The following is a 56,163-nucleotide window of genomic DNA, read 5'->3' as shown; positions in this document are numbered from 1 at the left end:
TTCGACGACCATCGCGGAGCTCGCCGAACGGGCAGAAATCTCCGAGCGCACCTTCTATCGCTGCTTTGCCACCAAGGAAGAGAGCATCTGGCCGATGCTCGACGAGGGAAACCGCAGTCTTGCCACCGCCCTCAGCGCGCAATCCCGCGAATTCGGACTCTCAGCGGCAGTGAAGACGGCCTTTATCGCATCGGTCGGCGAGTCCTTCGAGCCGATGACTCGGAAACTGATGCCCATCATCTTCGATGACGCGGCACTCCGGAGAGTGTGGGAATCAGCAACTTTCGAGACGATGGAACTGATCCGCCCAGAAGTTGCACGTCTGATCGATCGGCCAGAAGGCTCGCTCGACACGACAGCGGCTTCGGGCCAGGCAACACTGGCGGTAGTGGCCGCACTGCGCGAGATGGCAGACCTCCGGACCCCCGCACCCAAGGCCATCACCCGCGCGCTCGGCGCGTTCTCGAAGCCCTATCTCGCAACACCAACAGGTTAGGAACAATCATGACTCAGGATCTCTCCGGAAAAATCGTTCTCGTCACTGGCGGCGCACGCGGCCTGGGCGAGGCGTTTTCGCGCGGCATCGTCGCGGGTAACGGCCGCGTCGTCATCGGCGACCTACTCGACGACGAGGGTCGAGCAGTGGCCGAATCTCTCGGCGACGCAGCACGTTACGTTCACCTCGACGTCACCGATCCGGCGTCTTGGAAGTCCGCCGCCGAGTACGCGGTATCCGAATTCGGCGCGATCAACGGTTTGGTCAACAACGCCGGAATCTCGGCGTCCGGCCAGACGGTCACTGAAGAACCGCTCGAGACGTTCCAACGCATCATCCAGATCAACCTGGTGTCCGTACACACCGGTATCCACACGGTGGTGCCGTTCATGAAGGCAGCAGGCGGCGGATCCATCGTGAACATCTCCTCGGCCGCCGGCCTGATGGGCATGGCCCTGACCAGCGGTTACGGCGCAGCCAAGTGGGGCGTGCGTGGGCTGAGCAAGATCGCCGCCGTCGAACTCGGTCGCGACAAGATTCGGGTCAACTCCGTGCACCCCGGCATGGTCCTCACCCCCATGACTGCGCCGACGGGCATCAGCCTCGAAGAGGGCGCATTCCCCAACAATCCGTATCGCCGTGTCGGTCGCCCGGAGGAGTTGGTCGGTGCGGTCACCTACCTACTTTCCGACGATGCCTCGTACACAACAGGTTCCGAGATCGCCGTCGACGGTGGTTGGACCGCCGGACCGTCGATCGAATACATCGCCGGCCAGTAAGGCAGGGATCCGTTCCCGCCTGAACCTGCGCATTCCGAACGTCCTCAGGTAGATACCAACGTCTCCCTGATTGCATTCGGAGAACTCAACTTTCGCAGGCGCTGCAGCGCACGATGCAGGTCGAGTGACACCTGGTCGGTCGTACGGGCGAGCGATGTTGCCGTCGCCTCACTGTCGAGGCCGACGATCAACCGCAACACCAGGACATCGCGTTCGACAACCGGGAGCGCTGTTGGAGGCGGGAGCGGCCCACTGCTGAACCGGTCGGATGCCGCCCGAGCAATCGCGACGCTTGTACTCACGTACAGCAGGCGCAGGAAAGGCTGATTCGCCGCCGATCCGTCACAAACTGCCGTGAGAACAGAGATGCATGCAGCATCCGCGGCGGAGTCGGAGACGGCCCGATCAAGCTCGGCGCGGCACCGCAGCACAACCATCGGGCGAAACACTGCGTACAAATCGGTCATGGCTTCATGGCTACCGCTCCGTGCCGCGGCGGCCAACATCTCGAGCGAGCCTTCCTGCAACATGGGCTTACAATCTCTCTCGACCCGAAATTCGTCGTGTAGCCGGGGGATCAGCTGGATCCGAACAGTCCGGCGAAGGGGTTCACTGTCGGCGCGGGTGCCTGATCTCGCCCGCCTTGCCATTGGTTCTGATTGCCCCAATCGTTGCCCTGATTCCAGTTACCACCCTGGTTCCAGCCGCCGTTTCCACCACGGTCCCAATCGTGCGAGTGATCGCCCCCTGATCTCCATACCAACTGTTATCGGCCTGTGTTACATCATGATTCACAGCATCTGCCGAGGCCGGTGCGGCGAGCACGGCAATGGGTACGGTCAATACCGCACCCGTCACCGCGAGCTTGGCACAGAAGTACTTCCTACGTTGTTCCGGTGCGGATAGTCGTGTCATGATCGATCCCTTCTCCGAAGATTTCTCCAGACTCTCTCTGGCTGTCCCGAACGGGGCACACACCAGTGAAGTCCCGCATCCTGGCCGTCCACTGGCACAACCCTGGCAGATTCCTGGCAGGGCTGACTTCAAACCGAACGCCTTGCACTACACAATGTTCCGATGCCGGCTCGTTGTTGTTCGCGCCCCAGTTCCGACCGTTCCGTTCCAGGCGGCAAGGGGTCGCTCGGGCGTAAAGTCGAGAGAGTTCGGCTCAGTCGTCCAGAGCGGAAGGACACCCAGAAAATGCGGAGCGATGGAGATACGTGGGACATCGTCAGTAGCGTCGGACTCACCGCGCTTGCAGTGGCGACCTTCCGCGCATTGGAAAGCGCCCGCTCGGACGCGATCATCGAAGACAAGTTCGCATCGTGGTTCGTAGAAGCTGCAGCGGAGCCGCATTTCACAGCTCTTCTGAAAGATCCGGCACTCCTCGACGACACACCCTTCGGCGGTTTCATGGGATTGCGAACCAGGTTCTTCGACGAATTCTTCTTGTCGTCAACCGAATCCGGAGTAAAGCAGGCGGTAATCGTTGCGGCGGGGTTGGATTCGCGTGCGTACCGGCTGGATTGGAACTCAGAATCCACAGTGTTCGAAGTAGATCAACCAAAGGTACTGGAGTTCAAAGCCGAAGTGCTCGCGGCGCGCGACGCCCAGCCGAAAACTGATCGACGCACTGTGCCTACGGATCTGCGCAACGACTGGCCGGCTGCGCTCGCGGAGGCGGGTTTCGATCCGAAGGAACCTACTGCATGGTCCGCAGAAGGCCTGCTCGCTTATCTCCCCGGCCCGGCCCACGACGCCCTGTTCGAGCGGATCGACGAACTCTCGGCCACTGGTAGTCGGTTGGCAGTGAACGACTTTCCGGCCGGCACGGACCCGAAGAAGCTGGCGACCATCAGATCCAAGTACTTTGCCGAGAACCCGTTCGGAGACCTGGACATTTCGCAACTGTTCTACAGCGACAAACGATCCGATCCCGGCCGGTGGCTCACTGAACACAATTGGACCGTCCGACGCTTCAGCTCGGTGGAGTTGGCAGATCTGTACGATCGCCGGATTCCTGATCTCCCCGAAGAGATCGCCGCACTGTCGACGCAGCCTTCTTTCCTGGCCGCGACCAAGAACTAACTCTGGCAGTCCTCACGAAAGTTACTCGGGTGCAGTATTTCTCCGTTTTGTCCAGCTTCACTATGCGTGTCACCACGACAAGTAGTTGACGGTACTCGAGGATGAACCGATTCAGTACTTCAGGCTGAGTACGTCTACACCTCAGACGGACGCGCGCCGAAGAGAACGCTGATGAAATGAGTCCATGAAACTCGAACACGCACGCAGGAAGAGTCGCCCGCTCACGCTGGTGGCACTTGCCTCCGCAGCGGTATTCGCCCTCGCCGCATGTACTTCCGGGCCGGATTCTGCACAGACCTCTGACAACAGCACAAAGGTCTCCGCCACCGAGACACCCACGACAGTCACGATCCCCGACAGCCCCGTCGGCAAGCAGATCAGCTGGCTTCTCAGTGCGTTCAACACGAGCGCGCCATTGCCCCAGGAAGAAATCGCCGAGCACTTCGGACCCACCGCACCAGTTGTCCTGACGCCTCCGGACTTCGACTCCATCCGAGCCGGACAGCCCTGGACAACAGTGAATTACAAGGGAGGCGATACCGACGGCACCGTTTCCATCACCAGTACCACCGGCGGCGCGTTCGACATAAACGTCGTCGTCGACGGCAACGGGTTGGTCCTTGGAATGGCGATAACACCGACCAAAGACGACCATGTGCCTGCCGCATCGTGGCAAGAGCTCGAGGCAGCTGTCAAAGCACTTCCCGCGCCGACGAACTTGACCGTCACCGAGGTCACCGGCGGAAAGAACGCCGAAGTCTTCGGTGTCGGCGACACCTCACCACAGCCCACAGGGTCAACGATCAAGCTGTACGTTCTCGGCGCGGTCGCGACGGCTGTCCAGAACGGGACACTCTCGTGGGATCAGAAGCTCACCATCACCGACGACCTCAAGTCGATGCCCGGCGGGACAATGCAGGACCTGCCGTCGGGAACCGAAGTCACGGTCCGGGAGACCGCCGGCAAGATGATCTCGATCAGCGACAACACCGCCACCGACATGCTGATCGCTGCTGTCGGGCGCGAGCAGGTCGAGGCCGAGTTCGCCCCGATGGGCATGGCGGATCCTTCGCTCAACATTCCACTGAAGCCGACCCGCGCACTGTTCCAACTCGGCTGGGGCAACGATGGCGCACAACGTATCGCCTGGCGCGACGGAACCCCGGACGAGCGTCGAGCAATACTGGCGGCACTACCTGGCGGCCTGGTGGACATCCCGGCGTCAGCATTCACCACCCCCGCATGGCCTTTCGACATCGACTGGTTCGCCTCGCCCGCCGACCTGCGTGCCGCGTTGGTCTCGTTGCAAGAGATGGCGAAGACCGAGAGCGGTGCACCGGTTCGAGACATACTGGCCGAAGATCCGGCGCTCGGTGACGAGTCCGCGAAATGGTTCACCTACGGCGGATTCAAGGGCGGCAGCTCCATCGGGGTCCTTGCGGGTGCCTACTACGTTGAACACGACGATCGCGCCTGGGTCGTCACCATGCAAACTCATGGTGACGACGCTGCCCTGGTTGCCGATCCGGCTCTGTACTTCGATCCGGTCGACGACGCGATGCTCCTGATCCAGAAGGATGCGACCAGCTAGAACGCACGTCCCAGCGCGAGCCGACGTCACCGAAAGGCCTGTCCCGACAAGTGAATCGTCGGGCAGGCCTTTGTCATCCCTCAGGAGAGTACGACGCTCTCGAGTCTGTCCGCGATCGCTTTGCCGACACCCCAGTCGAGTGCTGCACACCCGACCGACTTGAACACCGTGCGACCGTGGCGCTCCACGCCGGATTCCATTACCGCGCCCAGTGATCGAAGGTCGGAGATGGGGAACTCTCGCTCGATTGCCGACCGAACTTCGCCCGACCCCTCCAGGCATCCGGCCACGTCGTCCAGCACGGTGACCGTCGAGGCATCGATGAGCCCGGCAGGCAGTTCCGTCATCGAAGGACGGAAAGATCCGACTGCATTGACGTGGACGTTTGCCGGTAGTGCTGCGAGGTCGAACAACGGTGACGTGGCACCGGTCGCACAACACACCACGTCAGCATTTGCGACACATTGGTTTGCCGACCCTGCTACCGAAAACCGGAGTCCTGGATGCCGAACTTTCGCTTCGTCGACAAATCGTTGTGCATGGGCGAGGGTCCGACTGTATACCGAAATCTCTTCGAATTCCCTTACTGCACAGCAGGAATCAAGTTGTGTCCCGGCCTGGGCGCCGGAGCCGAGGATCGCCAGACGCCGGACCCTTTCCGGCGCCAGTACGTCCGTTGCCACGCCAGAGACCGCACCGGTTCGCAGCGCGGTGAACCGGTGGGCTTCCACACTGAACCGCGGAAGCCCGGTGGCTCCGTCGTACCAGAGCACAGTGCCTTCGATGCGCCTACTTCCGTCGATGTCGTAGATCGTCAACGTCTTGACAACGGCGTCGCGGGTGGACCGATGCAGTGCAGACATCACGAGCAACTGGCCGTCCGCCACGACCGTTCGCGGTGGTTGTTCGAGCCTCCCCTCGTGAAGTTCGGTGATGGCACTGGCCACCGCTGCGACGGCGACCCCGACCGGAATCAGCGAGTCGAGCCTGGCGAGGTCGATGTGTGGAGCCACTGCATGATCTTCGATTTCCATCTTTTCGATTCCGTTTCTCGGGGTGTACTTCAGGGCTAGTTCACTGAAATTCCTTGACATCCAATCGGTAAGGTATTACACCTAATGCATCCTCGCAAGGCTCCGTACGAACCCGCCGTTCCGAACGAACGGCCCGAAGGTGGATCTGATGGACAAAACAATGACGCGGTTCTCGAGGCGTACCGCTCTGATCGGAACTGCAACAGCACTCGCACTGGTTCTCGGTGGTTGTTCAGGCGCAGCTAAGGACGCAGGCGCTTCGTCCGAGCCCGCCGGCGAGCCGCAGCGGGGCGGTGAACTGCGAGTTTCTATCGGCGCAGAACCGATTGCACCTGCGTTCGACATGGGAACCATGGCCGTCACCTCGGTGGGCACGGCATCGATCGCCACCCTCGCCTACAACGGACTGGTCGACTTCCAGGACGGTCAGGCGGTACCCGAACTTGCTACGTCCTGGAAGCAGACTTCCCCCACTCAATACGTCTTCGCCCTCCGCGACGGTGTGAAGTTCACCGACGGAACGCCGTTCGATGCCGAAGCCGTCAAATTCAATCTCGATCGATTGCTCGACCCGAACGGAACGGGTGCGAACCTGCCTCCGTCTTTGGAGTCGGTCGAGGTCAGCGCACCCAATGAAGTAACCATGAATCTCTCCACCCCGGCCGGAGGGTTCGTCGCCTCGTTGCGCCGTGGACGGGTGATGATGATGTCCCCCACCGCCGTGACGCAATACGCCAAGACCGATCCGTTCAAAGCTTCGGTGGGCACCGGTCCGTACAAGTTCGAGGAGTACAAGACCGGTCAGTACATCAGGCTCGTCCGCAACGACGACTACTGGGCTGACGACAACTACCTGGACTCGATCAAGATCTCGATCCTTCCGGACCCGACCACCTCGATGCAGGCATTCGTCAACGGGGAACTCGATGTCCTCGGTGTGACACCGGCCCAACTCGCACAAGTCAAAAGCCGAGGCAACTCGGTCATCAAGACGTCGATCAGCAACACGTTCAACTACGTCAGTTTCAACCAGGCGGTCAAGCCTTTCGACAACGTCGACGTCCGCCGCGGATTCTCTGCGGCGATCAACCGTGACGGTATCGCACAGGGCATTTACCAGGGATACGCCGACCCGGCGAGTGGGCCCCTCAGCCCGAAAATCGGCGATGCATACTCGGACCTCTCCGGCCTTGCCTCACAGACGTTTTCAACAGACAAGGCAAAGGAATTCCTGAAGAACGGAAACTTCGACTTCGGTACGACGGTTCCGTTCAGCACCTTCACCCAGGCCCCGTTCTCGACAGAAGCCGATGCGGTTGCCGAACAGCTCCAGAACGTCGGTGTCAAAGTCGACCTGAGCAAAGAGGAGTTCGGATCCTGGGCTCAGAAGATCTACACCGCAAAGAATTTCACGGTCATGAACAGCGGCCAGACCACGGCCACCGTCGATCCCGACGAGATTCTCTACCCCTTGTTCCACAGTAAGGGCGATCTGAACGCCTCTTCGATCAACGATCCTGAACTCGACAAGCTGCTCGACGCTGCCCGCGCCGAACAGGATCCGCAGCAACGGGCACAGATGTACCAGCAGGCATCCAAGCTGATCGCGGACAATGCATACGCAGCGTTCACCGTGTACCCGCAGAAGATCGCCGCAACCAGCCCGTCGGTCGGCGGATACGAATTCACGGAGGGTGGCACCAACCCGCTCTCGAGGGTTTGGCTCGCGAAGTGAGCGTGATCGAAGCGGTACCTGATTCCGATATGCCGCCGAAGGAGCGAGAGCCCGCGCCCTCGTCCGGTCGGCTGCGTCGAATCGCGCGCACCCTGTTGATCAATGCCGCGCAGCTGGGAATCGTCGGACTCGCCGCAACTTTCCTGATGTTCGTACTTCTTCGGACAATCCCAGGGGACCCCGCTCGCACGGTAAGCGGTCCCGGCGGGTCCGTCAGTCCAGAGCAGATCGCACGTATTCGTTCCGAACTCGGCCTCGACCAGCCGGTGGTGGTCCAGTATTTCGACTGGCTGTCCGCAGCCGCTCGCGGCGACCTCGGAAAGTCGTTGGTGCTCAACGACTCGGTGACAACCTTGCTGTCCGACCGCATCGTCGTAACACTCCAACTGGGCATGTACGCGCTTGCCTTCGCATTGTTGGTGGCGGTACCACTGAGCGTCCTCGCTTCGAGGTTCACCAGCGATCGCGCGAACCGGAGTGTGCGACTGGTCGGAACTCTGGGTATCGCAGTACCAAGCTTCTGGTTGGCTCTCCTGTTGATCATCGCATTCCAGAACGTCTTGCCGACGTTCGGATACTCGTCGCTCAGTGATGGTATCGGCGCACATTTCCAACACATGATTCTTCCGACCATTGCGCTGGGTGTCGGTATGTCGACCCTGCTCTTCGAGACCACGCGTGCATCCCTGATCGGCACACTCAACTCCGATTACGTCCGGACGGCAAGGTCGTTCGGGATCCCCGAGCGTCGCGTTTACTCTCGATACGCACTACGGAACGCACTACTTCCCACTGTGACGATCGCCGGACTGGAGATGGGCGCGCTGATGGGCGGAGCACTCCTCGTCGAAAATGCTTTTGCCGTTCCCGGTATGGGCCGACTCCTCGTTCAATCCGTCTTGGCTCGCGACTACACAGTGGTGCAGGGTTGCATCCTCGTGCTGGTCATCGTTGTCGTATCTGTCAATCTTCTGATGGATGTCGTCTATTCCCTCATCGATCCCAGAGTCAGGACCGACAATGACTGAGTCATTCGGGGCTGCGCTTTCCCCGTCGTCCCCAATCGCGCCGAGCACACGTCAGCGGCGCCGATTCATGGCCCGCATTCTCTCCTTGCCTGGTCAGAAGGTGGCATGGAGCATTCTGTTCGTACTGGTGTCGGCGGCCGTGCTCGCGCCTCTTCTCGCGCCGCACTCCCCCAACGTCCAAGATCTCACCTCGACTCTCGCCCCACCCAGCGGTGAGCATCTCCTCGGAACCGACGATCTGGGTCGAGATCAGTTGAGCCGTCTGCTGTTCGGACTCCGCACGTCACTCGCCGTCAGTGCTGCCGTGACGTTGGGTGTCATGGTCATCGGGCTACCGCTGGGAATGCTGGCAGGTTTCACCCGGGGAATTGCGAACACCGTCATTGCTCGACTCATCGATGTCGGGTTGGCCTTGCCGTCGTTGCTGCTCGCGCTCGCGCTCATCGCCGCGATGGGAGCCGGAGTCACCAGTACGATCATCGCTCTCGTTGCGGGCTACACGCCGTATCTGGCACGGGTCACCCGCAGTGTCGTGCTCAAGATTCGTGAAGAGGAATACATCGACAGCGCAGCCGTGAGCGGAGTTCCGACCTGGCGCATCATCGTTCGGCACGTCACGCCGAACATGATCGAATCAGTGTCGGTTCAGCTGACCCTGATCTTCGCCTTCACCGTCATCGCCGAAGCCGGGCTCAGCTTCGTCGGCCTCGGTATCCAGCCACCGACCTCGTCTCTCGGCAACATGCTCGCCCTCGGGTCGACCCACAGCATCGACCTGCCTTTGATGTCGATAGTCCCCGGATGCACCATCGCCCTCGTCGTCATCACGTTGCTGGTCTGCGGAGACGGCCTTCGCCACGCGCTCGACCCGAGGAGCAACCGATGACGAAACCGCTACTGTCGATCACGGATCTCCACGTAGCTCTGTCCGACAATCCCGCACTGCGACCAGTGGACGGAGTCAGCTTCCACATAGATTCGGGTGAGAGCGTCGCTCTGGTCGGTGAAAGCGGTTGCGGCAAATCAGTAACGTCGTACTCCGTACTCGGTCTCCTCGAAGGGTCCCTGGCTGCGCATGGAGAGATGGTCTTCGACGGCCGACGATTCGACATGTCCGACCGTGGTGCGCTGGCGCCGCTTCGAGGCACAGACATTGCGATGATCCCCCAGGACCCCGGAACCTCGCTGAACCCGGTAGTGAGCATCGAACGACAACTCGGCGATCTCGTCCGCATCCACCACAAGCTCTCCAAACGCGTTGCCGCCAAACGAGTACGCGAACTGCTGGCCCGAGTCGGGATTCCGGCCCCGGATCGGGTTGCCGGAGCGTTTCCTTTCGAACTGTCCGGTGGCATGCGACAACGTGTACTGATCGCAATGGCTCTGGCCTGCGAACCGACGATGCTGATCGCCGATGAGCCGACCACCGCCCTGGACACCACCGTGCAGGCGCAGATCATGGACCTGTTGCAAAGTCTCATAGCAGACGAGGGGATGTCCATGATGTTCATCTCGCACGATCTCGGACTGGTTTCACAACACTGCAACCGGGCGTACGTGATGTACGCGGGCAAGATCGTCGAATCCGGATCGGTCGACAACGTACTGCGTGAACCGGAGCACCCCTACACGCATGCGCTGGTCGACTGTTTGGAAAGTATGAACTCGGGTGCACGACGCTTGAAGACGGTACGAGGGATCGTTCCGGCGTTGCCTGACCGAAAGCACGGTTGCCACTTCGCGCCACGCTGCGATCGCGCGGGAGACGAATGTCTTTCCATCTCACCCGAACTCGAAAGGAGTGGACACAGTCTCGCGGCCTGTCTGCACCCGATGACAGGCTCACATCAGCACGTTTCGGCAAGTGAGGTGGCTCGATGACTACGCACCAATTCGTTTCCACACGCGAAGTAGCCCGATTGGAGGGGATCACCCATTCCTTCCGCACCCGTCTGGGAGGCCGTGCCGTGCAGGCACTTCGGGGCGTCGACCTGTCGATCCCGGCAGGGCGGTCTCTCGGACTGGTCGGCGAAAGCGGAAGCGGAAAGTCAACTCTCGGTCGGGTTGTGACCGGCCTGCTCGAGCCGTCCGGCGGCAACCTGGAAATACTGGGGCAGCGTGTCACCGGCAAGTCCTCTCGCAAGCGAGCCCCGGGATCTGTGCAGATGATCTTCCAGAACCCGCGAGCATCGATCGATCCGAAGCTGCCAATCTGGCGTGCCGTCGCCGAACCCCTACGCATCGGCGGGCATTCGGCGCGACGCAAGGACGTCGACGACTTGCTCGACCGCGCCGGACTGAGTGCGTCGTACGGAGATATGTACGCGCACCAGCTTTCCGGCGGGCAGTGCCAGCGAGTGGCCATCGCACGCGCCGTCGCCGCGAAACCGCAACTCATCGTCGCCGACGAACCTGTCTCCGCCCTGGATGTTTCGGTACAGGCACAGATCCTCAATCTCCTCAAGGACATTCAAGAGGACTCCGGAACATCCTTCCTTTTCATCAGCCATGATCTAGGAGTCGTTCGATTCTTCTGCGACGAGGTTGCCGTCCTGTATCTGGGTCAGGTGCAGGAGTACGGTTCGACCGAGAGCATTCTGACCGACCCCGCACACCCGTACACGCGGGCATTGGCCTCGGCATCGCCGACACTGTTCTCCGAAGCTGCGCGAGAGCGAATCATCCTCACCGGCGAGCCCCCGAAGCCTGACAACCCGCCGAGCGGCTGTGTCTTTCACGAGAGATGTCACCTGCGCATCGGCGCGATCTGCGACACGGTCTCGCCTCCGACGTATTCCACGCCCTCAGGCGAGGCGCGTTGTCATCTTTACGCCCCGCCTCACTCCGCGAGTTCATGATCAGGTCACTGCCTTGATCGAAACATTCTCCTCCACAACAACTACCCGGAACGGAAGAACATGAGCACCAACCCCCTCAGGATCCTCGCCTCCATCGCCGACGTGTGTGACGACGCAAACGCCACCGTTGCGTTTCACGTCCGCAGCCTCGACGGAAAACTCGAAATCGGTTCCGGCGCCGATGCACGTTCGGTGACCGCCTCGACCTACAAGGTTCCCGTCATGCTCGAGGTCGCCGCCCAGGCATCCGAGGGGCGCATACAACTGGCTGACCGGATCAAGGTCCCTGCAGACAGGCGCACCATCGGGCCCTCCGGGATTTCAGCGATGACGGACGACGTCGAAGTATCGATCCGGGACTTGGGCCTACTCATGATGCAGGTCAGCGACAACACCGCCACCGACATCCTGCAAGAGATGGTCGGTACCGAGAACATCATGAGCCGACTCCGCTCGCTCGGATTGAACTCGACCGACATCACTACCGACTGCGAAGGCATCATTTCGCTTGCTCTCGAGGAACTCTCGACCGAGAATTACGCAACTTTGCAGAAAACCTCCACCGGCAACCCGTTCGGACTGCCCGAGGACGAGTTCGTCGCGGCAATCGCAGCGGGCGAGTCGTTGAACGCGCGCGGCGGCAACACCAGCACCCCGCGCGAGATGACCGAACTGCTCAGCCTCATCTGGACGGACAAGGCTGCAGACGCCGAGGCCTGTGCCGAAGTGCGGCGGGTAATGGGCCTGCAGTTCGCGCCTCACCGCCTCTCCTCCGCGTACGTCGACGGCCCGACGATCTCCGGCAAGACCGGCACCTTCCTAGCCGGCGTTCGCAACGAGGTAGGAGTCGTCGACTTCGGCGACGGGGACGTCTACGTAGTCGCAATCTTCTTGAAAGACAAGAACAACCACATGCGTAACGGCAAGGTGGACGCGGCAATCGGGAAGATCGCCGCACTTGCGATCGACAGTCTTCGGAACGCAAGTCGCGGCGCGGCTGCGACGGCGGTAACAGCCTGATGACCCCTACGCTCGTAGCACCTCACTCGATGGCAGAGATGACGTGGACCCAGGTGCAGGAGGCGATGAATGGCGGGATCCGCAACGTCATCTTCGCGGTGGGAGCGACCGAACAACACGGCCCGCACCTGCCACTGTCCACCGACACCCTGATCGGCACTGCCACTTCACTTGCCGTCGCCGCACGGCTCGGGACGACGATAGTAGCGCCCACCATCGCGTTCGGGGTTTCCCCGCACCACATGTCCTTCCCCGGAACGCTCTCTCTACGCGAGGCAACGTTTGTCGACGTGGTCGAAGACTACGTTCGCAGTCTCGCCGCTCATGGGTTCGACAATATCCTCGTCATCTCGAGCCACGGCGGTAACTTCGAACCCCTCGCGCATCTGATCGAGAGAGTCGGACCCCGGATCGGCGAGACACGGATTCATGCCCACACCGATCTTCTCCAGTTGCTCACAGCTTTCGAAGCAGTGGCGGAGGAGGATTCGATCTCTCCCGAGGCCTGCGGATCCCATGCCGGTGATTTCGAAACATCGATAGTCCTCGCACTGCGACCCGACCTCGTCGACATGAACGCCGCCGAGCCCGGATTCCTCGGACGCTTCGACAAAGACACTGCCACAGCGTTGTTCGACGGCGGAACCAAAGCATTATCGGTGAACGGAATTCTCGGCGACCCCGTCGCCGCACTGGCGTCACGCGGCGAACGGTATCTCGAATCACTGACCACAATTGTCTCGGAATACTTTTGTGCCGAGATCACCAAGCACGAAGGACGCGAAAGGTGACCGTCGACGTACAGGAGGTGGTGCAGGCCGAGCTCGACGCAATGGTCACCGCAGACGCCCAACTCGGCATCCAGGTTGCGGTGTACCAGCATGGTCAGCTGGTTGTCGATGCCTGGTCCGGACACACCGAACCCACTCGAAGTGCGCCTGTCCGAAGTGACACCCTGTTCCCGATCTTCTCGTGCAGCAAAGGCCTGATGTATACGACGGTGCATCTGCTGGCCGAACACGGCGAACTCGACTACGACGCACAGGTCAGCGACTATTGGCCGGAGTTCGGACAGAACGGCAAGGGAGAGGCGACCATTCGACAGGTCCTCGTACACACGTCCGGAGTCCAAGACATCACACACGACTTTCACCTCGACGACTGGGACGGCACCTGCGCTCGCCTGGCCGAGTCCGAGGCCATGTGGATTCCGGGTAGCGAGACCGCTTACCGCGGACTGTCTTCCGGATTCGTTCTCGGCGAGGTAGCAAGTCGCGTGTACGGGAAGCCCTTCGGCCAGATCGTCACCGAACTGATCTGCGAGCCTTTGGGTATCACGGATCTGTTCTTCGGCGTTCCCGCTTCGGTGAAAGACCGCATCGCAGTTCTCGCGAATGACGAATCAGTTCTGACCGGTCCCGCGTCGAGCCCCGATACTCGGATCATGGCCGAACTCTTCAACACCCCGTCGATTCAGGCATCAGCTGTACCTGCCGGCGGCGCCATCACCTCCGCCCGATCCCTGGCAAGACACTACGCGTCGTTGATCGGCGATGGTGTGGACGGAGTGCGTCTACTCCCGCCAGCGCGGACCACTCTGGCAACGACGTTGGAAACCGATGCGTACGATCAAACGCACAAGGCGCCGGTCCGCAAGGGTTTGGGTTATCTACTGGGCGACAAAGGGATTGCAATGGGCGGGCGGTCGAATTCATTCGGCCACAGCGGGTTCGGCGGTTCGTACGGGTTTGCCGATCCGGACTACGGTTTGAGTTTCGCGCTCACGAAGAATCGACTGGTTGCCACGACGCCTCTCGAGGTGCCGGCCTCGGTCGTCCTGGCGAATACGGTACGAGAAGCTTTGTCCATCCCGAACGGTTGACCGCCCCGGACCGAGTCGTCACGAAGATAATCGACAAACGGAGAGTCTCACTATGCACGTTTACATTTCGGTGGACATGGAAGGCATCGCAGGAATTGCGACGCTCGACCAGATAGTTCGTGGAGGTCACGGATACCAACGTGCGCAAGCACTGATGACGGCCGAGGCCAACGCGGCAATCGCCGGAGCATTCGACGCGGGCGCGCAATCGGTGCTCGTCAACGACAGTCATGGAACGATGGACAATCTGCTGCACGCCGAACTGGATCCGCGGGCGCGGGTTCTGTTCGGATCGCCGAAACTGCAGTGCATGGCAGAGGGTCTCACCGCTGAACACGACGTGGCCCTTTTTGTTGGCTACCACGCTCCTGCGGGTGGTCCGGGTGTGCTGGCACATACGTTCTCGGCTCTGTTCACGGATGTTCGTCTCGACGGCAGGACCGTGTCGGAAAGCGATGTGAACTCGCTCTACGCGGCTACTCACGGCGTGCCGGTCGGCTTGGTCACTGGAGATGACGTGATCTGCGGGTTGGTCAGCGCTACGTCTCCTTCGACCGAAACCGTCGTGGTGAAGCAGGCGCACGGGTGGTCTGCTACCAACTCGCTTCCGCCGAGTCTGGCGTGCGCAGCCATTCGCGATGCATCCAGACGAGTTGTGCAACAGTGCGACTCGCTGAAGCCGACGAAGTTACGCGACGAGTGGGTCCTCGAAATCGTTCACCCGACAACAACTGCTGCGGAGATGGCGGAGGGTGTCCCCGGTTCTCGGCGAACGTCAGATCGAACCATCGAGCATCGCTTGAACACCGTCGACGACATCATCGGACTGATCACCGTCAACTATCAATTGGCATCTGCCGGCCTCCGCGGACAGATGACGATCGCCAACCGTCAGTAGAGGGCAAATTTCCATGAGAGTGACCGTTATCGGTGCAGGTTCGATCGGGTTGTGTTCGGCGCTGGCTTTGGCTGCCGAGGGAGCCGACGTGTGTGTAGTCGACGCGAGGGCTGCGGGAACCGGCGCGTCGAGCCATAACGCCGGGTGGGTCGTCCCGAGCATGTCGGCCCCCGTCCCTGCCCCCGGAGTACTGACCCAATCGTTGAAGTGGATGCTGCGTCCTGACAGCCCGCTGTACATCAGCCCCAGCCGCGACCCTCGCCTTGCCTCCTTCTTGATTGCGATGCTTCGCAACTGCACCACAACGAGATTCGAATCCGGTCTGCGAAATCTGATGGCACTCAATCATCGGACTTTCGAGCTTTTCGACGAACTCGAGCGCACTGGGCTTCAGTTCGAAAACCACCGATCCGGATTGGTGCAGCTGTTTCGCACACAGAAGTCGCTCGACTCCCACTCCGAAGAAATGACGCTGGTGCGAGCACTCGGCGGTGACGAATTCGACGTACTCACCAGTGCCCGAACGGCTCAGCTGATGCCGGGACTCTCGAGCTCGGTCGTCGGTGGGATCGTCTGTCCCCACGAGAGATTCCTCGACCCCGCAGCCTTCGTCGAAAGCTTGATCAAACAGTGCGAGAGCCTCGGGGTCGAGATCGTGGAGGGCACCGAACTGACGCTGTCGGAAGACTCCATCGGTAACGTGACGGCATCTGGAGTAGAACGGCCGATGACGTCCGATCATTTTGTGGTCGCCGCAGGCGCTTGGAGCGCGGACGTGGTGCGAGGACTCGGGTACACACTCCCCGTCCAATCCGGGAAAGGCTACGGTTTCGACGTTCCACCGATTTTCCCCGTCGGAACTCGGGCATCGTATCTGTCGGAAGCCAAGGTTGCCGTCACCCCGTTGTCCGGTGCGACCCGAATGGCCGGCACCATGGGATTCGGAGGCCGAAGTGAACACATCGACAAGCGAAGGGCCGAAGGCATACTGACCTCGGCAGCCGACTATTTCGACACCTGGGAACCTCCGCAGAATGCAGTCCCGTGGACAGGGCTACGCCCGATGACACCCGACGGGATGCCCATCATCGGTCGCTTACCTCACCATCCGAATGTCACTGTCGCCACCGGCCACGCGATGCTCGGTATAACCCTCGGCCCCGTCACCGGAGAGTTGGTCGCTCGCAGCGTGTTCGGCCGAAGCCTCCCTGCCTATGCCGGCGTGTTCGGGCCAGACCGCTTCAGTCGGACTTTTCGGAGCGTCCGGCCCACAACCCGCTGACGTGGTGGAGGTGTGCAGTCATGACAGCTTCGGCCGCAACCGGATCTCGTGATTCCAACGCCTGCAGGAGTTGATCGTGCTCCCGAGCCGACCCGACCAAGTCCTTGCTGCCTGCAATGCCTTTCAGCCCGGACAGGCGAGTCTGATCGCGCAACTGCTCCACCACCTTGACCAGCCGTGCGTTACCCAGTGCAGCCAAAAGTTCCAGGTGGAAGTCCTTGTCCAGGGTCAGGAATGAGACCAGATCCCCCTCGGCCGCGGCGTTCTCGACGCGCTTGCTCAGCGTCCAGAGATCGGTGAGATCCAACGGGGGTTCGAGCGCGGCAACCTTCGCCATTGCAGGTGGCTCGAGCATCAGCCGGATTTCGACGATCTCCGCGAGTTCGTCATCCGTCAGTTCGACGATGCGAAAGCCGCGGTTCCTCACCATCTCGATGAGGCCTTGGCTCTTCAGATCGAGGAGAGCCTCGCGTACCGGGGTGGGCGAGACCTCGAGCTGCGCGGCGATGTCGCCGATCGCGTAGAGCCGGCCGGACTCCAGTTCACCGCTCGAGATCCGGGCCCGAAGCAGTCTCGTGGCATCGCTGCGCAAGCTGGTCCGTGCCAGTGGCTGAAATACGGCACTCTGCTTTTCGTCGCCGGTACTACGATCTGCGCTTGAACCGGCCGGCTGCTTCGTCCCCATACCTGCACCCTAATACCCAGCGATGTCCAATATGTAATACCTAACATTTTATGTGACAAAGATCGTTCCAGCTCGCGCCGATGTGCAAGCTGAGACCGCCCCGGCCGAGATGCCGAGCTCGGTCGCCGACTGGGTTGACAGGAGGTCCGATACATAGGAGGTCCGGATACAGAGAAGCCGCTGCGCTTCCAGTGTCATCCGGATGCACAGCGGCTTCGCCAAGTCTTAGCCCGTGGGGGGCTCGGTCTCGTCCGACGAGAATCCGTCGAAGAATGCGATGACCTTCTGAAGAAGTGCCGCGATGTCGAAATCTTCCAAGCTACCCATTGCGTTCGTCCTTTCGTTTAACACTGGAGGATGAAACGTGCATCTTGCAATTTCCAATGTAAAGCATGAAAAGCATTATTTCTCGACCACGTGGCACTTCGGTTGCAAATACCTCACTCAGCAAGATATGAGCAAATCACCGCAAATAATAGCTCCCACCCGCAATATTTCCACTTTCCACAACCCATTAAATTCCCTAATTCGCAAGTGGGTAAATCTTGAGAAAAATTTCCGGACGCGTCGATTACGAAAGATCCTCCTGGTGAAACTCTCAATCCAAGACCACAAGGCAGAGGAAGTTGCGACACGGATGACACGCAGTTTTCCCGCTTCCAATAGGCGCCATCCACATACATGGTGGGCATTCGGCGGCGATAACGAACCGTTAGCAACACAATCCCAGGCACTTTCTCCCACCTTCTGACTTTCACCCATGACCACTGGATATTCTCGCAGATGAAACGCAATACCAGTTCGAAAATTACATATCTTCAGTGGATACTGTGCACGCGATTAACTGATCAAATGCCTGTTGACTCACCGAGTCCCCACACTTCGCCAGAACTTCACATCCGAATGCTGGACGTTAGTTTAGATGGGTTCGTATTTCTCGAAATCTGCCCGATAAAGGCGGCCCCACGGATAAACCGCGACTGGACCGCCGCAGGCCACCAGGTCACGATCCGCGCCTCGACGAAGGGCGTGCAGGCAAAGTTCACACGAGGGTGAAATCGGGGGTGAGACATGCCTTGGGGTCTCGTTTTACCGAGTCCGACACAGTACGTTTTCCCAGGCACGCCAGTCCCCAGATTCATACGGTGTGCAAGGGCTCGTTGACGCTTCCGAGATGTTGGCAAGACCGACCACAGGCCCCGTTCTCCCGACGAGAACGGGGCTTCCTCGGGTCGGTTTCCGCCTTCGACCGACCGGGTAGACGCGAGCATGGGCGCCACCTGCTCGACCGGATTCACCGCTGGCCGCTACGAATCGACGACCCCGACCGTCGGCGTCGAAGAAGAATTCATCCTCGTCGACCCGACATCCTGGCTGCCGTCCACCGACAATGCCGCGGTTGCGGAAACCGCGTCGACACTCGGTTTGGATCTTCAGCTCGAGTTGTCCCGCTGCCAAGTCGAGACCAACTCTCCCGTGTGCCAGAGCATCGACGAACTCCGAACCCACTTGATCGACATGCGTCGGCTCGCGGCGAAAGCGGCCGAGTTGAACGGCTGCAGGCTGTTGGCCGTCGGCGCACCGCTTTCGGGGCCTTCGCGTTTCGAGATCAGCGACTCCCCTCGCTACCGCCAGATGGGCGAACACTTCGGCGCCCTCGCCGCCGAACAAAGTATCTGCGGTTGCCACATCCATGTGGGCGTCGCTGATCAAGTAGAGGCCGTGCAGGTCTGCAATCACGTGCGCATCTGGTTGCCTGCCCTGCTGGCACTGAGCGCCAACTCCCGTATCCACCAAGGAGTCGACACCGACTTCGCGAGTTGGCGGGCGATCCAATGGTCCCGGTGGCCCGTCGCCGGGCCGCCGCCGTACTTCGAGACCGCCGGGGACTTCGACACCGCGGTCGCGAAGATGGTGGATTGCGGCGTGATGCTCGACAAGCGGATGGCCTACTGGGATATCCGGCCTTCCTGCCACCTACCGACCGTCGAGATCCGGGTCTGCGACGTTCAGCCGACGGTCGACGACACCGTATTGCTTGCAGCACTTGTGCGCGCGCTGGTCGCCACTGCACTGCGCGCCGTCGAACGAGGAGTCGTCGCTCCGCGCACTTCCCTCGAGAACCTCCGCCTCGCAACCTGGGTGTCCGCGAAGGAAGGCGTCCTGGGAGCGTCGATCGATCCGGTTACCACACAAAGAATTTCGGCCACGGAACAGTTGCACCGACTCCTGATCCATGTCCGTGACTCCCTCGACGAGACAGGCGAGTACACGAGCGTGGAATCAGCACTGCGCGACAAATGCGTGACCGGCGGCGGCAGCGACTGGCAACAGCGAACGCTTCGCCAGGTCTGCCTGCGGAAACTGATCGCACGTGCGGTTGAGCGCACCGTCCCGACTGGCACGGATACGCATGACGGGTCGACCCCTGATCAGTAGTAATGCCTCCGACCACCGATAGCGTGCCCGGCCGCGCCCAGCGCGTACAGGATGATTCCGATCACCAACAAGACGACACCGATCGTCCAGAGGATCGGAATGTTCACCACGAAACCGATAATCAGCAGGATTACGCCGAGGATGATCATCACAAGCTCCTTCAGTGCGTTCACTCGGGCGGATACGCCCGCCTCGAGCCGCATACATCAGGGATACCCGTCGGCTGAGCGTTTCATACCCACTCTGACCGGGTATTTCGCTGGGCACCATAATATTTGAAGAATCGAGCCCGCCATGATGAGAATTGTGACTCTGATCGTTCTGATCTGGCTGATAGTCGGGGCCGTCGCGGCCGGCCAACGCGGCTACTACAGCAGTTCGCCGACCAACTGCGCCGGCGTCGGGACCATCGCGCTCACGGTCATCGCCGGCCCGCTGAACTACTTCGGCGTCAACCCCAAAGTCACGGATTGCACGCTCCCCCAGCCCACCGAGTGAGCTGCCGGAAATCCGCGCTAAACCGACTAGTCGTTACCCTGGAGGTGAGTCGACACACATCGAAGTGAGGGGCCACCATGACCACTGCACCAGATCGCACCCGAATCGAGTTCCCGGACATCAGCTCGCGTGCGTGGGAACACCCAGCCGATCGGGCCGCATTGGTGACGCTCCGGACGCTTCGGGGGTTCGACACTGTTCTGCGGACGCTGTCCGGACTGCTCCAAGAACGTCAGCACCGCCTCATGTACCTCGCCACGTCAGTGCGAGTCGACGAACGCCAGTTCAGTGACCTGAACGATCTGCGCCGTGACTGCGTCGAGATCCTGCAGGCCGACGAGACACCGGAGCTGTTCGTACTCCAGACCCCGATGGTCAACGCCTTCACCATCGGCATGGACAAGCCGTTCATGGTGGTCACTACTGGTCTGCTGGACGTGATGAACTACGAGGAGCAACGGTTCATCATCGGCCACGAACTAGGCCACGCACTGTCCGGCCATGCCGTGTATCGCACCATCTTGATGCATTTGATGCGACTGGCCGGAACCATCGGATGGCTGCCGGTCGGCGGATGGGCACTGCGCGCGATCATCGCCGCCCTGATGGAATGGCAACGCAAGTCCGAACTGTCCGGCGATCGTGCAGGACTACTGTGCGGCCAGGACGTACACACAGCGATTCGCGTGCAGATGAAATTGGCCGGCGGATCCCGAGTCAGTGAAATCGACATCGACGCGTTTCTCGCCCAGGCCGCCGAGTACGACGCCAGCGGCGACCTCCGCGACGGTGTACTCAAGCTCCTCAACATCGAACTGCTCTCTCACCCGTTCTCGGTGCTTCGCGCCGCCGAACTCAAGAAGTGGGTGGACAGCGGAGACTACGCCGCGATTCTGCGCGGAAACTACCCCCGCCGCGGCGATGACGACGGAGCGAAGATCAGCGACGAGTTCAAGAATGCCGCCAAGACCTACAAGCAGAACTTCGACGAGTCGGAAGATCCCTTGGTCCGGATGGTGCGCGACATCGGTAGCGGATTGGGCGGTGCCGTGGGCGCCGTCGGGAACGGCGTCGGCGACGTAGCGACGGACATCAAGGAACGATTCACTCACTGGCGCAAGAGTTCCGACAGGTCGAAGGGCACTGACGACGCCGATTAAGCAGAATCGGGACCCGCCACCGAAGGCAGTCGGCGGCAGGTCCCGGGTTCTTGGCGTGAAGGTGATGCAGGCTTCCCTCTGCACCACCCTCACGTTCACAGACAGTACCAGCAGTCGAACAAACGTGCGAACTGAAAGCGGTCGTGTCGAATCACCAGTTGTCGGGTACGCGGCATAGGACCACTACAGAAGGGAGCCGACATGCATGCTGGGCGGCTGAAGAAGGTCGGTTCGAGTGACGGCCCGTTTGCCTCCGTGTACTTCGAAGACGTCCGCAACCGGGAAGATGCACGCGAGCGCTTCGAACTCGAATGGCGCTCGATGCGCAATCAACTCACGAAACAGGGAGCATCGGAGTCGCTGATCGCGCGACTGGACGAGGTGAAGGACAACCATCACGGCATCTCAGGTCGCGCCGGACGCGCGATCGTCGCCACATCCGAGGCAGTGCTGATCGACGATATTCTGCTCGAACCTGCCGGCTCCACCATCGCGACCTTGGGCGAACTGCCCTACTTGATTCCACTGATCGCACACGGATACGACACCGAACCGTTCCTCATCGCAAAGGTCGACCACACCGGCGCGGACCTGTGCGTGCGCGATGCTCGCGGGCGTGACGTGTACGGCGAAACGGTAGACGGCGACGGCTTCCCGGTCCACAAGGCACACGTGGGCGGCCAGGAGCGGTACACCGACAGCCAAAGCCTCGTGGAGGAGAACATCCGAAAGAACCTGACACAGGCCGTGGAGCGCGCGGCGGCGCTCGCCCGCGAACACAAGGTCGCACTGGTGGTCGTGATCGGAGAAGTACAGTCCCGCAAAGCTTTTGCACAGCTCCTACCGTCGACGCTACGGGTGGTGGACGTCGAAAAGGGTTCGCGTTCAGTCGGTTCGACACCCGCCGAGGTGTCGAAGTCGATTCGTGAACTGATCGACACGCAGCGACTACGCAGAATGGATGCGGAAACCGAACGCTACGTCGCAGAGCAGGGCCGGGACTCCGGCCTCTCCATCGACGGGACCGCACGCGTCCTCGACGCCCTCGAGCAGGGCAAGGTCGAGACACTGCTGCTCACCGATCCCGACGACAAGGAAGTCACCAGTGGAAAGCTGATCGGGCCCGCCGATCGCGTACTCCCCTACATCGCAATCGGGACCGGCACCGAGCTGGTACAGATCGACGAACGCCTCGTTCTCGCCGACGGATACGGCGCGATACTTCGGCACCCCTGAACACCGGCCTGATGATCAGATTCGGGGGCGAGCACGTTCAGCGAGAAGCGTGCTTGCCCACCGAGTCCGGGAAACCGTCGGCAATCGCTGCGACGAGTTCCAGATATGCCCGTGCAGTGCGCTTGTTCAACAATTTCAAGTCGATCGGACCGCCCTCACCGAGGTGATCGTCATAGGGCAACGTCTTGACCGCTCGCACTCCACGCTGAGCGAAAACGTCCTCGAGTTGGTCGAGGTCGAGCGAAGACGAACCCGGCCGCGTCGCATTGATCGCCACGACCGACCTGCTCACCAGATCTGCGTAGCCGTGCTTGGTCAGCCAACTGAGCGTTGCTGCAGCACTACGGGCACCGTCCTGCGCCGTCGGGCTGACGACAACCAAAGCGTCTGCTTCGTCGAGAATTCCGTACATGGCCGAGTGCATGATTCCGGTGCCACAGTCGGTGATGACGATGTTGTAATGCACCTCGAGAATTCGCAGAGTATCGAGGTAGTCCTGCTCGTTGAAAGACTCCGAAGTTTCCGGATCTGCCTCACTCGCAAGGATTTCGAGTCGGCTGTCGCCTTGCGAGGTGTAGTAGCGAACATCGCTGTACGTACGAATGTCACCGTCGGCCAACAGATCACGAACGGTCAGGTGATGTTCACGTCGTTCACGATCAGCCAGAGTCCCCAGGTCGGGATTGGCGTCGATGGCTACGATTCGATCGCCACGGATCGACGCGAACGTCGAACCGACGGTCTTGGCCGCCGTGGTTTTCCCCACACCACCCTTGAGTGAGATGAAAGCAATCTTGTACACGCCGCGCACTGTTCGGTTGGCACGGCGCACCAGAGCTTGATGTTCGAGTTCGGCGGCCGACTGCCCAGTGTTGATCCGACCCCCGGTGAGTTTGAACAACACACTGCCCAAACCGCGTTCGGGTGGACGCTTCGCCCGCTTGATGATGTCCAGGTCGTCGACGGACGTCATAGCCCTGGGCGTCGAGGTCCGAAAATCGGTCGGCTCTTCACGACGTTGCTGGCGCATCCGCTGACTGGGCAACGGTTTTGCCGCAGGTTCGTCGAATTGCGGAGTGAAGGTGACGGTTCGAATCGACGTTGCGTAACCGTCGTCGGACGCGTCGAAAAGGCCGTCGCCCTGAGTCGTTCCGGAGTTGTTCCCCAGGACTCCGTTATTCGAACCGTTGTTATCGCTGCGCACCGTTTTCCTAGGTCGAGTTCGGAATCATTTCGGACATAGCCTCTCGGACGCTATCACTCTGGCGGGCTTGCCGTTCTCTGCTCAATACCGTCACGGCACAACAGACCGTTACACCCGCACTTCGATGACTTTGGTCCCCACGCCTGTGCCGATCTCAGCAAATACGAACGTCGTAACGATATGCGGCACAGATATCTTCATCTGCCGCTGAAAACAGCCTTCCGCAATGTCAGGGCAAATCCCTTGGTAACAAACGAGAAAAGGGAGGGTGATCACCTGGGCGATCGCCCTCTCTTCATGGACAAGTGTTCAGCTGCTGCAGAATTCCGCGCTCTCGAACGAAGTGCCCCCAACCCTACGGATCACTCGTACCATTCGACCGTCATCACGGGCAGAGCACACTCTTCACGTATGCACCACTCGGTTTGACGGTGCCGTCCGACCTCACTGCGCCGAAATACGACTCTCGATCCGTCGTTGCCCCGTAAGGCGCGTAGTCGTTGAGACGGTAGAAGATGAGCGGCCCCAACCAAGACTTGGTTTGCTTGTCTGCCATCGCTGCCTGACAGATCTCGAGTTGACGTGCTTCGCTGACGCTGTCGGGAGTCCCACTTGTAGGCGCCCCGAACTCGGTAATCCAAATCTTTTTTGCAGAATCTCCGTTGGCAGTCATGATTCCGCGAAGGCTCGGCCGAACGATCCCGCCGCCCGCGAACGACTCGACACTCATCTGAGACCACGAGTTCCAATCATGTTCATCTGTAGGCAGCGCCGGATACGAGTACGGATGATGACCGACAGCGTTGAACGATGACCGTGCACCATTCGTATACAGGGATTGCAAGAATGTGAGTGGCGCGACCTGACTGCCGTCGACGGCGTCAAACCGACTCGGCCGGGCTCGACTACTAGCCCTCGTAGTAGCTGCCTGTATCCTTTCGCGTATGACGCCGGGTCCGAAAGATGTCGCGCAGCTGCGCGGCGCTTTCGTGGGCGGTACCTCCGGCGCGGTTTCCGTCGCAGCCCACGCGCTCGGTGGCGGCGGCATGGCCCCGTCCGAGAGCGCGGTGGTGTTGTTGATCCTCGCGTGCGCGAGCGTCGGCGCGGTGGTCACGTCCATCGACACTCGCCGATCCCCTGCCCTCTTGCTCGCCCTCATGCTCGCTGCGGGTCAGGCCATCGGTCACGCGACATTGACCATCGCTTCGGATCATCAACACGGCATACTCCTGTCGCTTCCGATGCTCGCAGCGCACATCGCTGCCGTCGGAGTGTGCGCAGTTCTGATCCGCGGCGCAGAACGCGGGTACGTCGTGGCGGCATCGACGGTGGCGGCAATCGTCGCCGTCCTATTGCGCCCGTGGGCACCTGAACCCTCGCCGTTCACTGCGCGCACTCGATACCGCGCCAAAGTTGTTCTGCGTCAACTTCTCACCTCAGGCCTGGGCACTCGCGGCCCACCGGCATTCGTGTAACTCACCTTCCCTTTCCTCTCACGCACGTGAACACGTGCGCCACTTTGCTGTGCGCCTTTATTAACCGCCCGCGGTTAATAAAGGCGCACAGCGGGATCGAGTACACGCATGTCCGCACCCGAATTGGAGCGCGCACAGACACGCGCTTCCAACGACAGCTCTCCCCCGAAGAAGCAGGTCGGCGGCGCCAGACCGCTGATTCTGCGCCTGCACTTCTATGCCGGAATCCTCATCGGGCCGTTCATCCTCATCGCCGCCCTGAGCGGTGGTCTCTACGCGATGGCGCCCACCATCGAGAAATTCGTCTACAGCGACTACCTCCAGACCGACACCACCGGACAGATCGCATCACTGAACGACCAGATCCGTTCCGCTCAGCAGTACCGCCCTGACCTGACCGTCTCGGCAGTACGTCCGTCCCCTGCGGCCGGAGAAACCACGCGGGTCCTGTTCACCGATCCGTCGTTGGGCGAATCGGAGAGGCTCGCAGTCTTCGTCGATCCAGTGCTTGCACAGCCGGTCGGCGAGCTGGCGGTCTACGGAAGCAGTGGTTCGTTGCCACTGCGCACCTGGATCTCTCAGCTGCATCGCCACCTTCATCTCGGTGAACCCGGCCGCCTCTACAGCGAATTGGCCGCGTCGTGGATGTGGGTGGTCGCACTCGGTGGCGTCTACCTGTGGTTCCGTCGATACCGCACCGCTCGGAACGCTCGACTGCTCACGATCGACCGAGCATCCGCCGGACGAAGCCGGACCCTGAACTGGCACGGTGTCGTCGGCATCTGGATAGCAGTTGCATTGGTCTTCCTCTCGGCGACCGGCCTCACGTGGTCGACGTACGCCGGAGAGAATGTCAGCAATCTGAGAACCGCATTGAGTTGGACGACGCCCTCGGTCGTGAAAACTCTCGGCGACGCTCCACCACCGGCAACGGGCGGGCACGAGGGTCACGACATGGCCCCCGCCGCCGCCGGCACGCTGACAGACACCAACGTCGGACGTGTCGACACCGTCCTCGGTATCGCCAGGTACAACGGGATCACCGGTCCGGTCGAAGTATCGATACCCGCGAACGCCGAGACGGCGTTCACCGTCGCCCAGACGCGTCAGCCGTGGGTGTACAGCAACAACACCATCGCAATCGACGGAGCGACGCAGAAGGTCACCGACGAGTTGTGGTTCTCGGATTGGCCACTCGCAGCCAAACTTTCGGCTTGGGGAATCCAGCTCCACATGGGCCTGCTGTTCGGCCTTGCCAACCAGATCGCACTCACCGCACTGGCACTCGCTCTGGTCAGCGTGGTCATTCGGGGCTACATCATGTGGTGGCGCCGACGCCCCACCCGCGGCTCCGACTGGGCTGTCGGCCGGGCCCCTGCCCGCGGCGGGATTCGCAACCTCTCCCCGCTCAGCATTGTTGCGCTGGTTGCGGTAACCGCACTGGTGGGCTGGTTTGTTCCGCTACTCGGCATCAGTCTTCTCGCATTCCTGCTGATCGACGTTTGCATTGCGGCGTTCAAACGCCGCGCCACCACCTGACACCTCACGAATCACGGAGACACACATGACTGTTCGAACAAAGATATTCGCAGCTGTTGCACTGACCGCAGCTCTCGCCTTGACCGGCTGTTCTTCGAACTCCGACAAGGAAACCGAAGCCGCACAATCCATCACAGTTCAGGATCAATGGGTCAAGGCAGCACCCGAGGGAATGAGTGCGGCGTTCGCCGAACTCGTCAACTCCAGCGACAAGGACGTACGCGTGGTCTCGGCAACCAGTCCCGCGTCATCGCGACTGGAACTGCACGAGGTCGTGACCGGGGACGGCGGCACGATGACGATGCGCCCCAAGGACGGTGGGTTCCTGGTCCCTGCCAACGGGTCCGCCAGCCTCACCCCGGGCGGTGACCACCTGATGTTCATGGACCTGTCCGCGCCGCTGCTCCCTGGCGCCGAAACCGACCTCACATTGATCTACGACGACGGTTCCAGCACCACGTTCACAGCCCAGATTCGCGACTTCTCCGGTAATCAGGAGAACTACGACCCGAATCACGGTGGCTGAGAACACGAACCCGCCCAGCCGAGCACTCAGCCGGCGGCGCCTTCTCGGAGGAGGTGCCGCCGCGCTCGGCGTCGCGGGAATAACCTGGGGCGCAACCACAGTGGTGGAGCGCAGCGAACACGAGCAGCAAGCAGGCAAGCTGGTGGAACCGTTCTACGGCGTCCACCAAGCTGGGATCGCCACCACTCCGCAAGCGCACGGCACGTTCATCGGGTTCGACCTCTTGCCTGGAGCCGATCGAGCAGTCGTGGTCGGGATCATGAAGATGTGGTCCGAGGATGCGTCACGGCTGACCGCCGGTAACCCGGCGTTGGCCGATACCGAACGGGAACTGGCCGTGGATCCGGCCCGCTTGACGGTGACCGTCGGCTACGGCCCTGGCCTGTTCACCAAGCTGGGATTGCAAGCACGTCAACCGGACTGGTTCGAGCCGTTGCCGAGCTACGAAATCGACCGACTTGACGATCGATGGGGCGGATCGGACCTGTTGCTGCAGATCTGCGGCGACGATCCGGTGACCATTGCTCATGCTGTGCGAGTTCTGACCAAGAACGTCCGATCACTGACGACAATCCGGTGGACACAAAAGGGATTCCGCAACGCTCGCGGCACCACGCCCGAGGGAACCACGATGCGCAATCTCATGGGCCAAGTGGACGGGACGGTCAATCCGGCTCCGGGAACAGTGGATTTCGATTCACTGATCTGGCACGACGGCGCCGGTCAACCGTGGCTGGCGGGCGGAACCTCGTTGGTACTACGACGCATTCGCATGGAAATGGATACCTGGGACGAACTCGATCGCTCGGGGCGTGAACTCACCATGGGGCGCACGTTGTCCAATGGCGCTCCGCTCAACGGAACCAACGAATTCGACGAAGCGGATTTCACACTCACGGACAAGTTCGGCATTCCGGTGATCCCGCCAGGATCACACATCGCGCGAGCCCACCAGACGCATGAGAAGGAGCAGTTCTTCCGTCGGGCATACAACTACGACGACGCACCCGAGGGCGGGCAGACCTCGAACTCGGGATTGATCTTCGCAGCATTCCAACGGGACATCGCCGAGCAATATCTACCGGTCCAACAGCGATTGAGTGACTTCGACGCACTCAACGAGTGGACGACGCCGATCGGTTCTGCGGTGTATCTCATTCCGCCGGGATGCACCGAGAACGACTATGTGGGAAGCGGATTGCTCGGCTGACAACCCCGGGTAACGATACTGTGGGGGCGGGATCCGTTCGGATCCCGCCCCCACAGTGCCTTCTACCTGAAGTTGTTGCGTTACTTGGACTTACGAGGTCCCGGCATAACCGCCCCCGGACGAGCGGTAGTCAACCTCGTGACCCAACCGCTGACGGGCCACTTCTTCAGGCCGACGTTGTGCGGGGTGACCTCGGTTCCGACGTACTTGGCAGCGAGCTCGTCGTCGACGGTTCCGTTGAACCGCCACAGTTGGCTTCCGTCGGCATTGCGAGTGGACACCTCCCATGACTGAGCGCGGAATGCACCACGAATGATGCTGTCGGCAAACACCAGAACGGGGATTCCGATCTCGGCACGAACAGCTGCACCGGCAGACCACTCGGCGCGCGCGAGTTCGTAGATCTCTTCCGGCGTTGCTCCCGGACGAGCGGAGGCCGGCACGTGGAGGACGATGCTCGGCGTCGGGAGTTCCGGCGCGGGATCGGCCGAGTAGCGCAACGCGAGTTCCTCGACGCGGGTCGCACGGGCGTCCTTGTCCGATGTATCGCCCGCGAGGTTGGTCAGGCCGTCTCCCGCATCGGTGATTCGCAAGGCTTCCACGATGCCGCGGACGACCTCGTCGGCAGTGGCGGCCGAATCCGTGGCGGCAGCGACCGAGCGGAGAAGAACGAAGTGCTCCACCGCCGAACCCGCGTCGTAGATTTCACGGATGCGGGCGATCTTGGCTGCTGTCACAGCAGCATTCGACTCGGCTGGGCCGTCCGCTCCTTCGAGATTCGCAAGTTCACCGAGCGCTTCGAATACCGGCGCGAACACTTGATTTCCCGTGCCGTGCCCGACATGGAACACCTGATCGTTGCGCGGGTCACGCAGGGCAAAGACGTACTGCCCCAATCTCTTCCCAACCTTTTCGGTGAACGGCTGCGGAGCCGGCTTCCTGACGACCACCTCGGTGGACAGAGTGCGCATCACGGCCAGACGGAGTGCGTCGGGCACGCTGGTGGAACCGGCAGCACCGGAAAAGATTGCCGCCGAAGCAGCGCTGATCGAGGTGAACGTGCGGCCGACTTGCTTCTCGAGAGATGCCGAGACCGTACCGACCGCAGTCAGTTTTGCATCGAGGGTGCCGTCACCCTCGACAAGGAACTCCTTGATCAACGGAGCAACGAGCAGGGTGGAGCCGATAGCGCGAGGAACTGTCCAGACAATAGCCATGCCACGAGCCTAGGCGATCACCTCGAGACGCGAGGCGAACGCGACTCAGCCCGCCGCTGCCGGCCCGGCCAGTCCCTGCACAAGAAGGTTCCAGGCCGAGTGCGCGACTTCTTTCCGCGAGCTCTCGGCAGTCCGTTCCATGATCGCGGCGAACATGGCGATCGCCAGGATCACGTCCTCAGCAGTCACGGACTCTCGTATCTTCCCAGTTCGACGCGCCTCGTCGAGGCGCCCTTCGAGGAGATCGGTCAAACGGGCGCCGGCCGAATTCAGTCGCGAGTCGCCGAAGGAGACCGGCTTGATGACCTCCACGAACACGATGGAGGTAGTGATCTGGTCGACCAACAAACGAAAAAGATCGTCGAGAGTCGAATCCGGATCAGCCGCCAGATCTTGCAGCTCGACGATGTTCTCGTCGAACACCGCGAGTGCGAGGCTTTCGCGAGTGGGAAAGTGCCGGTAGAGGCTGCCCTGGCCGACGCCGGCCGTGCGGGCGATCAGGCTGAGCGGAGCAGCAAATCCCTGGGTGGCGAACACCTCGCGAGCTGCTGAGATGAGCGCCGCACGATTGCGCGCCGCATCTCTCGGCCCTCTGTTGAGAGATCCGCTATTGACGCGGCCAGACGATGTCACGCACACTACGATACCAACCGGACAGCATTGTCCGGTTGGTTGCGGCCCGACACCGGTTCACACCCCGACCCGATCGTCGTGAGCGCTCGAACGCGCGCCTGCCCTCCGTGCTGCCTGTCCTTGAGGTACGTCTGCCCGTGAGATACGAAAGGCAATCCCGCACCGGGAGTTGGACTCGATGAAATCGTTCACGACCATCAGAACCAGATCTGCCATCGCGCTCGTCACCTTGATCACCGTCCTTCCCGTGTGCGTCGCTTCTGCTGAGCCCGCCACTGCCCCGGGCTCGATCCACGAGAACCCGGGTGTCGCTTCCAACGCTGCAAGCCGCGCCGAATGCGGCCCGGGCTCGATGCCCGAGACCGGGTTGCAGGGTGATGTTCCGGCCGAGGACCGAAACAGCGGACGCAGCCGAGACGGATACAGCTGCAACATGTCTCAGATCGGCGGCTACTCGGGTCGCGGCGGCGGGATCACGTCCACCAACTTCGAACACTGCTCGTACATCGGCAGCTTCTTCCCCGGGAACCTCCTGGGCCCCGCGCAGGGCGTGCAAGTTCTCGACGTGTCGGATCCTGCCAATCCTGCTCTCACCGCCACGCTGACCGAACCTGCGATGCTGGCCGGAACGTGGGAGAGTCTCAAGGTCAACACCGCGCGAAAGCTGCTGGTGGGCACGGGCGTTCCGCTCTTGACCGGCGTCGGCCTGATGTCGGTCTACGACATCTCCGATTGCGCGCACCCGAAACTGCTCAACCCAGGACCAGGAACCGATCTGGGGATGCTGCTGCCGATCACCAATCACGAGGGTGGATTTTCACCGGACGGGAACACCTACTGGTCTTCCGGCACCGCTCCCGGCGTGGTGAGCGCCGTCGATCTCACCGATCCCGCCAACCCGCGCGTCGTCTGGCAGGACCTCATCGGGTTGTCGACCCACGGCTTCGGAATCACTCCAGACGGAAATCGCATGTACTTGTCGAACAATCTCGGCGGAATACATGTTCTCGACATCAGTGAGGTTCAGCGCCGCGTCCCGAACCCTCGGGTGCGCCAACTGTCCCAGCTCTCGTGGACCGACGGTTGGGCCACCCAACACAGCATTCCGGTCACCTACGACGGTTCGCCGTACCTGTTCACCGTCGACGAAGGTGGTTCCGGCGGAGTCAAATTGATCGACGTCTCCAATGACGACGAACCGGCGGTCGTCAATTCGGTGAAGCTCGAGATCAATCTGCCGGAGAATCAAGATGCTGCGCTGGCGTCTGCTGCCGGCGGATCGCTGTTCGCGTACGAATCTCACTACTGTTCGGCCGATCGCCCGGTCGACCCGACGGCGCTGGCATGCGGATGGATCTCGAGCGGGATTCGGGTCTTCGATGTTCGAGATCCCTTCGACGTCCACGAAATTGCGTACTTCAACCCACCCGCTCGGACCGGCGACAATCTCGAACTCGCCAACTCGCCGCACGCTCTCGCCTCGCTCATCGGGGTACCCATTCTCAGCACGCCGGCAATCGCGCAGTCGATCGCGCAAGGCCAGTTCGACCCCGGCCAAGCGCTGAGTTCGCGATCGGGCATGCTCGCTCTCGGCGACATCTCGACCGATTGGTGCTTCTCCCCACCCGAATGGCGCGGTACCACGTTGTGGGCGACGTGCGCCGACAACGGCTTTGTTGCCATGCAACTCGAAAACGGTGTCTACACACCACCCGCTGACCAGAAGACGACCGTGGGATCATGACGGCGCCGCGATCGGTCAAAGCCGTCGCACTCGTGGCTGCGGCACTGATGCTGCTCGTACTCGGCGCAGCATTACGTCCGCTGTTCGCACCCGAGAACCACACGCAGACAGCTGTTCTGAGCGAAACCGAAATCGGATTCGTGCATGACATGGCGGCCCACCATCAACAGGCCCTCTTCATTCTCGCGCGTCTGAGCCCCGATGTGGACCCGGCGGTTACGAGACTGGCCCAGCAGATCGACGATGTTCAGAGAACGGAAATCGGTGTCATGTTCGGCTGGCTGCGGTTGGCCGGTGTCCCGCCGAACAGTAGAACGCCGATGGCGTGGATGGAGGCGTCACCGAGCGGCGCTGGCGACTCTCATCATCACCCGGCAACGCTGGACACCGAGGCCGCCTCCATGCCGGGTATGGCTACGACCGAAGAACTCGAGAAACTGAGTAGCGCTCGCGGGTTCGACGCCGAGGTTATGTTCCTTCAACTGATGGAACGCCACCACCGTGGCGGGATCGCTATGGCGCAGGCCGCCGATGCTCTGCTCGAGCGCGGACCGGTGAAACAGTCGACCCGCGACATGATCAATTCCCAGAGTCAGGAATCCGGGCTGATGACACTGATGCTCGGACAACGTGGGGCGCAACCATTGCACTGAACCGCATCTGCACTGACTAGCATGGGTGTCGACCTGTGAACTACAGAAGGAATAGACACTTCAATGACCCTGCTCGTTCGCGGAATCGAATGGTCGAACCCGACAGCACCGCGGATCCGATGCGTCGACGACACCACTTCCGCTACGACCTTCTACACTCACGACTCGGTTCTGCGATTCTCCGTCGACGAGGCGAAGGGCCGCCGTTGCCTCGGGTGGCGAGATCTCACCGCCGAAGGTCCGGGACACTCGCCGTGTGACCGCGGGGCCACGGTCGTTACCGGGCGCCAGTGCGATCGATGCCGAAATCGTGAGGGATTCACCACCGTTCATCAGGCACATGTCAGCGGCGCGCACATTCATCCGAACGTGCGCACCTATCTCACGCAACCACAATGGCTCTACATCGACATCTTCGCCGGCGGTCAGATGAAGGTGGGGACGGCGGCCGAGTTCCGCAAGCATCCGCGAGTCGCCGAACAGGGAGCGGTCTGCGCATTGTTCGTAGCGCGGTCGACGGACGGTTACAGCATTCGTTCCCTCGAAGCCCGAGTTTCGGAGCACTTCCACTTGAGCCAGGCCATACGTACGTCTCGGAAGATCGAAGCGCTGACAGGACCCTTGGATCGCGAGAAACTGCGAAAGTCGTTGCACCACTTCGTATCGTCGATCAAAGACGAGCTGAATGACATCGGATCGGACATCGACGGAATCGAGATCCTGGAGGCTCCCGAAGAATGGATGGCGCCGGCGTGCGCCGACGTTGTCTTCGATGCGGCACCGTTGATCGCGTATCCGCACACTTTCGAGTCCGGGGAACATTCCTTGTACTTGGAGGGCCTTGCCGGTTCGATCGCCTCGCTGCGGATCGACCCCGATCCTGAATCGCCACGCTTCGTCGCGGATGTGTCCGGACTGGTCGGTCGAACCATCACCGTCGGCGAGTTCGAGTCCCCTGGCGTGGCGATTCAGGAATCGTTGTTCTGAAAGTAGGTCAGCAACTTCCCGCGGTCGCTGCGGCGAATCCGCGAGTGACCTCAGCCTGCTCGTCGGCAGACAAGCTCGACCATTCGGGATAAGCCTGGATGGAGGTCAGCATGTCGTTTGCCAATGATTCACGCGTCATGCCCATTTCCTCGCCCGACTCGTCAATTGCCGGCTGGTATGCGTCGAGGTACCGGAGAACGTCGGAGCACGCCTGCGCGTAGGTCCGTGGCAGTGCCGAACTCACATTCGGGTCCGACGGGACCTCAGCCGGGACGCTCGCGTCGACCGACGGTGCCTCGGTAGTCGATTCCGACGATGTCGCCGGAGCCTCGGATGACGTCGTCGGTGACGCAGTGGTGGTCGCCGAAACGGAGGAAGTGAGTGTTCCGACCTCGGTCGGCTTGTCTCCGTCAGAACCGCAGGCAACCAGCGCCACCAGCGAGCAGGCACCGATGAACCCGGTGATCGTTTTCTTCATCCTTCAAGGATGCCAGAGGGCGTCTGGCGCTCGAACGGACCGGCATCGTCGACCGGCGAGAATCGTCCGGGCAGCCTGTCGAATCCGACTGCCTCGTCGGCCCGCCTACAGGATTGGACCATATGCCCCGTCTGCGAACCCATGCTACGGTGACTTAACTGCAAAGTAACTATGGGTGGGATTGTCCGGTCTGCCGCGTTCATCCGGAACGCTCTGATCGGAAATAGTTCGTCTTTAAGGGGCTGGAAAGAGTGGGACTTTTTCGTCGACGAGGCTCCCGGGAGGAAGACGACGATCGCGGGCAAAACCTCGATCGCAGCGACCCCGGGTATGCCGCCTGGTTCGCGAACGTCTCCGACGCGGGCGGTCAGCCGGTTCCGTACAAGAGGCCGCTTACCGCGCCGGTGTATCCGCAACTTCAGACGCCGGTGCCGGACTTCGAGACGGATACGAGATGGCCGCTCAGCGCACCCCCCGGGGACGGCTGGCTGCCCGCAGACCGCATCGACGAATTCGAGTCGTCGAATGGCCGCTCATCTGCACCGAACGGAACGAGCCCACAAATCTCACAAGCTGAACAGTTGCCGCCCAGCCCACTCCCGACACCGCAACCAACGATTCCACCTCGAAATGTACCGATGACTTCATCACCGAAGCATCACCTGGAGTCGCCCCGCGCGACTCTGCCCTACCAAGGAGAAGCAATGAGCAACATCGACAAGATCCTCGGCGAATTGATGCGCATCGACGGTGCCAGCGGTGCAGCCGTAGTCGACGCCGACAGCGGGATGGTTCTCGGCATGAGCGGCAACCCGTCATTCAGCCTCGAGTACGCCGGCGCCGGAAACTCCGAGGTTGTGCGAGCAAAGCTCCGCACGATGAGTAACTTGGGGATTACCGACACTCTCGAAGACATTCTGATCACCCTGAGTAACCAGTACCACCTCATTCGTGTCCTCGAGACGCCCGGACTGTCAACGCTGTTCGTGTACCTGGTTTTGGACCGCGCGCGTGCGAACCTGGCACTGGCCCGCCACAAGCTGGGCGAACAGACACCCAAGATCGAGATCTGACGCTTCCACCCCCTTCCCGGCAATGCCCGGTCCTCGCCAACGGCGAGGACCGGGCATTGTTCGTTCCGCATCGTCGATTGGTGAACGTCGCGCCGGCACCGATACTGAGACAGTGACTATCGCGGATCCTCCTTGCGGGTGGTTGACCACCCTTCGAAGCGACGGCTCGCCGCACACGACTCCGGTTTGGTTCTTACTGCGTCAGAACACATTCTGGATACCGAGCGCCGAGCAGAATCGGAAGGTTCGGAACCTGCTGGACGATCCTCGGGTCTCGTTGGCAGTCGACGGATCCTCTCGCGACCCATGGGTCGCACAGGGGTTCGGGACAATTCATCACGATGTCGGCGAGTTCGGCGGTCTCCTGAGACTTTTCGGCGAGAAGTACGACGGCTGGGATGCCGCAGACGAAACTCGTGAAGGTCCGCGAGTTCTCGTGTCGGTTCCGGTGACGCGATGGCTACTTCGACCGGACTGACAGACAGTGCCGGTTCAGCCCGAAATGTCGTGAATGACATACTTGTAGTTCATCTCTCGCAGAAATGGACTCTCACACATGGCACGCACGGCACATCACAGGCGCGGCATCACCGGCGTCACCATCGGCATTGCTGCCGTGATCGTGCTGGGAGGTTGCGCCAGTTCCAACGCCGACGCACCCGAAACATCTTCTCTCGGTTCGGGAATCGGATCCGGCGTCACGACGACGGTTACGGCCGGAACTTCGGCTCCCTCGTCCGCCGCAATTGAACTGCTGGCACAGATCCCCATCAAGGGACGCGCACCCAAGACCGGATACGACCGTGCACTGTTCGGTACCGCCTGGACCGACGACGTCACCGTCGAGTTCGGCCACAACGGCTGCGATACCCGAAACGACATCCTGCGGCGTGACCTCACCGACCTGACATTCAAAGACGGCTCCAAAAGCTGCTCGGTCCAAACCGGTACGCTCCGTGACCCGTACACGAACAAGACCATCGCCTTCACCCGCGGCCAGGACACGTCTTCTGCAGTCCAGATCGACCATGTTGTCGCACTCTCGGACGCCTGGCAGAAGGGCGCGCAGCAGCTCGACACGCAAACGCGAACCAATCTGGCCAACGACCCTCGAAACCTACGCGCTGTCGACGGGCCCACCAACCAGAAGAAGTCGGATTCCGACGCGGCGTCGTGGCTGCCGCCCAACAAGGCATACCGCTGCCAGTACGTGACTGCTCAAGTGGAAGTGAAAGCGGCATACGGTTTGTGGGTTACCCAAGCCGAACACGACACCATCGCAGACATTCTCGCGACCTGCTGAACTCTTGCGGTGATCAGCGACATTTGATCAGAGGACTCTGATCAGCGACCTTTGATCAGATACCGCACAATCGCCATCCCGAGCGCGAGGCCCAACACGGTGGCCAGCGCTGCAACCAGACCGTGGCCGGTCAGTGCGACGAACACACCGGTTATGACTGCGACGACGGCAATGATCCCCGCGTCCACTCTGCTTTGACCACGTTCAGGCATGGCACTCTCTCGTGCTGTCAGGTCCGTCCGCTCCCCTCGTAGCGGACGGACCCAGCGGCAATCTGTCGAAATGCGCGAACTCTGGTGGCCTCACCGGGCTGACTTTGCGGGCGGTCCTGCGAGGCCGGCACGTCCCCCGGAGCCAACTCACATCGGTTCACGAAGTCCGTACCTTCGCAGAATATACCGATTGGTAGGTAATTACTGAGGGCTAAAGTCCCTGGTCATGGACTCATGCGACGAGTGGTCGAAAACTCGAGACGAACGAGCGCATCCGCGAGCCGAGCGTTCAATCGAGATGGCAGAGGGCCGTGGTCACCTCCAGAGGTCCATCTCGACATAGAGCGGAGACGTCTAGGACCCGAAAAGCGATCCGAGATCCAACGATCCGACTGACGACACTCTCTTCCAATCAGCGCAATACGCGGTGGTGAAGCGAGAATCCGTCAAGAGAATGGTGACTGTCGCCGGTTCGAGGGTGCTTTCGAACTCGAGGACATTCAATTCACCGTCGCCGTCGACTTTTGCCCGACCGTATATGCACGGCATATCAGCTGATACGGGCCCAGACGTCGTGTAGGTTCCCGGCAACACCTCCCACGGCACGTCGAACAGCCCATGACCGGGAATCGTTCCCGGCGCTGCTGAGGCCGCAGACGTCCCGATCATTGCCACACCGACAGCTACTGCTGCAGCGGACGCGAGCAAACTAACCTTGCGCATTTTCCCTACCTTGTTCATACCTGAACCGCAGCGGCGAGTTCGAAGGCTTGTTGACGTAAGAACCCGCGGTTCGCGCAGTTCTTCAACTAACGGTAGTAAAAGGGCACGAGTTTTGGTGAGCTACCTTTTGTGGTTCTGGCCCGATTTCCGTGACGGAGACTCCCATTGAGAAAAATAGGGAACGCCGGCGTTGCGGCTCTCGGCATGATTCGAACCTGTCATTCCAGTATTCGATCACACAACCGTATGCGAGCCGAAACGTCGACGCTCCCCTGCCGTTTGGGTGACTCAGCCTCCGAGTGAGCCCGTCGGCAGCTTCGAGAAGATGTCCCCGAGGCTTCCGGTTCCACCAGGAGTTTCCGGTTCCGTCGGATCCACCGGCTCGACGACGATGACGCCGGGCACGGTGACGGTCACGGTCTTGTCCGCAGATTCCGAAGAACTGAACTTCTTGGTACCCAAGAACTTTGCGGTGATGCGATGCTCGCCCTGGTCGCGGAACGGCCAGACCAGTTCTGCATGGCCATTGGAATCGACTGTGGCGCTACCGATCTTCGTCTCGCCGTCGAAGAACTCGACCGTGCCCTCACCCGGGTTCGGGTCGATACTCGCCGCAATCTTGACGTCTTCGCCCGTCAGTGCCTCCAGTGCGACAGCGACCGTCGTCTCGGTCTGGTTGGTCGCGAATACCTCGGTAGTCGAGAGGGCGCTGCGTCCCTCGCCCGAAGCAACACAATACCCAGCGGCATTGACCCACCGGGACTCACCGAAACTCATGCTCGTGTCTTTGATCTTGATACTCGGGCTCGTCGCCCCGGCGCGCAGGTGCGTCGTCGCGCTTCCCTCGTCGGACCGAGCTTCGAGTTTCAATTCGACTGCCGGCAAACGAAAGTCCGTGTTGGCCTTGACTTGCAGCCCTTCCTTTGGCTTGTTGTCGTTCGCGCTCGGACCGTCGTTGACTGTCTTGTTGCCGGTACCGGTAATTCGCAGGTACTCACCCGCCGGGTTCGCGTTTCCGTCTGCGCCCACCCGGAGCAGCACCGCAGTCTCGCCGGTCAAGTTCGACGACGAATCACCGACGAGGGAGTACGAAACCAGGGTTGCCCCTTGCGGTAGTGCGATGTCGTACTTGATACGACCGGTGTCCGAATCCGAACTACGCATGGTGCCCGGATGCAGTTTCACTGTGAACTGTTCGCCCGGACGCACGGACGTGGGCGCCGTGACCTCCAGGTTGTCGGAGAACGACGAATCCCAATCGGTGGCGCCGTCGACCCGGCACTTGTGTTCGAAGGAAACTGTTCGCGTCACGGTATCGGAAGCCGCTGCTACCGGAGCGGACACAGCGAGGAGTCCGGCCGCGACAGCTGGTACGACTGCGCAAACAGCCAGAGAACGGGAGTTCATATGTTGCCTTTCAAAAAGACTCGGTCATCGAGTGTTCGGTGAAGTAGGACCGTGATCACTTGCCACCGAGCGAACCTGTGGGCAGCTGCGGCAGAACGGACTCGAGGCTGCCGAGACCACCCGGAGTGCCCGGATCGGTCGGGTCGGGATCGACCGGGCCTGTTGAATCCCCGGTCACCGTGAGCATGTGTGCCGCCGACGTGTACTTCGCCTCGTCACCGGTAGCTGTGAAGACTGCAGTCACGGACTTGGTACCCGCCTTACCGAAGGTCAGATCCAGGCGGGCAATACCGCGAACCACCGGCCGCGGGTCACCGACGGGCTTACCGTCGACCATGAACTGTACTGTTCCCGTTGCGTTTTCCGGATCGACGTGAGAAGCAAAAGACACCTTGGTACCGGTGGCGGCCGTCGTCGGTCCTTCGAGCGTCGTCACGATGTCTGCTCCAGGCTCGGGATCAACAGGTCCGAGGTCTCCGTCGATTTTCGTGGATGCCAATGCGCCGGCACCGGCGTTGAGGGGACCCGTCTCACCGTCGCGAGGAGAACAGGATGTGGGCGCCCAGATGGTTCCCGCGAGCCAGTGACTTACCTGAGGGAGGAAGGTCAAAAACGACTCCGGTCCGCCGAAAGTACCTGCAGCACCCGAAGTCCGGACATTGGTTTCGACTGCGCCGGACGGCCCGGCCTTTACGGTGATTCTGATCTTCGGAAAGACGATGTTGGTCTCGGCTCCGGACTGAGCGTTGATCGCAAGCCCGCCGTGCGCACCCGACGACGATGACGGACTGTTGCCGATCGCTTCGTTTGCGCCGGACAACCGGAGTATCGGACCGTCCGCTGCGGGAGTGCCGTCTTCGTTGACACGAATCACCGAAGCAGGTTTCCCGGCAACAACATTGCCCGGATCGGTGACCGTCGCCGAAACGAACTCCGCGTTGGTCGGAATCGGCAGATCGATCTTCAGACGCGAGATCTTCTTGACACTGGCGCCGCTCACATCGTTCGGGATCTGAACGCTACCCGGATCCACGTCGATGTCGAAGACTTGACCTGGCGCCACGACCGAAGGAGCCGAAACTCGCACCGTAGCAGGCTTTCCGTCTGACGAAGGACCGGAGAACGCACTCGGAACTGCGCGGCACGTGACCTGAAACGTTGTCGACGTGGTTTCTGCAACGGGCGCCGCGGTCGCCGGAATCACGGCCACAGCGGTTCCACCGGCAAGGAGGCCGGTAAGGAGCGCAGCATTCAGTAGGCGTTTTGACATGATGTCCTCTCGGAACAACCTGATTGACGTTTGCCGCCGAACTGTAACGGAGCCAGCGCCCGAGTTGACCCGTTTTCAATAAACAAAAACCACACAGTAGGTAAATAATTGGTAAGGGTTACTGGTCGTCACATCTGACCGCCACCGCGAGCCTTGCCCCTCTCGATCAATCTCGCGATTTGAGATTCACTGCAGGGAAACACAATTCGACAGAAATCCGCGCCGTAGTGAGAACTCCGTTCATACTCTACCCTTACGGGAGGGTAGAGTATGAGAACCTCGTCAGGACGGAATCTCATGGCAGTAACCATCGCTTCATCCACCAACGACAATTCGGTTCGGGCCGCGCTCCGGTCACCTCGCCGTCTCAAAACGGAAGTTTTGGCCGGACTGGTCGTGGCGTTGGCACTGATTCCCGAGGCGATCTCGTTCTCGATCATCGCCGGCGTCGATCCGCGGGTAGGACTGTTCGCGTCGTTCACGATGGCAGTGACCATCGCCGTCGTCGGCGGACGACCCGCAATGATCTCCGCAGCTACCGGCGCCGTCGCACTGGTCGTCGCTCCACTGACGCGCGAGTACGGAATCGACTACCTGATTGCGACAGTCCTTCTGGCCGGCCTGCTCCAGATCGTGTTGAGCCTCCTCGGCGTCGCCAAGCTGATGCGCTTCATCCCGCGCAGCGTCATGGTGGGATTCGTCAATGCACTGGCCATCTTGATCTTCATTGCCCAACTCCCCCACCTGATCGATGTTCCGTGGCTCGTCTACCCACTTCTGGCCGTCGCCCTCCTGATACTCGTATTCCTGCCGAAACTGACCAGCGCGGTCCCGGCTCCACTGGTGGCGATCGTGCTACTGACCACCGCCACAGTCGTTTTCGCGTTCAACGTCCCCAATGTCGGCGACGAGGGCGAGCTTCCGTCGAGCCTGCCGACGCTACTGTTCCCCGACGTCCCTCTGGACATGCACACACTGTCGATCATTGCTCCGTATGCATTGGCCATGGCGCTCGTCGGCCTCCTCGAATCGTTGATGACGGCCAAGCTCGTCGACGACGTCACGGATACTCACTCGAACAAGACCCGAGAAGGGTGGGGCCAAGGCGTCGCGAACATCGTCACCGGCTTCTTCGGAGGCATGGGAGGGTGCGCGATGATCGGCCAGACCATGATCAACGTCAAGGTCTCCGGCGCTCGCACTCGAATCTCGACCTTCCTGGCGGGCGTGTTCTTGCTGATACTCGTGGTCGGCCTCGGCGATGTCGTGGCGTTGATTCCCATGGCCGCATTGGTAGCCGTCATGATCATGGTCTCGGTCGGCACTTTCGACTGGCACAGCATCAATCCGAAGACCCTGCGCCGCATGCCGATCGGCGAGACATTGGTCATGCTGGTCACCGTGGCGGTCACCGTCGCGACCCACAATCTTGCCTACGGCGTGATCGTCGGAGTGATCACCGCGATGGTCATCTTCGCCCGCCGCGTCGCGCATCTCACCGAAGTGATCGACGTCGCTCATCCGGACGAGGACACCCGTGTCTATGCGGTTCGAGGCGAGCTGTTCTTCGCATCCAGCAACGATCTGATCTACCAGTTCGACTATGTCGACGACCCGAAGAACATTGTCATCGATCTGTCCGAGTCGCATGTCTGGGATGCGTCGACCGTGGCGACACTGGACGCGATCACCACCAAGTACGCGGCCAGAGGCAAGAATGTCGAGATCGTGGGGCTCGACGACGCATCGGCCGAGCGCCATCTGCGCCTGTCCGGACGCCTGGGTGACGGTCACTGAGAGTATGGAAGCCCAGCGCGACGAAAGTAGGAGTGATGTCTGAGCCGGAACATGCGGTCCAGGGACAGAACATGCAGATCGGGCAGGTTGCCGAACGCACCGAACTGTCGATCAAGACGATCCGTCATTACGACGAGGTCGGTCTGGTCACTCCATCGGAGCGGACCGCCGGAGGATTCCGCTTGTACACCGAGGCGGACGTCCAACGGCTACTGGTAATCCGACGAATGAAGCCGCTCGGATTCAGTCTCGAAGAAATGAAACAACTCCTCAATTCCCTGGCAGTGCTCGGCGACGAAGCTTCCGACGCGTCAACGCGAACCGCTGCAACCGAATTCGTCACCGATTGCCACACCCGGGCGGAAGAAAGCTGCACACACTTACGTAAGCAACTCGCCTACGCCGAAGAGCTGACGGGATTGCTCGCCGACCACAGTCTGAACGGTGAACGGCATTCGTGATCTTCAAGCTGAACTAAGCTGGGTTGATGGCCCGATATTTCGACGTTCACCCGGAAAACCCGCAGCCGCGCGCGATCAGCCAGATCGTCGAAATGCTGCGCAACGACGCGGTCATCGCCTACCCCACCGACTCCTGCTACGCCCTGGGTGCCCGAATGGACAATCACTCGGGCACCGATCGGATCCGCGAGATCCGTCACCTGCGGTCGGATCACCACTTCACGCTGGTCTGTGCCGACTTCGCGCAGCTCGGGCACTTCGTCCACGTCACCAACTCGGCGTTCCGGGCGGTCAAAGCGGCTACGCCTGGGCAGTACACGTTCATCCTTCCCGCCACGAAGGAAGTTCCGCGTCGACTGGCACACGCCAAGAAGAAGACCGTCGGAGTGCGTATCCCCAGCCACCCGGTAGTGCGGGCGCTCTTGCAAGAGTTGGGTGAACCGATCCTCTCCAGCACCCTTCTCCTGCCCGGCGCCGAGGAGCCGATGACGGACGGCTGGCAGATCAAGGAAGAACTCGACCACCAACTCGACGCCGTCATCGACTCGGGTGACTGCGGCACCGAGCCCACCACGGTGGTCGACTATTCGTCCGGTGCCCCCGAGATCGTGCGCGTCGGCGCGGGAGATCCTTCCCGTTTCGAATGATCCCCCCGCCCGTGCCACATCACGGATGGCAACGTGTCACGGCGTCACGATGTCGAACCACAGATCGAAGTCCTCCAGCAGCGAGATGAACGTCTCCAGTTCAGACTGATCTCCCACAGCTTTTGCCGTTCCGGCCTTGATGGATTCGGTGAGCGAGGTCGTTCCCAGATACACCTCGTTGAACACGGCACGGGTCAAGGTCAGAGTCAGGGCGGCCGAAGCATCTGCCTTGTCCGTGTCGTAATTCAGCACGCCGTTGCGCACTGTGACCAGGACGTTGTCCGCAGTGTCCGACAACACGAATCGCAACGACAGGTCGACGCCGGCAGCTTTGGGACCGTCGAGGCGAACTGCCCAGAAGTCCAGCATCTGCTCGAGAGGCATCACGGCGACAACGGCCGGGCCGGTGGGGTTGTTGGACGGCATCGGTGCCAGCGGATGCCGCAATTCCATCGCTCCGACCAGGTAGAAGTTGCGCCACGTACCGTTCTCGGCTTGGTAGCCGAGTTGTTCGTACGTGTCCGCCAACAACTCTCGCGCTTTCTGGTTACTCGGATCGGCGAACACCAGATGGTTCACCAGCTCGGCCGCCCAGCGATAGTCACCGTCGTCGAACGCCTGCTTGCCCTTGGTCAGAAGCGCATCGGGTCCGCCGACGGCTTCGACGTAGCGCTTGCCGTTCTCCACCGGCGGATGAGGATTGAGGTGAGCGGGAACGCCGTCGAACCAACCGAGATAGAAGGTGTAGATCGCTTTGACGTTGTGACTGAGCGAGCCGTAGTACCCGCGGTTGTACCACTGCTTTCCGATGGCGTCGGGTACCTCGATCTGGTCGGCAATCTCTACCGGTGTCAGTCCCTTGTTGGCAAGACGCAACGTCTGATCGTGCAGATACTTGTACAGGTCTGCCTGATCCGACATCAGCTTCAAGATCTTGTCGTTGCCCCACGTGGGCCAATGATGCTGCGCGAAAATGATTTCGACGTCGGGGAAAAGTTCCATCGCCAGACGAACGTAGTGCGACCAGGCCTTGGCGTCGCGAGTTTTGGCGCCGCGCAACGTGTACAGGTTGTGCATCGTGTGCGTGACGTCCTCCGCTGACCCGAGCGCCTTGAAATCGGGTAGATAGAACAACATTTCGGACGGCGCTTCGGTGCCCGGCGCGAGCATGAACGTCACGCGCACACCGTCGACGACTTCTTCGTGTACCGGTTCGGTGATGACGTCGGTCGGCACCGCGAACGTCGACGTGCCGTGCGACGTGGACAGTCCGAGACCACCGGAAACCTGCCCCTGCGGGCCTGGACGCAGGAATGATCCGTACATGTACATTCCGCGACGCGTCATCGCCGTTCCGGCGAGCACGTTCTCGGAGATCGCTTCCTCCGTGAAACTGTCTGGTGCATAGACTTTTACGGCACCGGACTCGATCTCTCCGTCGGTGACAAATCCTTTGACTCCGCCGAAGTGATCGCCGTGGGAGTGTGTGAAGATGATCGCCTTGACCGGGACCTTGGGGCGGTGCTGGTAGTACAACTCCAGCGCAAGAGCGGCTGTTTCCGCGGACATCAGGGTGTCACCGATGATCAACCCGGTATCGCCCTCGATGATCGTCGTGTTCGACAAGTCCTGGCCGATCACCTGGTAGAGGCGATCGGCAAGCTTGAAGAGCCCGCCGCCCTTTCCCATCAAAGTGGCTTGGCGCCAGAGACTCGGGTTGACGGTGTCCGGCGCTTCGCCGTCGGCGAACCCGTAGGCGTCGTAGGAGAAGATGAACTGTCCTTTGTCACCCTTGACCAACCCGCCGTCGATGAGCGGCGCTACCAGACCTCGAGAAATCAGTTCGAAGTCGAATGTGTCATCGAACGGAAGATCACGGAGGACCTGGGCATTCGCAAGGCGAGTCGCTTCGGTAGCTGGCTTGGGGTCGAGTTCGGATGGTGTAGTCATCTTCTCTTACGCTCCTCGGGAACTCGCGGTGTCCTGTGTCTGGATACCGGTTCATCCTCGATCCCCACGCAGTCCTCGCACATCACCCGGAAGGGATGATCACGTGGTTCGTCCAGCGTTCAACAGCGCAGCAACGAACTCACGCACCAACGTCCGCTCGTCGTTCTCGTCCGCACCCGGCACCATGAGCAGCGAGAGGATCACTCGCACGATCCAGCGGGCTCGTGACGCTGTGCCTGCTCCGATTTCACCGAGCATCGCGACGCCCAGTCCGTTGATGACGTCGGATGAATTGGCAAGTTCACCTGCAAGACTCGCATCACCCGGAGTGAACCATGCAGCCAACGTCGGAGTGCTGCGCACCGCGGACACTGCGGTGAGCATCGCCGTTTCGAGACGCTCGCTCGGATCATCGATGGTCGCTACCGATTCCGCGATCGCAGTTCCCAGCCTGCGCGCTTCGCGGTGAACGAATGCAATGTGAAGGGCCTGCCGATTCTCGAAGTACCGATACAGGGTGGCCCGGGAACATCCTGCAGCAGAGGCTATCTCCGCCATACCGACGGCGTTGACACCTTTCTCGACGAACAGTTGCGCCGCACTGTCGAGGATCTTCTCGGCTGCCGCCAAGGCGCGCCCCTCACCGAGCCAGTCGTTGCTCACGGCCGTGCCACCGACATGGGCGCTGTGAGTGGACGGCGCACGTAGTTGCCCGGCGCGTATTGCATCGCTTCGATGTCGATATGGAAATCTGGAATCCGGGAGAGTAACTCTTCCAACGCAACTCGAGCCTGCATCCGAGCTGCCGACGCCCCCAGACAGTGGTGGGCGCCATGACTGAAGGTGAGAATCTTCTGCGGTCGACGCAAGACGTCCAACTCCGCCGCGTCGGGTCCGTACTTTTCGGGATCACGATTGGCCGCACCGTACATCAACAAAACCTTACGTCCTGCCGGAATCACTTTGCCGCCCAAGGCCACATCCCGAGTCGTGGTGCGTGCCAGTCCTTGGACCGGCGAGGTGAGTCGAAGCAACTCGTCGACCGCGTCGGTGATCAATGCGGGATCGTCCAGCAGGATCTGACGCTGGTCGAGGCGTTCGGTCAGCATCGCCACCGAACCACCCAGCATTCCTGTTGTGGTGTCGTTTCCACCGGCCACCATGGTGAAGGCGAAGCCCAGAATCGACAGCAGGCCGGACATGTCGCCGTCTTCACCGAGTCCAGCGGCGAGTAGGTGCGAAATCGTGTCGTCACCCGGTTCGACCTTGCGGCGTTCGATCAGCGAAGCGAAGTACATCATCAACTCACCGGTGGCGGCCTGCGCCGTCGTCGCTGCCGCGGCCACGCCACCTGCCGAATTGGCAGCGACAATGGCCTCGGTCCAGCCGTCGAACTGGTCACGGTCCGATTCCGGCACACCCAGATAGTGTGCGACAACCATCGACGGCAACGGCTTGAAGAGCTCGACGACGATATCGCCACTGCCACGCGCTTTCAACGCTTCGATACGTTCGACGACGAATTCGCGGACCATCGGCTCGACCGCCGAGACCTGACGCGGAGTGAATCCCTTCGACACCATGCGCCGGAACTCCGACTGCACGGGCGGATCCTGCATCACGAACGGCGGATTGTCCTGCATCCCGATCTGCTCGAGCTCACCATAGACGGTGGTCAATCCCTTTGCCGACGAGTACGTCTCGTAATCACGAGCGGCGTTGTAGACGTCTTCGTGACGGGTGAGCACCCAGTAGTCGTCCTGCGGCGAGGCTTCCGGCACCACGTTGTGCACCGGGTCGTTCTCTCGCAATGCGTCGTACATGGCCCAGGGCGAACGCCAGGACTCCCCGGTGGAAGGAACAAACCGTGGCGAATGTGACACAGATGTTGTCATGACTCGACTATGAGACAAATTGATAGATGTGTCAACCTATCTCCATGTTCAATATCGAGTAACTCGCTTCCACGCAGAGCACTATCGTGTGTCGGGTGATCACGGACCCGAAGAACCACCCGAACAGCTCTGACACCGGACGCCGCGCCGTGGTTGCGGTCCTGCTCCCCCGCGAACATCTCCCCTTCATCAGGGACTGGTGCCTGCACCACATCGAGCAAGGCTGGGAGGTTGTTCTCTACGACAACACCGGTTCCGTCGGGTCCACCCGCAAGACAAGCGCATTCAGCCTCAACCGTTGGCACGGCCGCAGCGAGGACAAGAGAGGCAACTCTTACGGCGCCTTCACCCGATCGATGTCGGACAGTGAAGTTCAGGTCGCATTCCGCAAAGAACTGCACGACCTTCCGGTGACGATCGTCGACTGGCAACCGCGCGACGCGGACGGTCGGATCGTGCACGGACAGGTAGAGGCCTACGTCGATTACGTGAGCCGGTACCGCGACACCGTCGCGTGGGCAGCATTCGTCGACGCCGACGAATACCTCGAACACGCACCAGGATTGGACTGGGAGGTTCTACTTGCCGGAGTTACTCAGGCGGATTCACACCGTGTTGTTCTCGACGCTCTGGTCTACGAATCCAGGTGGACGCGCGACGGGCAACTGCGAGACGTCGAGGAATTGAAATGCCTTGGACTGCAAAGCCACGGCTGCAAGAACATCGTGAGGCTGTCGGAGATTCTGCGAGCGGACGTCCACTGGGGATGGAAGACAAGCGGACCGGACAGCCTGGTGCGGCCCGACCGATCCCTCTTCTACTTCCGCCATTACCGCGGTTCGGAGGCGGCACTCGACTTCACTCCGCTGCCGAACTTCGGACCCCAAGTCCACGAAGAAGGTGTGGATGTTCCGGCGGCAATTGACGTATCACAGAATTGAATGTGCCTGCAAGACACAGGTATTCAGGTACAGATAAACCTCCGGCCCGCATCCACGAAGGCAATGCCTTCAGAATGCGGGCCGGGGGCCGTAAATCCGGTTCAGCGAAGCAATCAAGCCTTCGGCTGCGAGCTTCCTGCGCCACCGATTGCGCCGAGAAGACCAGCAACTGCGCCGATGCCGACGAGAACGCCGCCCAGGCCTGCAATGATCTTCTGGAAGTCGCCGAGCTGTGCCAGGTCCGTCTTGCTGCTGCCAGTGGTGAATGCCATGTCTAGCTCCTCATCATGGAATGTGTACGCGGTCCGCGCGCCCGGTATGTAACGGCGCTCACAATATACGTAAGACAGCCGAAATTTGAAGCGGTGCCGTTGAGTGGGACGTAACTCACATCTCATCCAGCGGGAACCCACGAGTAACAATGCGCGATTCGGACAACGCTTCGGGAACCGTTGAATGACGAGCAGGAGAACAGCAGTGGGCAAGTTGGATGGAAAAGTGGCCCTGATCACTGGCGCAGGGCAAGGCGTCGGCCAGGGTGTTGCGTTTGCGCTTGCCAAGGAAGGTGCTTCCGTCGCGGTGGCGGGCCGCACTGAGTCGAAACTCGTCGTCACATGTAACCGGATCACCGAACGCGGAGGCCGTGCCGAACCGGTGCTCGTGGATATCGCCGACGCGGGTTCCATCACCGCTGCCGTGGCGCGAACCGTGGAACTGTTCGGCGGCGTCGACATCCTGATCAACAACGCCAGCCTCAACCCGCTCGGCAACGTCCTCGACCTCACTCCGGAGCGCCTTGCCGACGGATTGACTTCCGGTCCCGTCGCGACGCTGCGAACAATGCAAGCCTGCTACCCGTTCATGAAGGAACGCGGCGGCGGGGCGATCATCAACATGGTCAGTTCCGTGGCCGTCCGTTGGGACGCCGCCGGCTACGGCGGATACGCGGCCGTGAAGGAATCCGTCCGAGCCCTCAGTCGCGCAGCAGCGTGCGAATGGGGCGTCGACGGGATCCGAGTCAACGCGGTTGCTCCTCATGCATCCTCGCCCGGGCTACAGCGTTGGGCAGATGCACGCCCGGAAGAGGCTGCCGCTTTTGTTGCCGGGATTCCGCTACGGAGGATCGGGGACTGCGAAACGGACATCGGCACCGCGGTGGCTTTCCTGGTCGGCCCGGATGCCGCGTATCTGACTGGAGCAACAATTCCGCTCGACGGTGGTCAGTCGCGCTGGGGCTGAGAGCTGGCGTCGTCGAAGGCAAGCACCGCCGACTTGGCTTCGGCGATCGGGCGGCGGAAAACGAAACCGACCAGAACGGATGCCAAAACCAGCGCGGCCAGAACAATGAGCCCGACCATCCACCACATGGTTTTCAGTATGCCCGAACCGACCTCCGCCGGACGCACACCACGGCCGTCGGAAAGCGATGACAACCGCGAAAAGTACTTGGCACCAGTCAAATTCCGTTTTGCCCGTTTCCCGAGCTTCCCGATAATCCGTGATCGAGGACACAGTTTCGGATACCGAACCGGGACGAGAGCGTGACTGGAACCGCGCCTCGGTGCATCCTGTCAGGTATGGAATCCGCTGTTTCGGCCGAACCCGCCGACGGAAGCACCCTCACACACCCGTGGGGCGGGACAAGCAACATCACCGACCTCGGCGGTGATGTTCACTGGATCGACTTCGGCGGTCCCAGCGGAGCGCCGCCCATCGTGCTCGTTCACGGTCTGGGCGGCTCGCACCTGAACTGGGTGCGGGTGGCACCGACGCTGGCGGCGCGCACGCGTGTGTACGCACTGGACCTCGCCGGATTCGGACTCACCTCTGCCCGTGGGCGGCACACCGGCGTCGACGCCAACGCAGCACTCCTGAATCGCTTTCTCGAGACAGTAGTAGGTGAACCTGCCGTCCTGTTCGGCAATTCGATGGGGGGAATGGTCTCGGCAATCTCGACCCATGCCAATCCCGAATCAGTTGCCGGCCTGGTGCTGGTGGATCCGGCGCTCCCCCTGCCCGTCCAACTTCCCGATCTGACCGTCGCCGCCCAATTCGCGCTCTACTCGATGCCGTACGTCGGTGAGCAGGTTCTCGGCTTCGGACGCCGGAAGATGTCCGACCGGCAGTTGGCCGCTCAGATGACCAGATTGTGTTTTGCCGATCCGACGCGAGCAGACCCCGCGGTCCTCGACGCGGGCGCTGCCTTGACTGCGATTCGTCGCGGCGAACCCACTCAGGATGCCGAATTCCTGCAGGCAGCACGGTCACTGTTGATGACCCTCGCCCGTCCGGCCTCTTATCGAAAGACACTGCGAGAGATCGCGACTCCGACGCTCCTGATACACGGCGATCGCGATCGGCTTGTCCCGGTCGAGGCTGCCCGGGCAGCCGCCGCCGCACATCCACACTGGACCACCATCATTCTCGGCGATACCGGCCACACCCCTCAGTTGGAGATTCCGGACGAGTTTTCACGTCATGCGCTCGCGTGGCTCGATCGCACGGGGCTGATCACGAGCTGACAAGGACCGGCACTACACCCGCGGAACGGCCTCGCCGATCGAGCAAGTGCCCCATCAACTTCGGCGTATCAAGGACGATTCGGCGATCGACTACGTCGGCAGGTCCGGCCCACCGGTAAGCGCGAACGGTCAAATACTCCAAAGCTCTCGAGCCCTGGGAATGTGTCGGGGTACGCGCGTAGCGTGAGATTCGCGCCTTCCTCGGCCAAGCATTTGCGCGACCCGTACTTGTGTATCCGTTTCGGTAAAGGAGAGTTTCAGATGCCCGCACGCACAGCGCTCGACGGAACACCCTGTTGGATCGACCTCACCAGCTCCGATACCGAGGTCGCCAAATCCTTCTACACCAACGTGTTCGGTTGGCAGACTGACACAAACGACGACCCGCAGTACGGCGGCTACGCGATCTTCAGCAAAGACGGGCAGCCCATCGCCGGGCTCGGACCTCAGCAGGAGGGAAACCCGTACGGCAACGTCTGGACCACCTACATCTCCTCGACTGATGCGGCAACGTCGGCGTCCAAGGCCGAAGCCGCGGGCGGAATGATCATGATGCCGTCGATGCAGGTCGGTCCCCAGGGCAGCATGGCGATCGTGGGCGATCCTGCCGGTGCAGTCGTCGGTATCTGGCAGGCAGATCAGCACCACGGCTTCGGTCTGGTCGGCGAGGCCGGAGCCCCGGTGTGGCACGAGACTTTGTCCAAGAACTACGCCGCGGTCCTGCCGTTCTACACCGACGTGTTCGGCTGGACTTACGAGTCCATCGGCGACAGCGACGAGTTCCGGTACTCACAGGCCAAGCAGGGCGACACCGTCGTCGCCGGTTTGATGGATGCCAGCTCGTTCCTCCCGGCAGAGGTGCCGTCGTTCTGGCAGGTGTACTTCGGGGCGGACGACACCGATGCGGCCGTCGCCAAGGTCGTCGAATTCGGCGGCAGCGTCTTGCGCGATCCCGAGGACACGCCCTTCGGCCGTCTCGCGTCGGTGGCCGATCCACTCGGTGCCAAGTTCCAGATCTCCACGATCATGGAGTGAATCTCCGCGCAGAGGCCGCACCGGCCCGCGGTCTCTGCGCGCTGATCATCTGGAAAGTCCCGATTTGACCGCACGGATTTGAACACTCGCCCAGAAGGTATGCAGTTTTCTGCGTCCAACGCCTAATCTCATGGGATGCCCGCCCCCGCCCCTCTCCTCGATGTGTACTCGCAGCCGACTCTGTCGACGCTTGCGCCGTCGGTACTCGCTTCTCTCGGAGTGAGCGGCGAAGCGAACCGTCTCGATCTACAGCCCAGCCAGAAGACTGTAATTCTGCTGGTAGACGGGATGGGCGCGAACTTGCTCGCCCGCAACGCCGAACACGCACCATTCCTGAACTCACTCATCGGAACGCCCATACGGGCAGGATTCCCCACGACGACGGCCACCAGCATCGTCTCGTTGGGGACCGGGCTGCCCTCGGGGGCGCACGGAATCACCGGTTACCAGTCTTACGTCGAAGAAGCCGATTCGGTGTTCAACTGGCTGGGTTGGCACAGCGCGGGCAAGAAGGAATCTCAGACCGACTCCATCGTCCCGGAGACCCTGCAGCCGCAGGCCACGACCTTCGATCGTGCCGCGGCCGCCGGCATCACCGTCACTACCGTCGTTCCGTCCAAATTCGACGGCAGCGGCCTCACCCGGGCGGGAATGCGCGGCGCCCAGTTCGCCGGAATCCAGGCGTACGGAGACCTCCTCGCTCGCACCGTGGCCGCGTCGAAATCTGCCGACCGTACGTTCACGTACTGCTACATCAGCGAGATCGATGCACTCGGCCACGTCTACGGCCCCGAGTCCGAGCCGTGGATTTTCCAACTGATGCTTGTCGATCGACTGGTCGAGCAACTCGCCGCCGCTCTCGGTCCGGACGTGAGATTGCTGGTGACGGCAGACCACGGAATGGTCGACGTGTCGGACGAGAACAAGATCGACTTCGACAACACTCCGACTCTGTCCAAAGATGTACTCGCTCTTGCCGGTGAACCTAGATGTCGTCACATCCACACCCGAGAAGGCGCTGCACAAGATGTTGCGGACCGCTGGCGCGCCGAACTGGGTGACCGCATGTGGATCGGGACGAGATCCGAGGGCATAGTCGCAGGATTGTTCGGGCCTGCAGTGCATTCCGAGTATCACGGCCGGATCGGTGATGTCATCGCCATTGCGTCCGGGGACGTGGCCGTCGTACGTCGATCTGTCGAATCGGGACTGTCCGGCCTCCGTGGACAGCACGGCGCCCTCACTCCGGACGAACTGCTGGTACCGCTCTTGTCCTCAGGACAGCAGTAGGGCCCGAGCCCGGCGAATCTCGGGAACACCGACGACCTTGCATGCGCCCAACAGGACGACTGCACCGACGGCCGCACCCGCCGACAATGAAATAACAGCAGCAAGCCTGGGCTCGGGAACTCGGTTCTGAACCGCCACCACCAAAGCGAGCGCACAACCACCTGCCAGAATTGCCGCCGCCGAAATCCTTCCGACGGTGGCCTGCACGCGACGGAATCCCAACAGCCCGTATCGCTTTCGAAGCAGGATGTGGCCGAGCGCCGCTCCGCACACGTAGGAGAACGAGCCCGCCGCACAGACGGCCAGGACCAGCGTTTCGTCACTCGCCGACAGAGACGCAAGTAGAACGAGCGCCGTCTTGGCTACCACCATCACCAGCGCGATCACCGCGGGAGTTCGGGTGTTGTTGTCGGCGTAGAACACTCGAAGCTGAAGCATGACCATCGCAAAGGGCACCAGCCCGAATGCACTGACCGCAACGGCCGTCCCGATCAACCGGGCACTGCTGCCGTCGACCCGGCCGAAGAAGATCAGGGTGGTCAACGAGGGGCCGAAGACCATGAGCGCCACCGTGACCGGAATCAGCGCCACCACTGAATACCGGGCTCCCCGGCCGAGATCGGATACGACGCCGACGTCGTCACCCGCAGCAACCGACCTGGCGATCCGCGGCATCAGCACCGTCAACAACGACACACCGAGAATGCCGTACGCCACTTGAAACAGCAGATCCGCGTGCGTGTACATCGAGTAGACGTGACGGGAGAGAGTGACCTTCATCGTCACCCACACACCGATCTGACCGGCAACGACGTACACAAGTACCCAACCGAGCAACGGCGCCCCGACGCGCACCGGGCGCCAGGTGTGCGGTACGACCCGCACGCGAAGGCGCCACCGAAACCCGTTGCGGTGCAGCGATCGAGCAACGACGGCGGTTTGCGCCACGATCCCGAGCAGAGTGCCGATACCGATCACCAGAACCTGCGCGGTGGTCATCGACTCGGGAGTCAGAGCCACCGGCCCCGGGATACACAGGAAGACCGCGACCGTCACCAGAAGGACGACGTTGTTGATCACCGGCGCCCAGGCCGGCGCGCCGAACACTGATCGAACACTGAGTACTGCCGTCATCATCGCCGTGACGCCGTAGAAGAAGATCTCCGGCAGAAGCAAGTACGCGAAGAGCGTCGTCAACTCTCGTTGAGCCGGATCATCGATCACGGCCGAGACCAGAGGCGGCGCGCACACCACCGCCACTACCGTCACGAGCGCAAGAGCAAGCGCTCCGACGGTGAGAACGCGCTGCGTCTGCTCTCGTTCGAGCGTCCGCCCACGACTTCGCTGCCGTGTCAGATACGGAAGCAGAACGCTGGCGAGAATCCCGCCGAGGAGGAGCTGATAGACCATGTTCGGGAAGCTGTTGGCCGCGTTGTACGCATCACTGACCAGGGCGATGCCGAGGACCGCGGCAAGGGCAAGGGTGCGGACGAAGCCGGTGATCCGGCTGACCGTGCTGGCGAGCGCCACTTGCCCGCCCATCTTCGCCAAGCTGCCGCCCGTCACACCCGTACGTTCGGACTCCCCCATACTCTCGACCATCTCGCCAGAGTGCCACATCGCAGAGGTACGACGATCTGGACGGAAACGGAAGAGCGCCCCGAACCGTGGGGTTCGAGGCGCTCGTCACGAGAGAAGATCAGGCTGATTCCGCTCCAGCCAACGGCGGCATGACGACAACCTGGCCGGCGAAGGACAGACCCGCACCGAAGGCGAGAAGCAATGCCTTGTCGCCCGGCTTGCACTGGCCGTCGCGCAGCATCTGCTCCATGGCGAGCGGGATCGAGGCCGCGGACGTGTTGCCCGTCTCGGCGATGTCGTTGGAGACGGGGAAGCCCTCGGGCAGCTTCATGCTGCGAGCGATGACCTCGTTGATGCGCTGGTTTGCCTGGTGCGGCACAAAAGCGTCGATGTCCTCGATACCCAGCCCCGACTTCTCCAGGGTGCGAGTGGCGACCTTGCCCATCTCGAAGGCAGCCCAGCGGAACACCGCGGTACCGGCCATCTTGATCCACGGCCGAGGTCCGGTCGGGTTCTTGGTGTAGTCGAGCCAGCTCGGCTCCTGAACGATGGCGTCGGACTGGCTGCCGTCCGAACCCCACTCGACCGGGCCGATTCCGACGGTATCGCTCGGGCCGACGACAACTGCGCCTGCGCCGTCACCGAAGATGAAGCGAACGCTGCGATCGGTGGGCTCGGTGGCCTCGCTCATCAACTCGACGCCGACGACGAGTACGTGATCAACCGTGCCGCCGCGAACGAGGTCGCTGGCCACGGCAAGGGCGGTACAGAAACCGGCGCAGCCTGCCGCGACGTCGAATGCAGCCGGACCCTTGATGCCGAGCTCGTGGGCGACGATGGACGCAGCCTGAGGAGTCTGCAGGTCCCACGTCGACGTCGCGATGATCACGGCGCCGATCTGCTCGGGAGCAATGCCGCTGACGTCCAGTGCTTTACGGGCCGCGCTGATCGACATCGCGAGGATGCCTTCACCCTCGCCGGAGAACCGGCGCGACTTGATACCCGATCGCGTCTGGATCCACTCGTCGGTGGAATCGATCAGCTCGCAGATCTCGTCGTTGGTCACGACTCGCTCCGGGCGGTGAACGCCGAGCCCGAGAAGGACGGACTGCCGACCTCCGGCCACACTGGCAATCGGCTTACCCATTGATCGATCTCCTCGTTGGTTTCTGGTGATGACGCGCATTCGACATCACACGTTACGTACAGGACATAAGCCCCTGCCTCTCAGGTCACCGTTCGATCACGGCAACAACATGAGGCTGGCTCACATTACGCTTCGGTCAGGTATGTAGTCCAGATCCACGATCAGGCGCGTAAATGAGCTAGAACTGCCAAAACACGACGATGCCCGCTTTCGGAAGCCGACAGGCCGAGTTTTGCGAAGATATTTCCTATGTGCTTGCTCACAGCAGTGTCGCTGACGACCAGTTTCCTGGCGATTTCCTGATTTCCCAGCCCCTCCGCCATCAGTCCGAGAACCTCGGACTCGCGTGGGGTCAGTGATCTGATCGGATCGTCGGCGCGTCGACGGCTCATCAGTTGGGATACGACCTCGGGATCCATCACGGTTCCGCCGTCGACGACCCGGTTCAATGCGTCGACGAACTCGGCTACCTTGCCGACCCGTTCCTTGAGCAGGTACCCGACCCCGCCGGCGCCTCCTGCCAACAATTCACCG

General features: G+C 61.3%; 58 protein-coding genes and 1 pseudogene (2 of these 59 running past the window's edge). 37 read left to right on the top strand and 22 right to left on the bottom strand.

The window, feature by feature from the left end; translation table 11 throughout:
- Both FEZ59_RS05560 and FEZ59_RS05555 read left to right on the top strand, forming a co-directional pair.
- Positions 1-496, top strand: partial view of a TetR/AcrR family transcriptional regulator gene (locus tag FEZ59_RS05560; protein ID WP_172932355.1) — the 3' portion only. 80 nt of this gene lie to the left of the window's left edge; the window shows 496 of its 576 coding nt (coding positions 81-576); its start codon lies off the left edge, out of view; the stop codon is at positions 494-496.
- Positions 497-504: 8 nt separating this feature from the next.
- Positions 505-1,275, top strand: coding sequence for an SDR family oxidoreductase (locus FEZ59_RS05555; protein WP_172932354.1), 771 nt, complete (start codon positions 505-507; stop codon positions 1,273-1,275).
- A gap of 44 nt (positions 1,276-1,319) precedes the next feature.
- On the opposite strand, the gene FEZ59_RS05550 is transcribed toward FEZ59_RS05555, so the two are convergent.
- Both FEZ59_RS05550 and FEZ59_RS05545 read right to left on the bottom strand, forming a co-directional pair.
- A complete protein-coding gene (locus tag FEZ59_RS05550) occupies positions 1,320-1,805 on the bottom strand; it encodes an RNA polymerase subunit sigma (protein WP_021333191.1) in 486 nt (161 codons plus the stop codon).
- 79 nt (positions 1,806-1,884) lie between these two features.
- Positions 1,885-2,190 (bottom strand): hypothetical protein, encoded by a 306-nt coding sequence (locus FEZ59_RS05545; protein WP_172932353.1) that lies wholly within the window; start codon positions 2,188-2,190, stop codon positions 1,885-1,887.
- Between the two features lie 285 nt (positions 2,191-2,475).
- Between FEZ59_RS05545 and FEZ59_RS05540 the strand changes: the two genes are divergently transcribed.
- Together FEZ59_RS05540 and FEZ59_RS05535 are read left to right on the top strand one after the other, a co-directional pair.
- Positions 2,476-3,363 (top strand): SAM-dependent methyltransferase, encoded by an 888-nt coding sequence (locus tag FEZ59_RS05540; RefSeq protein WP_029537649.1) that lies wholly within the window; start codon positions 2,476-2,478, stop codon positions 3,361-3,363.
- 184 nt (positions 3,364-3,547) lie between these two features.
- On the top strand, positions 3,548-4,954 hold the full coding sequence (locus tag FEZ59_RS05535) for a serine hydrolase (RefSeq protein ID WP_046378053.1): 1,407 nt from the start codon (positions 3,548-3,550) through the stop codon (positions 4,952-4,954).
- Between the two features lie 80 nt (positions 4,955-5,034).
- Here the strand turns inward: FEZ59_RS05535 and FEZ59_RS05530 are convergent, their stop codons facing one another.
- Entirely contained in the window at positions 5,035-5,988 is a 954-nt protein-coding gene (locus FEZ59_RS05530) for a hypothetical protein (RefSeq protein WP_021343109.1), read from the bottom strand.
- Between the two features lie 148 nt (positions 5,989-6,136).
- Between FEZ59_RS05530 and FEZ59_RS05525 the strand changes: the two genes are divergently transcribed.
- From FEZ59_RS05525 to FEZ59_RS05480, 10 genes are read left to right on the top strand one after another with little or no spacing between them, the layout of a single operon-like run.
- Positions 6,137-7,723: an ABC transporter substrate-binding protein gene (locus tag FEZ59_RS05525; RefSeq protein ID WP_128636513.1), complete on the top strand. Its 1,587-nt coding sequence runs from the start codon at positions 6,137-6,139 to the stop codon at positions 7,721-7,723.
- Entirely contained in the window at positions 7,720-8,751 is a 1,032-nt protein-coding gene (locus FEZ59_RS05520) for an ABC transporter permease (protein ID WP_021343107.1), read from the top strand. The genes FEZ59_RS05525 and FEZ59_RS05520 overlap by 4 nt, the downstream gene beginning before the upstream one ends.
- On the top strand, positions 8,744-9,637 hold the full coding sequence (locus FEZ59_RS05515; protein WP_031332944.1) for an ABC transporter permease: 894 nt from the start codon (positions 8,744-8,746) through the stop codon (positions 9,635-9,637). The genes FEZ59_RS05520 and FEZ59_RS05515 overlap by 8 nt, the downstream gene beginning before the upstream one ends.
- A complete protein-coding gene (locus FEZ59_RS05510) occupies positions 9,634-10,632 on the top strand; it encodes an ABC transporter ATP-binding protein (RefSeq protein WP_069147090.1) in 999 nt (332 codons plus the stop codon). The genes FEZ59_RS05515 and FEZ59_RS05510 overlap by 4 nt, the downstream gene beginning before the upstream one ends.
- The gene (locus tag FEZ59_RS05505; protein WP_021343104.1) at positions 10,629-11,609 is read left to right on the top strand and encodes an oligopeptide/dipeptide ABC transporter ATP-binding protein; all 981 of its coding nucleotides are present in this window, start codon (positions 10,629-10,631) and stop codon (positions 11,607-11,609) included. The genes FEZ59_RS05510 and FEZ59_RS05505 overlap by 4 nt, the downstream gene beginning before the upstream one ends.
- Before the next feature lie 60 nt (positions 11,610-11,669).
- Positions 11,670-12,629 (top strand): serine hydrolase, encoded by a 960-nt coding sequence (locus FEZ59_RS05500; protein WP_172932352.1) that lies wholly within the window; start codon positions 11,670-11,672, stop codon positions 12,627-12,629.
- Positions 12,630-12,658: 29 nt separating this feature from the next.
- Positions 12,659-13,420 carry a creatininase family protein gene (locus FEZ59_RS05495; protein ID WP_021343101.1) on the top strand — a complete coding sequence of 254 codons (762 nt, stop codon included), beginning with the start codon at positions 12,659-12,661 and terminating at the stop codon, positions 13,418-13,420.
- Positions 13,417-14,511 (top strand): serine hydrolase domain-containing protein, encoded by a 1,095-nt coding sequence (locus FEZ59_RS05490; protein ID WP_172932351.1) that lies wholly within the window; start codon positions 13,417-13,419, stop codon positions 14,509-14,511. Before FEZ59_RS05495 ends, FEZ59_RS05490 begins: the two co-directional genes overlap by 4 nt.
- A 52-nt stretch (positions 14,512-14,563) precedes the next feature.
- On the top strand, positions 14,564-15,409 hold the full coding sequence (locus FEZ59_RS05485; protein ID WP_151531168.1) for a M55 family metallopeptidase: 846 nt from the start codon (positions 14,564-14,566) through the stop codon (positions 15,407-15,409).
- 13 nt (positions 15,410-15,422) lie between these two features.
- Positions 15,423-16,691: an FAD-dependent oxidoreductase gene (locus FEZ59_RS05480; protein ID WP_172932350.1), complete on the top strand. Its 1,269-nt coding sequence runs from the start codon at positions 15,423-15,425 to the stop codon at positions 16,689-16,691.
- On the opposite strand, the gene FEZ59_RS05475 is transcribed toward FEZ59_RS05480, so the two are convergent.
- Positions 16,651-17,376, bottom strand: coding sequence for a GntR family transcriptional regulator (locus tag FEZ59_RS05475; RefSeq protein WP_021343097.1), 726 nt, complete (start codon positions 17,374-17,376; stop codon positions 16,651-16,653). The two genes, FEZ59_RS05480 and FEZ59_RS05475, sit on opposite strands and share 41 nt — an antisense overlap.
- A 364-nt stretch (positions 17,377-17,740) precedes the next feature.
- Between FEZ59_RS05475 and FEZ59_RS05470 the strand changes: the two genes are divergently transcribed.
- Complete coding sequence (locus FEZ59_RS05470; RefSeq protein WP_172932349.1) at positions 17,741-18,127, top strand: hypothetical protein; 387 nt, start codon at positions 17,741-17,743, stop codon at positions 18,125-18,127.
- Positions 18,128-18,645: 518 nt separating this feature from the next.
- Positions 18,646-19,815: a glutamate--cysteine ligase gene (locus FEZ59_RS05465; protein ID WP_172932348.1), complete on the top strand. Its 1,170-nt coding sequence runs from the start codon at positions 18,646-18,648 to the stop codon at positions 19,813-19,815.
- Here FEZ59_RS05465 and FEZ59_RS05460 read toward each other — a convergent pair.
- Complete coding sequence (locus tag FEZ59_RS05460; RefSeq protein ID WP_003945912.1) at positions 19,809-19,964, bottom strand: DUF6131 family protein; 156 nt, start codon at positions 19,962-19,964, stop codon at positions 19,809-19,811. The genes FEZ59_RS05465 and FEZ59_RS05460 overlap by 7 nt on opposite strands.
- 145 nt (positions 19,965-20,109) lie before the next feature.
- Between FEZ59_RS05460 and FEZ59_RS05455 the strand changes: the two genes are divergently transcribed.
- The 3 genes from FEZ59_RS05455 to FEZ59_RS05445 all read left to right on the top strand — a co-directional run bounded on the left by FEZ59_RS05455 (position 20,110) and on the right by FEZ59_RS05445 (position 22,709).
- A complete protein-coding gene (locus tag FEZ59_RS05455; RefSeq protein WP_003945456.1) occupies positions 20,110-20,313 on the top strand; it encodes a hypothetical protein in 204 nt (67 codons plus the stop codon).
- Positions 20,314-20,390: 77 nt separating this feature from the next.
- Positions 20,391-21,473: a M48 family metallopeptidase gene (locus FEZ59_RS05450; protein ID WP_019747189.1), complete on the top strand. Its 1,083-nt coding sequence runs from the start codon at positions 20,391-20,393 to the stop codon at positions 21,471-21,473.
- Positions 21,474-21,674: 201 nt separating this feature from the next.
- Positions 21,675-22,709, top strand: a complete 1,035-nt coding sequence (locus FEZ59_RS05445; RefSeq protein ID WP_019747188.1) for a hypothetical protein — start codon at positions 21,675-21,677, stop codon at positions 22,707-22,709.
- A 37-nt stretch (positions 22,710-22,746) separates the two neighbouring features.
- Here the strand turns inward: FEZ59_RS05445 and FEZ59_RS05440 are convergent, their stop codons facing one another.
- On the bottom strand, positions 22,747-23,913 hold the full coding sequence (locus FEZ59_RS05440; RefSeq protein ID WP_020906466.1) for a MinD/ParA family protein: 1,167 nt from the start codon (positions 23,911-23,913) through the stop codon (positions 22,747-22,749).
- A gap of 385 nt (positions 23,914-24,298) precedes the next feature.
- Positions 24,299-24,643 (bottom strand): hypothetical protein, encoded by a 345-nt coding sequence (locus FEZ59_RS05435; protein WP_070796293.1) that lies wholly within the window; start codon positions 24,641-24,643, stop codon positions 24,299-24,301.
- A 214-nt stretch (positions 24,644-24,857) separates the two neighbouring features.
- Between FEZ59_RS05435 and FEZ59_RS05430 the strand changes: the two genes are divergently transcribed.
- The 4 genes from FEZ59_RS05430 to FEZ59_RS05415 all read left to right on the top strand — a co-directional run bounded on the left by FEZ59_RS05430 (position 24,858) and on the right by FEZ59_RS05415 (position 28,663).
- The gene (locus tag FEZ59_RS05430) at positions 24,858-25,388 is read left to right on the top strand and encodes a hypothetical protein (RefSeq protein ID WP_046378050.1); all 531 of its coding nucleotides are present in this window, start codon (positions 24,858-24,860) and stop codon (positions 25,386-25,388) included.
- 108 nt (positions 25,389-25,496) lie between these two features.
- Complete coding sequence (locus FEZ59_RS05425) at positions 25,497-26,927, top strand: PepSY domain-containing protein (protein ID WP_030537604.1); 1,431 nt, start codon at positions 25,497-25,499, stop codon at positions 26,925-26,927.
- Positions 26,928-26,952: 25 nt separating this feature from the next.
- Positions 26,953-27,453 carry a copper chaperone PCu(A)C gene (locus FEZ59_RS05420; RefSeq protein WP_019747182.1) on the top strand — a complete coding sequence of 167 codons (501 nt, stop codon included), beginning with the start codon at positions 26,953-26,955 and terminating at the stop codon, positions 27,451-27,453.
- Entirely contained in the window at positions 27,446-28,663 is a 1,218-nt protein-coding gene (locus FEZ59_RS05415) for a Dyp-type peroxidase (RefSeq protein WP_019747181.1), read from the top strand. The genes FEZ59_RS05420 and FEZ59_RS05415 overlap by 8 nt, the downstream gene beginning before the upstream one ends.
- Before the next feature lie 80 nt (positions 28,664-28,743).
- On the opposite strand, the gene FEZ59_RS05410 is transcribed toward FEZ59_RS05415, so the two are convergent.
- Positions 28,744-29,880 carry a GIY-YIG nuclease family protein gene (locus FEZ59_RS05410; protein ID WP_070796294.1) on the bottom strand — a complete coding sequence of 379 codons (1,137 nt, stop codon included), beginning with the start codon at positions 29,878-29,880 and terminating at the stop codon, positions 28,744-28,746.
- 45 nt (positions 29,881-29,925) lie between these two features.
- Positions 29,926-30,513, bottom strand: coding sequence for a TetR/AcrR family transcriptional regulator (locus FEZ59_RS05405; protein ID WP_225320295.1), 588 nt, complete (start codon positions 30,511-30,513; stop codon positions 29,926-29,928).
- 178 nt (positions 30,514-30,691) lie between these two features.
- Between FEZ59_RS05405 and FEZ59_RS05400 the strand changes: the two genes are divergently transcribed.
- From FEZ59_RS05400 to FEZ59_RS05390, 3 genes are all read left to right on the top strand, one after another.
- Positions 30,692-32,257: a hypothetical protein gene (locus tag FEZ59_RS05400; RefSeq protein ID WP_084326942.1), complete on the top strand. Its 1,566-nt coding sequence runs from the start codon at positions 30,692-30,694 to the stop codon at positions 32,255-32,257.
- Positions 32,254-32,910: a DUF305 domain-containing protein gene (locus tag FEZ59_RS05395; protein ID WP_172932347.1), complete on the top strand. Its 657-nt coding sequence runs from the start codon at positions 32,254-32,256 to the stop codon at positions 32,908-32,910. Before FEZ59_RS05400 ends, FEZ59_RS05395 begins: the two co-directional genes overlap by 4 nt.
- A 63-nt stretch (positions 32,911-32,973) precedes the next feature.
- Positions 32,974-33,897 carry a DUF2797 domain-containing protein gene (locus tag FEZ59_RS05390; RefSeq protein ID WP_172932346.1) on the top strand — a complete coding sequence of 308 codons (924 nt, stop codon included), beginning with the start codon at positions 32,974-32,976 and terminating at the stop codon, positions 33,895-33,897.
- A 7-nt stretch (positions 33,898-33,904) separates the two neighbouring features.
- On the opposite strand, the gene FEZ59_RS05385 is transcribed toward FEZ59_RS05390, so the two are convergent.
- Positions 33,905-34,375: a hypothetical protein gene (locus FEZ59_RS05385; RefSeq protein ID WP_019747175.1), complete on the bottom strand. Its 471-nt coding sequence runs from the start codon at positions 34,373-34,375 to the stop codon at positions 33,905-33,907.
- 704 nt (positions 34,376-35,079) lie between these two features.
- On the opposite strand from FEZ59_RS05385, the gene FEZ59_RS29825 reads away from it, so the two are divergent.
- The 3 genes and pseudogenes from FEZ59_RS29825 to FEZ59_RS05370 form a co-directional block, all read left to right on the top strand.
- Entirely contained in the window at positions 35,080-35,448 is a 369-nt protein-coding gene (locus tag FEZ59_RS29825) for a hypothetical protein (protein WP_020906454.1), read from the top strand.
- A 112-nt stretch (positions 35,449-35,560) separates the two neighbouring features.
- Positions 35,561-35,926, top strand: coding sequence for a pyridoxamine 5'-phosphate oxidase family protein (locus tag FEZ59_RS05375; RefSeq protein WP_346343218.1), 366 nt, complete (start codon positions 35,561-35,563; stop codon positions 35,924-35,926).
- A gap of 78 nt (positions 35,927-36,004) precedes the next feature.
- Positions 36,005-36,739 (top strand): annotated as a pseudogene (locus tag FEZ59_RS05370) (HNH endonuclease family protein); the annotation flags it as partial.
- Positions 36,740-36,792: 53 nt separating this feature from the next.
- On the opposite strand, the gene FEZ59_RS05365 reads toward FEZ59_RS05370, so the two are convergent.
- The 4 genes from FEZ59_RS05365 to FEZ59_RS05350 all read right to left on the bottom strand — a co-directional run bounded on the left by FEZ59_RS05365 (position 36,793) and on the right by FEZ59_RS05350 (position 40,363).
- Positions 36,793-36,963, bottom strand: coding sequence for a hypothetical protein (locus tag FEZ59_RS05365; RefSeq protein ID WP_020906453.1), 171 nt, complete (start codon positions 36,961-36,963; stop codon positions 36,793-36,795).
- Positions 36,964-37,317: 354 nt separating this feature from the next.
- A complete protein-coding gene (locus FEZ59_RS05360) occupies positions 37,318-37,686 on the bottom strand; it encodes a hypothetical protein (RefSeq protein WP_029537646.1) in 369 nt (122 codons plus the stop codon).
- A gap of 288 nt (positions 37,687-37,974) precedes the next feature.
- Positions 37,975-39,093 (bottom strand): Ig-like domain-containing protein, encoded by a 1,119-nt coding sequence (locus FEZ59_RS05355; RefSeq protein ID WP_113682210.1) that lies wholly within the window; start codon positions 39,091-39,093, stop codon positions 37,975-37,977.
- Positions 39,094-39,148: 55 nt separating this feature from the next.
- On the bottom strand, positions 39,149-40,363 hold the full coding sequence (locus tag FEZ59_RS05350; protein ID WP_020906451.1) for an Ig-like domain-containing protein: 1,215 nt from the start codon (positions 40,361-40,363) through the stop codon (positions 39,149-39,151).
- A gap of 297 nt (positions 40,364-40,660) precedes the next feature.
- On the opposite strand from FEZ59_RS05350, the gene FEZ59_RS05345 reads away from it, so the two are divergent.
- From FEZ59_RS05345 to FEZ59_RS05335, 3 genes are read left to right on the top strand one after another with little or no spacing between them, the layout of a single operon-like run.
- Entirely contained in the window at positions 40,661-42,160 is a 1,500-nt protein-coding gene (locus FEZ59_RS05345; protein ID WP_172932344.1) for a SulP family inorganic anion transporter, read from the top strand.
- 35 nt (positions 42,161-42,195) lie between these two features.
- Positions 42,196-42,621, top strand: a complete 426-nt coding sequence (locus FEZ59_RS05340) for a MerR family transcriptional regulator (protein WP_020906449.1) — start codon at positions 42,196-42,198, stop codon at positions 42,619-42,621.
- Between the two features lie 26 nt (positions 42,622-42,647).
- Positions 42,648-43,268, top strand: a complete 621-nt coding sequence (locus FEZ59_RS05335) for an L-threonylcarbamoyladenylate synthase (protein ID WP_019747165.1) — start codon at positions 42,648-42,650, stop codon at positions 43,266-43,268.
- Between the two features lie 36 nt (positions 43,269-43,304).
- Here the strand turns inward: FEZ59_RS05335 and FEZ59_RS05330 are convergent, their stop codons facing one another.
- From FEZ59_RS05330 to FEZ59_RS05320, 3 genes are all read right to left on the bottom strand, one after another.
- Positions 43,305-45,218, bottom strand: a complete 1,914-nt coding sequence (locus tag FEZ59_RS05330; RefSeq protein ID WP_172932343.1) for an alkyl sulfatase dimerization domain-containing protein — start codon at positions 45,216-45,218, stop codon at positions 43,305-43,307.
- A 99-nt stretch (positions 45,219-45,317) separates the two neighbouring features.
- Positions 45,318-45,881 carry a TetR/AcrR family transcriptional regulator gene (locus FEZ59_RS05325; RefSeq protein WP_019747163.1) on the bottom strand — a complete coding sequence of 188 codons (564 nt, stop codon included), beginning with the start codon at positions 45,879-45,881 and terminating at the stop codon, positions 45,318-45,320.
- Complete coding sequence (locus tag FEZ59_RS05320; RefSeq protein WP_020906447.1) at positions 45,878-47,113, bottom strand: cytochrome P450; 1,236 nt, start codon at positions 47,111-47,113, stop codon at positions 45,878-45,880. The genes FEZ59_RS05325 and FEZ59_RS05320 overlap by 4 nt, the downstream gene beginning before the upstream one ends.
- Before the next feature lie 95 nt (positions 47,114-47,208).
- Between FEZ59_RS05320 and FEZ59_RS05315 the strand changes: the two genes are divergently transcribed.
- Positions 47,209-48,054: a glycosyltransferase family 92 protein gene (locus FEZ59_RS05315; RefSeq protein WP_172932342.1), complete on the top strand. Its 846-nt coding sequence runs from the start codon at positions 47,209-47,211 to the stop codon at positions 48,052-48,054.
- A 113-nt stretch (positions 48,055-48,167) separates the two neighbouring features.
- Here the strand turns inward: FEZ59_RS05315 and FEZ59_RS05310 are convergent, their stop codons facing one another.
- Entirely contained in the window at positions 48,168-48,326 is a 159-nt protein-coding gene (locus FEZ59_RS05310) for a hypothetical protein (RefSeq protein ID WP_019747160.1), read from the bottom strand.
- Positions 48,327-48,531: 205 nt separating this feature from the next.
- Between FEZ59_RS05310 and FEZ59_RS05305 the strand changes: the two genes are divergently transcribed.
- Positions 48,532-49,293, top strand: a complete 762-nt coding sequence (locus FEZ59_RS05305; protein ID WP_172932340.1) for an SDR family oxidoreductase — start codon at positions 48,532-48,534, stop codon at positions 49,291-49,293.
- On the opposite strand, the gene FEZ59_RS05300 is transcribed toward FEZ59_RS05305, so the two are convergent.
- Positions 49,275-49,487, bottom strand: coding sequence for a hypothetical protein (locus FEZ59_RS05300; RefSeq protein ID WP_228118235.1), 213 nt, complete (start codon positions 49,485-49,487; stop codon positions 49,275-49,277). The genes FEZ59_RS05305 and FEZ59_RS05300 overlap by 19 nt on opposite strands.
- 144 nt (positions 49,488-49,631) lie before the next feature.
- Here FEZ59_RS05300 and FEZ59_RS05295 point away from each other — a divergent pair, with 144 nt between their 5' ends.
- The 3 genes from FEZ59_RS05295 (at position 49,632) to FEZ59_RS05285 (ending at position 52,901) form a co-directional block, all read left to right on the top strand.
- Positions 49,632-50,576 (top strand): alpha/beta hydrolase, encoded by a 945-nt coding sequence (locus tag FEZ59_RS05295; RefSeq protein ID WP_172932336.1) that lies wholly within the window; start codon positions 49,632-49,634, stop codon positions 50,574-50,576.
- A gap of 261 nt (positions 50,577-50,837) precedes the next feature.
- Positions 50,838-51,611, top strand: coding sequence for a VOC family protein (locus FEZ59_RS05290; RefSeq protein WP_019747156.1), 774 nt, complete (start codon positions 50,838-50,840; stop codon positions 51,609-51,611).
- Positions 51,612-51,746: 135 nt separating this feature from the next.
- Positions 51,747-52,901, top strand: coding sequence for a nucleotide pyrophosphatase/phosphodiesterase family protein (locus tag FEZ59_RS05285; RefSeq protein WP_172932334.1), 1,155 nt, complete (start codon positions 51,747-51,749; stop codon positions 52,899-52,901).
- On the opposite strand, the gene FEZ59_RS05280 is transcribed toward FEZ59_RS05285, so the two are convergent.
- The 3 genes from FEZ59_RS05280 to FEZ59_RS05270 all read right to left on the bottom strand — a co-directional run.
- Positions 52,887-54,503, bottom strand: coding sequence for a lipid II flippase MurJ (locus FEZ59_RS05280; protein WP_238077070.1), 1,617 nt, complete (start codon positions 54,501-54,503; stop codon positions 52,887-52,889). The two genes, FEZ59_RS05285 and FEZ59_RS05280, sit on opposite strands and share 15 nt — an antisense overlap.
- A 97-nt stretch (positions 54,504-54,600) precedes the next feature.
- Positions 54,601-55,629 (bottom strand): beta-ketoacyl-ACP synthase III, encoded by a 1,029-nt coding sequence (locus tag FEZ59_RS05275; protein ID WP_003945837.1) that lies wholly within the window; start codon positions 55,627-55,629, stop codon positions 54,601-54,603.
- 161 nt (positions 55,630-55,790) lie between these two features.
- Positions 55,791-56,163: the 3' portion of a response regulator transcription factor gene (locus FEZ59_RS05270; protein WP_003945784.1), read on the bottom strand. 269 nt of this gene lie beyond the right edge of the window; only the last 373 of its 642 coding nucleotides appear in the window; its start codon lies off the right edge, out of view; it ends in the stop codon at positions 55,791-55,793.

It is taken from the genome of Rhodococcus sp. MS13, from assembly GCF_013277835.1.
GTDB lineage: Bacteria > Actinomycetota > Actinomycetes > Mycobacteriales > Mycobacteriaceae > Rhodococcus_F > Rhodococcus_F erythropolis.
This window is presented reverse-complemented; position numbering and strand designations above follow the sequence as displayed.

Excerpts from the sequence above, each read along its gene's own strand:
- FEZ59_RS05360 (WP_029537646.1), bottom strand. The coding sequence starts at position 37,686 with ATGCGCAAGGTTAGTTTGCTCGCGTCCGCTGCAGCAGTAGCTGTCGGT.
- FEZ59_RS05530 (WP_021343109.1), bottom strand. The coding sequence starts at position 5,988 with ATGGAAATCGAAGATCATGCAGTGGCTCCACACATCGACCTCGCCAGG.
- FEZ59_RS05510 (WP_069147090.1), top strand. The coding sequence starts at position 9,634 with ATGACGAAACCGCTACTGTCGATCACGGATCTCCACGTAGCTCTGTCC.
- FEZ59_RS05275 (WP_003945837.1), bottom strand. The coding sequence starts at position 55,629 with ATGGGTAAGCCGATTGCCAGTGTGGCCGGAGGTCGGCAGTCCGTCCTT.
- FEZ59_RS05390 (WP_172932346.1), top strand. The coding sequence starts at position 32,974 with ATGACCCTGCTCGTTCGCGGAATCGAATGGTCGAACCCGACAGCACCG.
- FEZ59_RS05310 (WP_019747160.1), bottom strand. The coding sequence starts at position 48,326 with ATGGCATTCACCACTGGCAGCAGCAAGACGGACCTGGCACAGCTCGGC.
- FEZ59_RS05480 (WP_172932350.1), top strand. The coding sequence starts at position 15,423 with ATGAGAGTGACCGTTATCGGTGCAGGTTCGATCGGGTTGTGTTCGGCG.
- FEZ59_RS05345 (WP_172932344.1), top strand. The coding sequence starts at position 40,661 with ATGGCAGTAACCATCGCTTCATCCACCAACGACAATTCGGTTCGGGCC.
- FEZ59_RS05435 (WP_070796293.1), bottom strand. The coding sequence starts at position 24,643 with ATGAGTGTCGAGTCGTTCGCGGGCGGCGGGATCGTTCGGCCGAGCCTT.
- FEZ59_RS05465 (WP_172932348.1), top strand. The coding sequence starts at position 18,646 with ATGGGCGCCACCTGCTCGACCGGATTCACCGCTGGCCGCTACGAATCG.
- FEZ59_RS05460 (WP_003945912.1), bottom strand. The coding sequence starts at position 19,964 with ATGATCATCCTCGGCGTAATCCTGCTGATTATCGGTTTCGTGGTGAAC.
- FEZ59_RS05355 (WP_113682210.1), bottom strand. The coding sequence starts at position 39,093 with ATGAACTCCCGTTCTCTGGCTGTTTGCGCAGTCGTACCAGCTGTCGCG.
- FEZ59_RS05500 (WP_172932352.1), top strand. The coding sequence starts at position 11,670 with ATGAGCACCAACCCCCTCAGGATCCTCGCCTCCATCGCCGACGTGTGT.
- FEZ59_RS05410 (WP_070796294.1), bottom strand. The coding sequence starts at position 29,880 with ATGGCTATTGTCTGGACAGTTCCTCGCGCTATCGGCTCCACCCTGCTC.
- FEZ59_RS05400 (WP_084326942.1), top strand. The coding sequence starts at position 30,692 with ATGAAATCGTTCACGACCATCAGAACCAGATCTGCCATCGCGCTCGTC.
- FEZ59_RS05535 (WP_046378053.1), top strand. The coding sequence starts at position 3,548 with ATGAAACTCGAACACGCACGCAGGAAGAGTCGCCCGCTCACGCTGGTG.
- FEZ59_RS29825 (WP_020906454.1), top strand. The coding sequence starts at position 35,080 with ATGAGCAACATCGACAAGATCCTCGGCGAATTGATGCGCATCGACGGT.
- FEZ59_RS05285 (WP_172932334.1), top strand. The coding sequence starts at position 51,747 with ATGCCCGCCCCCGCCCCTCTCCTCGATGTGTACTCGCAGCCGACTCTG.
- FEZ59_RS05425 (WP_030537604.1), top strand. The coding sequence starts at position 25,497 with ATGTCCGCACCCGAATTGGAGCGCGCACAGACACGCGCTTCCAACGAC.
- FEZ59_RS05385 (WP_019747175.1), bottom strand. The coding sequence starts at position 34,375 with ATGAAGAAAACGATCACCGGGTTCATCGGTGCCTGCTCGCTGGTGGCG.
- FEZ59_RS05330 (WP_172932343.1), bottom strand. The coding sequence starts at position 45,218 with ATGACTACACCATCCGAACTCGACCCCAAGCCAGCTACCGAAGCGACT.
- FEZ59_RS05290 (WP_019747156.1), top strand. The coding sequence starts at position 50,838 with ATGCCCGCACGCACAGCGCTCGACGGAACACCCTGTTGGATCGACCTC.
- FEZ59_RS05335 (WP_019747165.1), top strand. The coding sequence starts at position 42,648 with ATGGCCCGATATTTCGACGTTCACCCGGAAAACCCGCAGCCGCGCGCG.
- FEZ59_RS05350 (WP_020906451.1), bottom strand. The coding sequence starts at position 40,363 with ATGTCAAAACGCCTACTGAATGCTGCGCTCCTTACCGGCCTCCTTGCC.
- FEZ59_RS05455 (WP_003945456.1), top strand. The coding sequence starts at position 20,110 with ATGATGAGAATTGTGACTCTGATCGTTCTGATCTGGCTGATAGTCGGG.
- FEZ59_RS05320 (WP_020906447.1), bottom strand. The coding sequence starts at position 47,113 with ATGACAACATCTGTGTCACATTCGCCACGGTTTGTTCCTTCCACCGGG.
- FEZ59_RS05540 (WP_029537649.1), top strand. The coding sequence starts at position 2,476 with ATGCGGAGCGATGGAGATACGTGGGACATCGTCAGTAGCGTCGGACTC.
- FEZ59_RS05495 (WP_021343101.1), top strand. The coding sequence starts at position 12,659 with ATGGCAGAGATGACGTGGACCCAGGTGCAGGAGGCGATGAATGGCGGG.
- FEZ59_RS05515 (WP_031332944.1), top strand. The coding sequence starts at position 8,744 with ATGACTGAGTCATTCGGGGCTGCGCTTTCCCCGTCGTCCCCAATCGCG.
- FEZ59_RS05485 (WP_151531168.1), top strand. The coding sequence starts at position 14,564 with ATGCACGTTTACATTTCGGTGGACATGGAAGGCATCGCAGGAATTGCG.
- FEZ59_RS05550 (WP_021333191.1), bottom strand. The coding sequence starts at position 1,805 with ATGTTGCAGGAAGGCTCGCTCGAGATGTTGGCCGCCGCGGCACGGAGC.
- FEZ59_RS05295 (WP_172932336.1), top strand. The coding sequence starts at position 49,632 with ATGGAATCCGCTGTTTCGGCCGAACCCGCCGACGGAAGCACCCTCACA.
- FEZ59_RS05430 (WP_046378050.1), top strand. The coding sequence starts at position 24,858 with ATGACGCCGGGTCCGAAAGATGTCGCGCAGCTGCGCGGCGCTTTCGTG.
- FEZ59_RS05280 (WP_238077070.1), bottom strand. The coding sequence starts at position 54,503 with ATGGTCGAGAGTATGGGGGAGTCCGAACGTACGGGTGTGACGGGCGGC.
- FEZ59_RS05445 (WP_019747188.1), top strand. The coding sequence starts at position 21,675 with ATGCATGCTGGGCGGCTGAAGAAGGTCGGTTCGAGTGACGGCCCGTTT.
- FEZ59_RS05475 (WP_021343097.1), bottom strand. The coding sequence starts at position 17,376 with ATGGGGACGAAGCAGCCGGCCGGTTCAAGCGCAGATCGTAGTACCGGC.
- FEZ59_RS05525 (WP_128636513.1), top strand. The coding sequence starts at position 6,137 with ATGGACAAAACAATGACGCGGTTCTCGAGGCGTACCGCTCTGATCGGA.
- FEZ59_RS05545 (WP_172932353.1), bottom strand. The coding sequence starts at position 2,190 with ATGACACGACTATCCGCACCGGAACAACGTAGGAAGTACTTCTGTGCC.
- FEZ59_RS05395 (WP_172932347.1), top strand. The coding sequence starts at position 32,254 with ATGACGGCGCCGCGATCGGTCAAAGCCGTCGCACTCGTGGCTGCGGCA.
- FEZ59_RS05365 (WP_020906453.1), bottom strand. The coding sequence starts at position 36,963 with ATGCCTGAACGTGGTCAAAGCAGAGTGGACGCGGGGATCATTGCCGTC.
- FEZ59_RS05450 (WP_019747189.1), top strand. The coding sequence starts at position 20,391 with ATGACCACTGCACCAGATCGCACCCGAATCGAGTTCCCGGACATCAGC.
- FEZ59_RS05555 (WP_172932354.1), top strand. The coding sequence starts at position 505 with ATGACTCAGGATCTCTCCGGAAAAATCGTTCTCGTCACTGGCGGCGCA.
- FEZ59_RS05505 (WP_021343104.1), top strand. The coding sequence starts at position 10,629 with ATGACTACGCACCAATTCGTTTCCACACGCGAAGTAGCCCGATTGGAG.
- FEZ59_RS05340 (WP_020906449.1), top strand. The coding sequence starts at position 42,196 with ATGTCTGAGCCGGAACATGCGGTCCAGGGACAGAACATGCAGATCGGG.
- FEZ59_RS05420 (WP_019747182.1), top strand. The coding sequence starts at position 26,953 with ATGACTGTTCGAACAAAGATATTCGCAGCTGTTGCACTGACCGCAGCT.